Genomic DNA, 57,671 nt, shown 5'->3' with positions numbered 1-57,671 from the left:
GTCCGTCCGGTCCCGCGCGCACCGTCTGGCCCGAGGCGCGGGAGCTGAGCTGGAGGAGGATCCCGATGTCCCAGCAGGCGACCGGCAGCGACGCGCAGCGCGAGCGCGCCTCCCGCGCGCAGAGCGAGGCCGGCCCGCACCGGCGGCAGGACGTGCTGGCGGTGGCCGCGCTCACGCTCGGCATCGCGGCGCTGATCCTCGGCTGGATCCCCGCGACCCACTTCGCCGGGGCGCTCCTCGGCGTGATCGGCCTGCCGGTCGCCCTGTACTCCCAGATGATCTCCGCGACGACGAACGAGCGGTGGCTGAACGTGATCGGCATGGTCGCCGCGTTCGTCGGCGCCGGCTTCGCGCTCAGCCACGGGGGCTTCTCGCTCTGAGCGCCGGCCCGGGATCCGCCCGCCCTGTCCGAGGGCGCGGCTAGTCTCGTGAGCATGCGCATCGGAGCCCACGTCGACCAGACCAACCCGCTCGACAACGCCCGCGCGGTCGGCGCCGACGTCGTCCAGTTCTTCCTCGGCGACCCGCAGGGGTGGAAGAAGCCGGTCCTGCCCGAGGGCGTGGAGGCGCTGGAGGGCTCCGGCGTGGACGTGTACGTGCACGCCCCGTACACGATCAACGTGGCGACGTCCAACAACCGGATCCGGATCCCGAGCCGCAAGAACCTCACCCAGCAGCTGGAGGCGGCCGCGTCGATCGGCGCCAAGGCGCTGATCGTGCACGGCGGGCACGTGCTGAAGGACGACGACCCGGAGACCGGCTTCGAGAACTGGCGCAAGGTGTTCGAGCGGATCGAGTGTCCGATTCCGGTCTACATCGAGAACACCGCGGGCGGCGGGAACGCGATGGCGCGCAAGTTCGACCGGATCGCGCGGCTGTGGAGGTGCTGTCGGGCGTCCCGGGCCTGGAGTCCAAGCTCGGTTTCTGCCTCGACACCTGCCACGCGCACGCGGCGGGGGAGGAACTCGTCGACGCCGTCGACCGGATCAAGGCCATAACCGGCCGCATCGACCTGGTGCACTGCAACGACAGCCGCGATTCGTTCGGGTCGGGGGCCGACAGGCACGCCAACCTGGGCAGTGGCAGCATCGACCCCGAGCTGATCCTCGGCGTGGTCCGGGCGGCGGGCGCCCCGGTCGTGGTGGAGACGCCCTCCGAGGGCCAGGCCGACGACATTTCCTGGTTGCGTTCCAAGCTCTGACGAAGCAGAGTCGGGATCGTCGCCGGAGTCCGGGAACCGCGGTGGCGGGCGCGGCATCTAAACGCGCGTAGGCCCAGCCTGACGACAAAGTCCGAAGATCACGTCACACTGGCATAATCCGGAACCAGCCCTCAGCGCACGCGTGCTCTCTCCGGCGGCGGGCGCGCGAACCGATCGGGAAGCACATGGCACAGCCCCCTTACGACCCCTACGGCTACGGAGCGCAGGACCCCTACGCCCAGTCCTACTCCCAGCAGCCCGCGGTCCAGCACCACTACTACGGGTCGTCGACCCCGGTCACCGCGCCGACCAACGGGATGGCGACCGCGTCGCTGGTGTGCGGGCTCATCGGCTTCTTCGCCTGCGGGCTGACGTCGATCCTGGCGGTCATCTTCGGGCACGTCTCGCTCAACCAGATCAAGCGGACGCGCGAGGGCGGCCACGGCATGGCCGTCGCCGGTCTCGTCCTCGGCTACATCGTGTCCGCGGGATGGCTGATCTTCTGGATCTTCTACATCGGCCTGTGGGCGATGATCGTGGGCAGCGGCGCCGCGAGCAGCAGCACGTACTGACCGTTCAGACGAGCCGGGGAACGCCCGCCACCTCCACGCCGACGCTCGACATCAGCACCGTCATGGGGGTGGGGGTGTCCCGCCACGTCTTCACCGCCGCGGCGAAGACGTCCAGGACGGCCCGCAGCGACGCCGGGTCCGTCTCGGCCAGTTCGGCCCACGACTCGTACAGCACCATGTAGCCGTGTTTCGCGGGCGCCCAGGACAGGTCCCTGAGGTACCTGCCGAGATCGTCCCAGCCGGCGCCCGCTCCCTCCGGCGGATCGAAGACGCCGGCGCACAGCCGCAGGAACGCCTCCTCCGTCCGTGCGCGCCGCCCATCGAGGTAGAAGCCCCGCCAGCCGGCCTCCTCGGCCCGCTCCATCCAGCTCGTGTCACCGACCGCGCCCGGCACCGGCGGTATCCGCCACTGGTAGACGCCCGGTTCCAGCCGTCCGGCCAGCAGCTCGGTCAGCGCTTGGTCCGCGTTCACGTCATCTCCCGGCAGTTCCGGCGTCCCCGCGGGTCCGCGAGGAGCGGGCGGCCAGCCCCACCCGCCGCCTTCCGTTCCCCGGCATAAGCCGCAAAACCTCCGATATCGGCAGATTTACGGCCATGGGCGCACCTCCTTCAACGGAGGAGTGCGGCGGCGGCGTTCAACGTCCAGGGCGTCCATCGCGCTTCCGTGCATGCCGCCGAGGCCGCGGCCAAGGCGATCCCTACCGCGCCGAGCATCCCTTGACACGCCTCTCGCCGTTCCCTATTCTCTCGAATAGAGAGATGCTCACTAAGCGAGCAGCTCTTAGAGCGAGGTAGTTGCCCGATTCCGAGAGGAACACAGAGATGAACACCGCGCCCACCACCGCCGGCACCGCGACCCGCGTCCAGGCCCACTACGAGACCGTCAAGAAGCTCGGCCACTGGACGACCGGCCGCCGCTTCGAGGTCCGCGCCCGACGCGGCATGGTCGTGCTGGACCTGCGCTCGCCGCGGATCCCGGACGGCGACATCGAGATCGCGGTCGACCTCGACCACTCGATGGTGAAGCTGCTGGTCCCGCAGGACGCCCGGATCGACCACTGGGACCTGCACTACACCGGCCGCGGCCGCGTCAAGGACTGGACGGGCGAGAACGGCGGCGGCCGCGCGATCCGCGTCACCGGGGAGATCCGGCACGGGGAGATCCGCGTCCACCGCGGCGGCGTCGCCACCCTGTCCGCGATGTTCTCCCGCGAGTTCGTCGAGGACGTCCGCCGCGCCCGCCGCGAAGGCACCACCCCCACCGTCGCCGATCCCGCTCACGAGGACTGAGCAACGACCCCAGCAGGCCCCCGAAGGCCCGTCCCGGCGAACCCGCCCGGGACGGGCCTTTCCCTACCCGCGCCCTTGGCGGCGCACGGAATTGTGGGAGCGTGCGAAGTCCGGGGTTGAGTCTCCACCGGCTGGAGGCCTCAGGGTGAGGGGCATGGACGGCGACACCATGTACACGATCGGCGAACTGGCGCGCCGCACCGGGCTCTCGGTGCGGACGATCCGGTTCTACTCCGACGCCGGTGTCGTCCCGCCCACCCGCCGTACCGAGGCCGGATACCGGCTCTACGACGCGGACGCCGCCGCGCGCCTCGACCTGGTGCGCACGCTGCGGGACCTCGGCGTCGACCTCGCCACCGTCCAGCGGCTGCTGGACCGGGAGGTCGGCGTCGGGCAGGTCGCGGCGGCGCACGCGGACGCGCTGGACGTGCAGATCCGCACGCTCAGGCTGCGCCGGGCCGTGCTGCGGGCGGTGGCGAAACGCGGATCGACCCCGGAGGAGATAGAACTCATGCACAGGCTCGCCCGGCTCTCCGACGAGGAGCGGCGCCGGATCATCACCGACTTCATCGACGAGTCCTTCGCGGGGCTCGACGTCCACCCCGGCTTCGCGGAGAAGATGCGCGCCGCGCTGCCGGAGCTGCCCGACGACCCCGAACCCGAGCAGGTCGACGCCTGGGTCGAGCTGGCCGAGCTGGTCGGCGACCCCGGCTTCCGGGCCTCGGTGCGGCGGATGGCCGAGTTCCAGGCGGCCGAGATGGCCAAGAACAGCGGCCTCCCGGACGGCGCCGCCACCCTCGCCGACCTGACCCGCCAGAGGGTCGAGCAGGCCGTCGCGGACGGCGTCGACCCGCGCTCGGACGACGCCCGTCCCGTGGTGGACGAGCTGGTCCGCGCCTTCGCCGAGACGTGGGGCGCCGCCGACGACGCCGCGTTCCGGCGCGACCTGCTGCACCGGCTGGAGATCGGCACCGACCGCCGCGCCGAGCGGTACTGGCAGCTGCTCGCCGTCATCAACGGGTGGCCCGTCCCGCCGACGCTGACGCCGCTGTTCGAATGGTTCATCGACGCGCTGCGGCCCCGGATCGGGGAAGGCGGCTGACCCCGGGAAGGCCGAGGTTCGGAAACACGGATCCTCAGGAGGGCTGGGGGACGCTGACGTGGTGGTCGCCGCGCCGGCGTCCCAGGGCCACCACATCGGGCGCCCCGTCGAGGACACCGCCCGCCGGGTCGTCCTCCCCTTCCGACCGGACGACGTCGGCGGACGGGACCAGGACGTCCCGCACCACCAGCACCGCCAGCGCGAGGACGGTCACGAAGCGGGCGAGCAGCGCCAGCGAGTAGACGTCCTTGCCGATCCCGCCGTCCGGGGCGTCCAGGCTCAGGACCGCCGACAGCGTCCCGGACAGGTCGGCGCCCTGGGTCTGGGCGGACACCGACAGCAGGTACCACCAGATGCCGAAGAAGTAGGCGATCTCGCCGAGCTGCCAGGCGACGAACGCCGGCAGCTTCGGTCGGGCCAGCACCGCGAGCGGCAGCAGCCACAGGACGTACTGCGGCGACCAGACCTTGTTCGGCAGCATGAACGCGACCAGCACGAGGAACATCAGCTGCGGCAGCCGCGGGCGGCGCGGGGCGGCCAGGGCCAGCACGGCGATCCCGGCGGCGAGGACGAGGAACGTTCCCGTGCCGATCAGGTTGAGCAGGTCGGTGTCGGAGGCGGGCTTGTCCAGCCCGTGGTCCTGCAGCACGAAGAAGATCGAGCCCCAGTCGATGCCGCGCTTCTGGCTGAAGGTGTAGAACTCCTTCCACCCGTCCCACGCGAAGAGCATCACGGGCAGGTTCACGGCCAGCCACCCGGCGGCCGTGCCGGCGAGCATCCGGCCCATGGCGCGCCACTGCCCGGCCCGGACGCACAGCAGGACGAGCGGCCCGAGGAACAGCAGCGGATAGAACTTCGCCGCGATCGCCAGGCCGAGGAGCGCCCCCGCCAGGGCCGGACGGCGCGCCGACCAGGCGGCCAGCGCCAGCGCCGACAGGGCCACCGCCAGCAGGTCCCAGTTGATGTAGGCGGTGAGCAGCAGCGCGGGGGACAGCGCCACCATCAGGCCGGTGCGCAGCGAACGGCGTCCGGCCGCGTACGCGGTGGCGAGGACGGCGACGACCGCGAGGACGGCGAGGAGCAGGACGGTGACGTTGTAGAACGCGAGCCCGCGCCCGTCCGCTCCGAACGGCTTGACCAGCCACGCGACGAGCTGCATGAAGCCGCCGCTCAGCACCGGATACTCGACGTGGCGGATGTCGGAGCCAGCGAACGTGTCGAAGTACGGGATCTTCCCGTCGTTGAGCCCGCGCACGTAGTAGAGCGGGTAGACGTCGGTGTAGCAGGCGTTCGCCGTCGTCTTGAGGAAGTCGAACCGCACCGACGCGCACGGCTGCTTCTGCAGCCAGCCGAGAGCGCACACCAGGGCGGTGAACCCCGTCAGCACCGGCGCGAGGCGCCTCAGCCGTCCGGGAGCGACCGTCCCGTCACTGTCGGCGGGCATCCCGAGCCTCTCCGTAGACGACGACATGGACAGCAAGCCTATTCGTGCCCGGAGGCGCGCGCGGCCGGAAACGGAACGGCCCGGAGCCGCCGGGGCTCCGGGCCGTCGCGTCACGGACGTACCGCTAGTTGCCCGCGTTGGGGTCGGTCTGGCGGCAGGCCGGGTCGTTCCTGTGCTGCGGTTTCGCGCACCACCAGGACTTGTCGCCTTCCGGAGGAAGGTTCGGGTTGCAGCCGAGCGGCATGTTGTACTGGTCGCACGGCACGTCGCCCGACCCCGGCGGGGTGATGGTCGGCGTGTCCGTCGGCTTCGGCGACTGCGACTGGCAGCCGGGCTGGGGGTTCTGCTGCCCCGGCTGGCACGTCGGCGTGTTGGTCGGCGTCGGGGTCGCGGACGTGGTGGGCGTCGGCTTCGCCTTGGCCCACGGGGCGACCTGGCCGCCGTTCACCGGCGGCGGGAACGGCGAGATGTCCTTGCCCTCCAAGGCCTTCAGCATGAAGATCTTGAACAGCTCGGCCGGGACCGTACCACCGTAGACCTGGCTGTAGTTGCCGACGCCGATCAGCGACTTGCGGTTGCCGTTCTTGTCCTGCCGCCACATCGCCGCCGACGTCGCGAGCTCCGGCGTGTAGCCGACGAACCAGGCCGACTTGTTCTCGTCGGTGGTACCGGTCTTGCCGGCCACCGGACGGGCGCCGAGGCTGGCGCGGGTACCGGTACCGCTGGTGACGACCGCCCGCATCGCGGCCGTGGCGTCCGCCGCGACGCCCTCGTCGAAGGCCGTCGTGGGCTTCTCCCAGGGCAGCTTCTTCAGCAGCTTGTGCTCGTTGTTCATGATGGGGCGGCCGCGGTTGTCGGTGATCTTGGCGATCACGTGGGCCTGCCGGTGCTTGCCGCCCGCCGCGAACGTCGAGTACACCGACGCCATCGTGACCGGGGTCGCGTCGATGACGCCCAGCGGCAGCGACGTGATGTCGTCCTTGAGGTCCGGGGTCCCTTCCGGGATGCCCATCTTCTTGGCCATCTCCACGACGTTGGCCAGTTGGACCTTCTGCCCCAGGTCGACGTACGCCGTGTTGATCGACATCGCCGTCATCTGCTTGAGGTTGTAGACGCCGTTCTCCGAGCGGCTGTCGTTGGTGAACGACGCGCCGGCGATCGTCCGCTTGTAGCTGCCGTCCATCGTCGTCCGCAGGCTGATGCCCTGGTCGAGCGCCGTGGCGAGCACGATCGGCTTGAACGACGAACCCGGCTGCACCTTGCCCTGGAAGGAGTTGTCGAACTGCTGCTTGGCGTAGCTCGGACCGCCGTAGGCGGCCACCACCCCACCGGTCTTCGGGTCGACCGCCGCGAGCCCGAACTGGATGTCGCTCTTCAGCCCGTTCTGCTTGCGGATCTGCGCGACGGCCTTGTTGGTGTAGTCCTGCAGGTCCTTGCGGAACGTGGTGGTGATCTTCAGACCGCCGGTGTCCAGGTCCTGCTCGGTGATGCCGAGCGTCTTCAGCTCGTTGAGGACGCGGTCCCGGAGGTAGCCGGAGTTCGGGTCGTCCGGGACGTCGCTCCAGTTCTTCTGCGTCTGGGGGAACTTCGCCTGGGCGCGCTTGGCCGAGTCGAGCCAGCCCTTCTCGACCATGCCGTCGAGGACGTAGTTCCAGCGGCTGATCAGCGCCCGCTTGGCCGGGTTGGAGTCCGGCCCGTAGGTGGCGAAGTAGCCCGGCCGCTGGATCAACGCCGCGAGCATCGCCGCCTCCGACTCGTTGATCTCCGTGACGGGCTTGTGGAAGAAGGCGCGGGACGCGGCCTGGACGCCGTAGGCGTGCCGCCCGAACGGGACGGTGTTCAGGTACAGCTCAAGGACCCGCGACTTGGGCATCTCCTTGCCCATGCGGATGGAGATGAGGATCTCCTTGAACTTGCGGCTGGCCGTGCGGTCCGTGCTGAGGTTCGCCCAGTAGTTGCGGGCCAGCTGCTGCGTGATCGTCGAGGCGCCGGCGACGTCGCCGCCCGTCCCGGCCCGGTACATCGCGCCCACGATCCCCATCGGCGAGATCCCCGGCTCGTGCCAGAAGTTGCGGTCCTCCGCGGCGAGGACGGCGTTCTGGACGTGCTTCGGCACCTTGGCCAGCGGGAGGTTCTCGCGGTGGGTGCCGATGCGGGCCAGCGGTGACCCGTCCGCGTAGGTGATCACCGACTCCTGGGCCTTCGCGGCGTCCTGCGCTTCGCTCGGCATCGGGGTGTTGGCGTAGGCGACGACGACGAGGATCGCCAGGCCGAGGATCATCACGCTGACGACCGCGACGACGATCTTCCAGTTGGGGATGTAGCGCTTCCAACCGGTCTTCTGGTTCGCCTCGTCGGTGCGCTTGCGCTCGCGGCGCCCCCCGCCGCGGCCGGCGCCGCCGCCCTCGTCGCCCCAGAAGCCGTCGTCCCCGCCGCCTCCGGAACCACCGCGTCCGCCAGGGCCGCCGGGCCCGCCGGGACCACCCGGGCCACCGGGACCGCCAGGGCCGCCGGGACCACCTGGGCCGCCTGGGCCGCGCCGCATCGGGCGGCCGCCGCCGCCCGACGGCATGGCCGCGGGCGCGCCTCGGCGACGGGTGCCTCCAGGGGCGCCCGAGCGCGGGGGACCGCCCGCCCGTCCGCCCGGCCTGCCTCCGGGGCGCGGTGCCCGGCCCGGCGTCGGCGAGCCGCCCGGCCCGCCGCGCTGCGCGCCCGAGGGCATGCCGGAAGAGCCGGGGCGGGGGGAGCCCCTCCGGCCAGAGCCCTCTCCGAATTCCGGTCCGTATCGGCTTGGGTTACTCACGCGGCCTCATCAACTGGGGGACGGCTGTGCGTCGTCCGAGCGTACTGTGCCCCCGGCGCGGAAGGGGCCGCCAAGGAAAGGCTCACCTTCGTCGGGGCGGATCGACGCACGCGGACAAGGACGCCGGCGTGCGGCAATTCGCAAGGATGCTTCATGTCACACCCCTATCTCCAGTGGACGGTTCGGTTCGGGAGGGCCGGCCGGTTCATTCGGGCGGCCTCGTCAGCAGTTGCAGAGGGTTCAGGGTCTCGGTCTGGGGCTGGGCGCCCCGGCCGCCCCTCTTGTTGCGGCAGGCGGGGTCGCCCTGGTGGATCTGGCACCACCACCGCGGCGGCGGGTTGCTCGGCGGCTTGTTCGGGTCGCAGTTGCCGTTCTGGAACGGGGACTGGCACGGCGGCAGATTGCCCTGGCCCCCGTCGCCGCCGTCCTGGCAGCGCGGGTCGAACTTGCCGACCGGGGTGTTGCACCACGGCGGCTTGCCGTCGTCTTCCTTCTTCTTCTCCGGCGGCTTCGCCCACTTCTGCACGATCCCGCCCCACGCGGGCGGCGGGAACGCCTGCGGGTCCATGCCCTGCACCGCGTTCGACATGTAGGACCGCCAGATGCGGGCGGGGATGGTGCCGCCTTCCACTTCGCCGATCCCCGGCAGGATGACCGACTTCTTCTTGCCGTCCGGTCCGAGCGCGTCGTTGTAGATCGTCACCGCGGTCGACATCTGCGGGACGTACCCGACGAACCACGACGAGACGTTGCGGTCGGTCGTACCGGTCTTGCCCGCCGCCTGCCGCCCGTCCGGCAGGGCCGCCGCCGTCGCGGTCCCGCTCTTGATGACCTGCTGCATCGCGTACGTCGCGTCCGCGGCGACCTTAGGGCTGAAGACCCGCCGCTTCTCGTACGTGGGCCGCAGCCGCACCGTCTTGCCGTCCGACTTCTTGACCACGCGGATCACGTGCGGCTGGTGGTACATCCCGCCGTTGGCGAACACCGCGTACCCCGCCGCCTGCTCGATCGGCCGGATGTTGTTGACGCCGAGCGCCAGGTTCAGGCAGCACTTGTGCGGTTCCAGCAGGTCGGACGCGATGCCGGCGTCGGTCTCGGTCTTGATCGCCTCTTCGATGCCGACCTTGCCCATCAGCTGGATGAACGCGGTGTTGACCGAGTCCTTCGTCGCGGTGATCAGGTTGATCGCCGGGCCGACGTCGTGGCTGTTCCGGATGATCACGGCGCCGTCGGTGTCCTTGGGCACCACGCTGCCGTCCGGGCCGATCGGCGTGTTCGAGCGTCCCTCGACCAGGCTCTTCAGGCTGTAGTTCTGCTTCAGCGCCGTCGCGAGCACGTAGGGCTTCATCGCCGACCCGGCCTGCGCCGAGCCCTGCCACACGTTGTCGAAGGACTGGTCCAGGTAGTCGGGACCGCCGTAGAACGCGACGACCTCGCCGTTCGCGGAGTTCACCGACACCAGGCCCACGCGGATCTTCTTCTTCGCGAGCTTCTTCGGGTTCACCTGCGGGACGGTGTGCTCGGCCGCGCGCTTGGCCATCGCCATCTTCTTGCGGTCGAACGTCGTGTAGACCCGCAGGCCCTGGGTCGTCAGCTCCTTGGTGTCGATCTTCATCCGGCCCAGCTCCAGCTTGGCGCGCATCAGCATGTAGCCGCGCTGGCCGCCGTAGAGCTGGTCGCTGGTGCCCGCCTTCCGCATCTTGGGCACGCCCTGCTTGATGTACTTGTCGGCCTCGGCCCGGCTGAGCTTGCCCATCGAGACCATGCCGTTGAGCGTGTACTGGTACCTGCCGGTCACCCACGCCTGGTTGGCCTTGTCCCCCGGGTCCCGGTTCGGGTTCTGGATGATGCCGCCGAGGAGGGCCGCCTGGTCGGGCGTCAGCTTCCACACGTCCGTCCCGAAGTACTCGCGGGACGCGGCCTGGATGCCGTAGGTGTCGCGGCCGAAGTAGATGGTGTTCAGGTAGAGCTTGAGGATCTCGTCCTTGGAGTGCTCGTCCTCCAGCTTCAGCGAGATGAACAGCTCCTGGAACTTCCGGCTGACCGTCCGGTTGTTCGGGTCGGAGTAGTAGTTCTTCGCGAGCTGCTGGGTGATCGTGGAACCGCCGCCGGACCCGCCGGTCAGGTTGTCCCACACCGCCCGCGTCGTGCCCTTGATCGAGAAGCCCGGGTCGGTGCGGAAGCTGCGGTTCTCCGCCGCCAGCACCGCGTTCTGGACGTTCGGCGGGATCTTGGCCAGCTCGACGCTCTGCCGCTTCTTGCCGATCCGGCCGATCTCCGTGCCGTCGGTGTAGTAGAAGATCGACGCCTGGTCCTCGACGCCCGCGACCGTCGGCTCCTTCGGGGTCGGGGTGTTGGCGTAGGCGACCCAGATCAGCGTGACGAACGCCGCGAGGCCGAGGCCGCAGACCCCGCCCACGACCTTCCAGGACGGGATGAACCGCCGCCAGCCCGTCTCGCGGGAGCGCAGATGGCCGAGGAACCCCTTCTTCCCAGGCGGCCCCTGCCGACCGGGCCCGCCGGGGCCTCCCGGCCCGCCGGGGCCTCCGGGACCCCCAGGCCCGCCCGGGCCGCCGGGTACACCCGTGCGGTTGGGTACGCCGGGTCCGCCCGTGCGGTTGGCGGCGCGCGTGCCGGTACTGCGGAACCTCGCGGTCACCTTCGCGCCGAGTTCCTGCCCGGCCTTGCCGAGCTCGCCGAGCTTCTCGCGCACGCCCGGCTTCGGGGCCGCGCCGGGCATCCCCGGCGTCCCGAATCCGGCGGGCGGCCCCATTCCGCCCGCACCGGGCGCACCCGGAACCCCTCGTCCGGGCATGCCGGACGGGTTCGGGAACCCGGGGCCTCCGGGACCGGCCCCCGGAGCCGCGGGAAGGCCGGGAGGGCCGCCCATCGCATGGCGACCGCCGCCCATGCCCGGCCCGGCCGGCATGCCTTGGCCGACCGGAGGCGAAGCGCCGGGCGCGTTGCCCATACCGGGACCGCCGCCCGACGGCGGGAATCCCCCGAGCCCGCTGCCCCCACCGGCTCCACCGGGTCCGCCAGGGCCACCGGGTCCGCCAGGGCCGCTGGGTCCGCCAGGGCCGCTGGGTCCGCCAGGGCCGGACGTCCCACCGGGGCCACCGTTGCCGCCGGGTCCGCCGAAGCCGCCTTGGCCGGGGCCTCCGTTACCGCCGAAGCCGCCTTGGCCGGGAGTCCCACCGGGACCGCCGTTGCCGCCGGGGCCGCCGAACGTGCCCTGACCGGGCGTCCCGCCCGGGCCGCCCTGACCGCTCGGGGCGGCATGGCGTCCAGCGGACGGCGGGACCGGGTTCGACGGGACCGCGGGCATGGAGGCGGTCGGCGCGGCACCGCCCAGCGGCCCGGGGCTCGCGCCCGGGCCGCCCATGAAACCGGGCCCTTCCGCCGTTCCCGGAGGGGCGGGGTTCGGGGGCGTGCCGGATGCGCCCGCGGGGTTCGTTCCGGCGGGCTCGCGGGGGACGCCCGGGAAGCCGGGGTCGCCGGAGTCACCGGGGCGGGGGTTCTGGTGCCCGCCCGGCCTCTGCGACCCGGGTTCCGGTCGGGGCTGGCTTGGATTACTCACGCGACCTCATCAACAGGGGACAACGGTTGTTGCCGAGGGCCGGGTGGCTCCCGGCCCTTGTTGCGGCTCGTGCGCCGTCCGAAGATTACTGTGCGGGCTGGTGAGCGGGGGAGCGTGTGCTCGGCGAGGGACATCCCGGCCGCTCAGCGCCCCCGAGGGGTCGGCGGATCCTCCTCACTCGGCTGCCGTCCCGGGGCCGTCCCGGGATCGGGGTCGTGCGACACGGCCAGGTGGTTCCAGGACGCAACTTTGACACATTTCCACCACATACACCCTGAAATCTCCGCATTCGCGCTACGGGCCTGCGAGGACGCCCCGCCCGGGGCCCGGCTAGATCGCCACTTGCCAGCGGCCCCCCGGGTACGTATCTTGTCGATGTATCGAGCCGATACATTCGCTCGATACATCGGATCGAGACATCGGCTTCTGCGGAAGAGGGTTCGGGATGGCGGCCAAGAAGGGCGCGGGCGTGCTGGAGCTCGCCGTGCTCGGCCTGCTGCACGAGTCCCCGATGCACGGTTACGAACTGCGCAAGCGGCTCAACACCCTGCTGGGCATGTTCCGCGCGTTCTCGTACGGCTCGCTCTACCCGTGCCTCAAGCAGCTCCTGGCCAACGGGCTGATCATGGAGGACCGGCCGGAGGAGCCGAACACGCCGCTGGCGCTGCAGAGCCGCCGGTCGAAGATCGTTTACAAGCTCACCGCCGACGGCAAGGAGCGCCTTCAGCAGCTCCTCACCGAGGCCGGCCCGGCTTCGTGGGAGGACGAGGGGTTCGGCGTGCACTTCGCCTTCTTCTCGCACACCCGCGCCGACGTCCGGCTGCGGATCCTCGAAGGCCGGCGCAGCCGGCTGGAGGAGCGCCTGGAGAGCGTCCGCGCCGCCCTGGCGCGCACCCGCGAGCGTGTCGACTCCTACACCCTGGAGCTGCAGAACCACGGGCTGGAGTCGGTCGAGCGCGAGGTCCGGTGGCTCAACGAGCTCATCGGGCGCGAGCGGGCCGAGCAGGAACAGCAAGCACAGCAAGCACAGTCAGCTAAGCGAATTGACCAGGACATGCCTCGGGACGAGGGCCGCTGACCAGTGGCCCGGCGCCTTCGGGGGCGGGTGAAACACCACATGTTCCGCAAAAGAGAAGGAGCAACCGGATGGGTTCGGTGCGCGTAGCCATCGTGGGTGTGGGCAACTGCGCCTCTTCGCTCGTCCAGGGCGTCGAGTTCTACAAGGACGCGGCCCCCGACACGCGAGTTCCCGGCCTGATGCACGTCCAGTTCGGCGACTACCACGTGGGCGACGTCGAGTTCGTGGCGGCGTTCGACGTGGACGCCAAGAAGGTCGGGATGGACCTGTCCGAGGCCATCCACGCCAGCGAGAACAACACGATCAAGTTCGCCGACGTGCCTCCGACCGGGGTGACCGTCCAGCGCGGGCACACTTTCGACGGCCTTGGCGAGTACTACCTGGACATGGTCGAGGAGTCGGACGCCGAGCCGGTCGACGTCGTGCAGGCCCTGAAGGACGCCGAGGTCGACGTCCTGGTGTCGTACCTGCCGGTGGGCTCCGAGGAGGCCGACCGCTTCTACGCCCAGTGCGCGATCGACGCCAAGGTCGCGTTCGTGAACGCGCTGCCGGTGTTCATCGCCAGCGACCCCGACTGGGCGCAGAAGTTCACCGACGCGGGCGTCCCGATCGTCGGCGACGACATCAAGTCCCAGGTCGGCGCCACCATCACGCACCGCGTCATGGCCCGCCTGTTCGAGGACCGCGGGGTCGAGCTGCTGCGCACGTACCAGCTCAACTTCGGCGGCAACATGGACTTCATGAACATGCTGGAGCGCAAGCGGCTCCAGTCCAAGAAGATCTCCAAGACGCAGTCGGTCACCTCGCAGATCCCGCACGAGATGGCGAAGGCGGACGTGCACATCGGCCCGTCCGACCACGTGCCGTGGCTGGACGACCGCAAGTGGGCCTACGTCCGGCTCGAGGGCCGCTCGTTCGGCGACACCCCCCTCAACCTGGAGTACAAGCTCGAGGTCTGGGACTCCCCGAACTCCGCCGGCGTCATCATCGACGCCGTCCGCGCCGCGAAGATCGCCAAGGACCGCGGCATCGGCGGCCCGATCCTGTCGGCCAGCTCCTACTTCATGAAGTCGCCCCCGGAGCAGTACAACGACGACCAGGCGCACGACGCGGTGGAGAAGTTCATCCGCGGCGAGGTCGAGCGCTAGAGCACGGGGGGACAACGCGCCGGTCAGCGCCTCCCCATCAGCGGTTCAAGGGCCGGTCTCCCAGGTGGGACGCGGTTTGCGGAACGTTGAGAGCCTGATCACAAAGTCGCCAAAGGACGCCCTGGCAGTGGACACCCCACTGTCAGGGCGTCCTTACTTCTGTAGAGAAACGGTGATGTACCGGCCCTTTGTCACGCTCTGGCCCTACTGTGACACCGCCGGTTACTGCGCGCCAGGTTCCGAGTCAGTGAGGTGACACCGTGACGGCACGCGAGATGATCAAGGTGACGGCGGGGCTGACGGGCCTTGTGATGGGGCTCGCCGGATGCGCCGGAGGGGGTGACGGTGCGACGGCGGAGGGCGCCTCCCGCGAGGGCGGCACGCTGCGGATCGTCGGCTCGTCCGACGTCGAGCACCTCGACCCCGCGTCCGTGGCCAGCGTCGGCGCGTACGGGCTCGCCCGCACGTTCGCCCGCACGCTGTTCGGGAACCGGGCGTCCAACGACTTCCAGGAGACGGTCCCCGTGCGGCCCGACGTCGCCGAGCGGATCCCGACGCGCGAGAACGGCGACATCGGCAAGGACCGCCGCACGTACACGGTCCGGCTGCGCGAGGGCGTCCGGTGGAACACCAAACCGCCCCGCCCGGTGACCGCCCAGGACTTCGTCCGCGGCTTCGAGCGCCTCTGCAACCCCGCGTCACCGTCCTCCGCCAAGGGCTACTTCATCTCCACGCTCAAGGGCATGGACGCGTTCTGCCGCGGCTACGGCTCCGTCGACGCGAAGAACGCCCAGGCGATCGCGGCCTACCAGCGCGAGCACGGGTTCGAGGGCGTCCGCGCCAAGGACGAGCGGACGCTGGTGTTCAAGCTGAAGCGCCCCGCCAGCGACTTCCTCAACCTGCTGTCGCTGCCGGTCGCCGCGGCCGCACCGCAGGAGTACGACCGGTACGTCCCGGACAGCGCCGAGTTCCGGCAGCACACGATCTCCGACGGGCCGTACCAGATCACCGACTACAAGCCGGGCATCTCCTACGTCCTCACCCACAACCCGGCGTGGCAGGCGGGCTCGGACCCGCTGCGCGAGCGGCATGTCGCGAAGATCCAGATCACGCTGGGCCAGGACTCGCCGGAGACCGTCCAGCAGCAGATCGAGCAGGGCACCGCCGACCTCGCGTGGGACCAGCCCGTCCCGACGTCGGCGCTCCCGCGGCTGCGGGACGACCCGCGCTTCGCGATCAGGGAGACCCCGAACAACAGCCCGTACCTGGTGTTCAACACGCGCAGCCCCCGCAACGGCGGCGCGCTCGGCGACCGCGCGGTCCGGCAGGCGCTGGAGTACGCCGTCGACCGCAGCGCCCTCATCAAGATCGTCGGCGGGCCGTCGGTGGCGAAGCCGCTGCACACGGTGATCCCGCCCGGGAACTCCGGATACGCGCCCCTCGACCTCTACCCGACGCCCAACGAGTCCGGCGACCCCGCCAAGTGCCGCGAGCTGCTCGGCAAGGCCGACCGCGTCGGGATCACGCTGAAGTTCCCGTACCGGACGAACAGCGTCCACAAGCTCATCGCCCAGTCCATCGCCGAGAACCTCGACGCCTGCGGGGTCAAGACGGAACTGACCCCCGACTCGGGCGGCTCCTTCTACTCCAGCACCCTCACCACGCCCGCCCGCGCCCGCGAGGGCAAGTGGGACATCGCCGCCCCCGGCTGGGTCCCCGACTGGTACGGCAACAACGGCCGCTCGATCATCCAGCCGCTCTTCGACGGGCGCGCCTACGGCCCCGGCTCCACCAACTACGGCGGCTACGACAACCCGCAGGTCAACGCGCTCATCGACGCCGCCCTCACGGCCCCCGACGCGCAGCGCGCGGCCGGCTACTGGCAGCAGGCCGACCGGAAGATCATGGAAGACGCCGCGATCGTCCCCCTCCTCGACCGCGCCCAGACCACCTTCCGCTCCTCCCGCGTCCACGGCGCCTACTTCCTCCCGACCACCGCGGGCTACGACTTCACGAGGGTCTTCATCGCGTAGCCGGGAGGCAGGACGCCAAGCCGCCCACAAGCGCGCCGACCTCAACCACCGCCGCAACCACGCAACAGCCTCATTGGCCGCGATCGCGTCCGAAGGCAGATTCGAGCGAAGCAAGAACCTGATCGCGAAGCGAGCCGCAAGGCGAGACGGAGCGATGCCAGCGATCGCCCGCGTTTCTCGACGATGGAGGGCCGCCAGGCCCGAAGGAGGAGAGAAATGCATTGAAAACAGCACATACGCTGATCGGATGCGGGCGGGCGAGTTGCGGGGGATCTTGCGGGGGCGGGATTTTCGGCGTCTCTACGGGACCCGGCTCGCCTCGCAGCTGACCGACGGCGTGTTCCAGGTGGCGCTCGCCGGATACGTGTTCTTCTCGCCCGAGCGGCAGGCCACGGCGGCCAAGGCGGCGGCCGCGTTCGCGGTGACGCTGCTGCCCTACTCGGCGCTCGGGCCGTTCGCCGGGGTGTTCATCGACCGGTGGCGGCGGCGGCAGATCCTCGTGTGGACGCCGGTGCTGCGCGCGCTGCTCGTGCTGCTCGTCGCCGGGCTCGTGGCGGGCGGGCAGGACGGGCTCGGCTTCTTCCTCGGCGTGCTCGTCGTGCTGGGCGTGAACCGCTTCTTCCTCGCCGCGCTGTCGGCGGCGCTCCCGCACGTGGTGCGTCGCGACCAGCTGGTCACGGCGAACGCGTTCACGGTCACGTCCGGGACGATCATCGCGTTCGCGGGGGCGGGCGCCGGCTACGGCCTCCGGCGGGTGTTCGGCGCCGGGCACGACGGGACGGCGCTGATCCTCGTGGTCGCGGCGGCGCTGTTCCTGCTGGCGGGGCTGATCGCGACGACGCTGCCGAAGGGCCTCCTCGGCCCGCACCGGACTTCCGAGGACGTCGCACCCCGAGCGACTGCCCCAGCGGCGGCGGAGGCGACCCCGGCGACCGTGCCCGGGGTGGCGATGTCGGACACGTCACCCGCGTCGGAGACGGCCATGCCGGACGCGACGCCCGGCTCCGCGACACCCGTGTCGGATGCCTCGCCCGGGCACGAGACGCCCGTGTCGGCCGCGTCGCCCATCCCAGGCGCCCCCATGTCGAACGCCGCGGCTGGGGCGGGGACGCCCATGGCGGACGGGGCGGAAGTGCCGGGCCAGGCAGACGTGTCCGGTCGGGTGGAAGCGTCGGGCCGGGCGGACGTGTCGGCGGGGTCCGGCGGGGTCGGGGCGGGCGGGTCCGAGGCGCCGCGGGTCGTCGAGGTGCTGGGGGGTGTGCTGGGCGGGCTCGCGGACGGGGCGCGGCACATCGCGCGGCGGCCGCAGGCGGCGCTGGCGCTCGGCGCGATCTCGTTCCACCGGTTCCTGTACGGCGTCGTCCTGATCATGACGCTGCTGCTGTGCCGCAACCACTTCGCCGGCGACCCCGACCGCGGGCTGGAGACGTTCGCGCTGATGCTGGGGGTGTCCGGCGCCGGGTACTTCGCGGCGGCGCTGATCACCCCGCCGGTGGTGCGGCGCATCAGCAAGCAGGCGTGGGTGGCGTGGCAGCTCGGCGGGGCGGCGGTGGGCCTGCTCGCGCTGGGCATGCCGTTCGCGGAGCGCCCCTGGGCGGCCGGCGCCTTCCTCCTCGGCGTCGTGTCGCAGGGCGTCAAGCTGTGCGTCGACACGACGTTGCAGGAGACGATCGAGGACGCCTACCGGGGACGGGTCTTCGCCGTCTACGACATGCTGTTCAACGCGACGTTCGCCGCTGCCGCCGCCGCTGCCGCGACATGGCTGCCCGCTGACGGCCGCGCCGGCGTCACCCTCCTCGGAGTGGTCGCCGCCTACGGGGTGGGCGCGGTCGCCTACTGGACGGCGGCGTCCCGCATGCGCGGCCCCGCACACGCGCTGCGTTAGAGCGACTCCGCGATGGCCTGGAGGGCGGCGGCGATGTGGTGGACCTCGTCCTCGGTGCACACGTACGGCGGCATCGTGTAGACGAGCTTGCCGAAGGGCCGCAGCCACACGCCGTGCGCCATGGCGATCTCCTGCACGGACTGGACGTCCACCGGCTCGCGCGCCTCGACCACGCCGATCGCGCCGAGGACGCGGACGTCCGCCACGCCGGGGAAGTCGGCCGCGCCGTCGAGTTCGCTGGTCAGGACCGCCTCGATGGTGTCGACCTCGTCCCGCCAGTCGCGCGAGAGCAGCAGGTCGATGGACGCGGACGCGACGGCCGCGGCCAGCGGGTTGGCCATGTAGGTGGGGCCGTGCATCAGCACGCCCGCCTCGCCGGAGGTGATGCCGTCGGCGACGCGGTCGGTGCACAGGGTCGCGGCCATCGTCATGTAGCCGCCGGTCAGGGCCTTGCCGAGGCACATGATGTCGGGGACGACCTCGGCGTGGTCGCAGCCCCACAGCTCGCCCGTCCGGCCGAAGCCGGTGGCGATCTCGTCGAGGATCAGCAGCAGGCCGTGCTCGTCGGCGATGTCGCGGAGGGCCTGGAGGTACTCGGGAGCGTAGAAGCGCATGCCGCCGGCGCCCTGGACGATCGGCTCCGCGATGATCGCGGCGAGTTCGCCGGCGTGCTCGGCGGCCAGCTCCGCGAGCCCGTCCAGGTACGCCTCGTCGGGGTCGGCGCTGTAGCCGAGCGGGGGCGGGGGCGCGAAGACGTGCTGGGCGAGGACGTCGGTGAACATGTGGTGCATCCCGTTCACCGGGTCGCAGACGGCCATGTCGCCGAACGTGTCGCCGTGGTAGCCGCCCCGGACGGTGAGGAGCCGGCGCCGCTCCGGCCGCCCCTGCGAGCGCCAGAACTGCAGCGCCATCTTGATCGCGACCTCGACCCCGACGGAACCGGAGTCGGCGAAGAACACCTTGGTCAGCGGCTCGGGGGTGATCTCGACCAGCCGCTCGGCGAGCCGCACGGCGGGCGGGTGCGTGAGCCCGCCGAACATCACGTGCGCCATCTTGCCGAGCTGCCCGGTGACGGCCGCGTTCAGCTTCGGGTGGTTGTAGCCGTGCACGGCCGCCCACCACGACGACATGCCGTCGATCAGCTCGGTGCCGTCCGCGAGGGTGAGCCGCACACCGCTCGCCGACACGACCGGCAGCGCGGGCGCCGCCGCCGGCATCGGCGCGTACGGGTGCCAGATGTGCTCCCGGTCGAACTCCAGCATCCGCTCGGTCTCGCGGGGGCTCATACGGCCCAGCTGAAGCGGGATCACTCGCCGTCCCCCTCGCGGTCGGCGGCCGGGGCGCCGACGCCCTCGGCGGCGGCCCAGCGGCGCAGTTCCTCGGCCGCCGCCTCCTTGCCGATCATGCCGCGGTCCAGGCGGAGTTCGAGGAGGAACTTGTAGGCGCGGCCGACGAGCGGGCCGGGCGCGATGCCGAGGATCTCCTGGATCTCGTTGCCGTCGATCTCCGGGCGGATCGCGGCCAGCTCCTCCTCTTCGGCCAGCCGCTCGATCCGCACCTCCAGGTCGTCGTAGGTGCGGCGCAGCCGGTCGGCCTTGCGCTTGTTGCGGGTCGTGCAGTCGGCGCGCGTCAGCTTGTGGAGGCGGGACAGGAGGGGGCCGGCGTCGCGGACGTACCGGCGGACGGCCGAGTCCGTCCACTCGCCGGTGCCGTAGCCGTGGAACCGCAGGTGCAGCTCCACCAGGCGGGAGACGTCGGAGATGACGTCCTTCGGGTAGCGCAGGGCGGTCAGCCGCTTGCGGGTCATCTTCGCGCCGACGACCTCGTGGTGGTGGAACGAGACGCGCCCGCCCGGCTCGAACCGGCGGGTCTTCGGCTTGCCGATGTCGTGCAGCAGCGCCGCGAGCCGCAGCACGAGGTCGGGGCCCTCCTTCTCCTGCGCGATCGCCTGCTCCAGGACGATCAGCGAGTGCTCGTAGACGTCCTTGTGCCGGTGGTGCTCGTCGATCTCCAGCCGCAGCTTCGGCAGCTCGGGCAGGACGTGCGCGGCGAGGCCGGTGTCGACCAGCAGCGCCAGGCCCTGCCGCGGGTACCGGCCGCAGAGCAGCTTGGACAGCTCGTCGCGGACGCGCTCGGCCGACACGATCTCGATGCGGCCGGCCATGTCCTTCATCGCGCGGACGACGTCGGGCGCGACGGTGAAGCCGAGCTGCGAGGTGAACCGGGCGGCGCGCATCATCCGGAGCGGGTCGTCGCTGAAGGAGTCCTCCGGGCGGCCGGGCGTCCGCAGCACCTTGCGCTGCAGGTCGGTCAGGCCGCCGAACGGGTCGACGAACTCGTGCCCGGGCAGCCGGGCCGCCATCGCGTTGACGGCGAAGTCGCGGCGGCGCAGGTCCTCCACCAGGGAGGTGCCGTAGGAGACCTCCGGCTTGCGGGACTTCGGGTCGTAGGACTCGCTGCGGTAGGTGGTGATCTCCAGCTCGACGCCGTCCTTGCGCAGGCCGACCGTGCCGAACTCGATCCCGATCGTCCAGTGCGCGTCCGCCCAGCCGCGGATGATCTCCAGGGTGCGCTCGGGCGGGGCGTCGGTGGTCAGGTCCACGTCCTTGGTGGGACGGCGCAGCAGCGCGTCCCGGACGGGCCCGCCGACCAGCGCCAGCTCGTGACCGGCCGCCGCGAACCGGGCGCCGAGCTCGTCGGCGACGGGCGCGATCCCGCGCAGCAGCTCGGCGATCGCGGTGCGCCGCGAGGACTCTGGGGTCACGTTCTGGTCAGGCACGGCCATCGAGCGTATTTCCTTGGTTGACGGGCTGACAAAGGACTTTCTGGCGAGCGCCGGGGTCCGCGCGGAAGTCTTTTCGGGGCCGAAGAAGGACAGGGCCCTTCACGTGCCGCGATCCCCGGGTTACGTTTCGGGCACCCCGATGACGCCCTGCGCGACCCGGTGAGCCTCCCGTACGACAACGGTAGCGGGATCCAAAAGGGCCACGGTCCGCCGCACGTGCGGTTGAGGCGCGTCGAGAGGGTCCGCGTGCCGTGCGCCAGGGATGAGACCGGCTGTTCCGGGTATGTGGGGGCTTTCCCCACTAAGTGTGCGAAGCACGAGGCCACAGGGATACCAGATCCGGGGATGAGCGGGGTCGACCCCCGCGGGACGGAGCCGAACATGAAGGACGCTCTCACCATCCACCGCGCGCTGCTCGGGTGGGAGACGGCGCATGAGATCGTGCGGCTGCCCCTCTCGATGACCTGGGCCGACGAACTGCCCAGGGCCCTCGGCCTGCCGCCGGACCGGTGCCTGGTGACGCGCGTCTACTCCTGCGAGGGCGAGGCGCGCGGCCGGTCCTTCCTGACCGGGGCGATCGTCCCGGCGGGGCGGTGGCCGTCCGCCGAGGCGGTGCGGCGCGGCGTCGGTGCCCGCAGCGTCCGGCACGCGCACGCGGACGTGGTCAACGCCGTCACCGAGTACGCCGCGGGCCTGGTCTGCCCGCTGCTCCTGCCCGACTCGATGCCCCTGCTGATCGACCGCGGCCTCGTGGACGGGCCCCACGCGAGCGACATCGTCTACACCGCTACCGGGGAGGCGTCCACGGCGCTCGGCATCAAGGCCGACGTCCTCTACTCCCTCTGCCGCGCGGAACCCGCCGACCTGCTGGCCCCGCGAGGCGCCGCACCCGCGCCGGGCCTGGACCACGCGACGACCTGAGCCGCCCGTCGGGCGCGGCGGCGCCGGACGCCCCCTCCGGGACCGCCGCGGGCGGGCCGCGCCGGGCAACGCCATGAACATCGACGGACTACCATCGGGGCCGTGGTGCGGGAAATCAACGCCCGCCGTCCTCAGCCTGTCCTCGTGTCGCCGGACGGTTCGTGGACGGGCCCGGCGTGAGGGCGGACACGGCGTGAAAGCGGTCGGACGCGCGTTGGCGCTGGCCGCGCTAATGCCCTGTCTCGCGATGGCGGCCTCCCCGGCCATGGCGTCCCCCGCCGCCGTCCGGGCGCGGACCCCCGCCAAGGCCCCGGCCGGCGCCCCCGCGGCGACCCAGGCGCGCGCGCAGGTGGCGCTCGCGCTCACCAAGATCACCCCAAAGACCGTCACCGCGAAATCGAAGATCGAGATTTCCGGGGCGGCGCGGAACCGCACCGAGCACGCGCTGGCCGGCCTCACCATGCGGCTGCGCTACAGCGCCCAGCCCGTGACGAGCCGGAGCCAGCTCGACCAGCTCGCGACCGGGCAGCAGACCGCGCTGCCCAACGTCGCCCCGCAGCAGCAGCCCCTCGCGCAGGCGTCCAGGCCCGGTGTGACCCAGGGCTGGAGCTTCCGGACCACCGCGCGGCAGCTGGGCCTCCGCGAACCCGTCGGCACCCCCGGCGTCTACCCGATGCGCGTCGAGGTGGTGAACTCCGCGCAGCAGGTCGTCGGCGGCCTCACGACCTTCCTCACGCTGATGCCGAAGCAGCGCAGCTTCAAGCCGGTGGCGGTCGGCTGGGTACTGCCGCTGATCGACCGGATGCACCGTGCCAACGACCGCACGTTCATCGACGACGACCTCAGCAAGGAGCTGGCGGCCGGCGGCCGGCTCCGCAGGCTCGTGGACGCGGCCGCCGCCACCAACACGCCCGTCACGTGGGCCATCGACCCGGCGCTTCTGGACGACGTCAGGCAGATGGCGTCCGGCGCCTACTACGTGAAGGCGCCCGGGGCCAGGAAGGCCGTCCGCAAGGAGAAGAGCACTGTCGCGGCGACGTGGCTGACGGCCCTGAAGAGCGCCTCCAAGGGCGATCCCTACTTCGTCCTCCCGTACGGCGACGCCGACATCACGGCGCTCGTCCGGCACAAGATGAACCGCGACGTCCGCATCGCGTTCGACGCGCGGAACACGAGCCTCGTGGCGGAGGTCCTCGGCCGCCGGCCCGACGCGCGCATCGCCTGGCCGGCGTCCGGCCTCGGCGGGCCGGACACGCTCGGGGCGCTCGCCAGGTACCCGCTGAAGGACGGCGGGTCGCTGCTGATGAGCAGCGCGCAGTTCGACAACCCCCCGTCGGGCGCGCAGCCGAACGCGACCACCGCGCTCCAGACGCAGCTCGGGGTCAGGAAGGCGCTCGTCTACGACCAGGTGGTCACCCAGATCCTCGGCGAGGGGTCGCGGTCGGCGTCCCGGGCGCTGCTGAGCGAGCAGCGCTTCCTCGCCGAGACCGCGGTGATCGCCGCGGAGGCGCCGAGCGTCCCGCGGACGCTCGTCGTCGCGCCCGACCGGCACTGGGACCCCGCCGACGGGCTCGCCAAGAACCTGCTCACCTACACCAAGGGCGCGGGCTGGCTGCGCGAGGTCCCGCTGCGCTCGGTCGAGGCCGCCCAGCCGCAGGACCGCCCTCTCCGCGCCTACTCCGACAGCGACGAGAAGTACGAGCTCGGCGACGTCCACCTCCGCCAGACCGGGGCCATCGCGACGCGGGCGGCGACGTTCCAGGCCGTGATGACCGGCCCGGTCAAGATCTCCTACGAGCGCGCCGTGCTGCGGCTGGAGTCGGTCGCCTGGAGGTCCTCGCAGGGGCGCGCCAAACGGGCCCGCAGGGAGCTGGAGGACGAGCTCAGGGCCGACATGCAGCTCGTCCGCGTCGTCCCGCCGAAGAACAGGCGCGTGCTCATGGGGGGCAGCTCGGGCAGGCTCCCCGTCCTGGTCGAGAACCGGCTGACCGGCCAGGCGGTGAAGGTCAGGCTCGTCGTGACCTCGAAGAACACCGCCAAGCTCCAGCTGGGAGGGCTGGAACCCGACGACGCGGTCATCGAGCTCGGGCCCGGGGAGCGGGCCCAGCGGTGGATCCCGGCGCAGGCGGCCGGAAACGGCAACTTCGACGTCCGCCTCGATCTGCAGATTCCCGACGCGGGCGGCCGGACGTACGGTGACGGCGAGACCATCACGGTCACCGTGACCGGGTACGGGCGGCTCGCCCTGCTCATCACCGGCGGCGGACTTGCCGTACTCTTCGTGGGCGTCGGAGTGCGGGGCATCAGAGCGAGGCGCCGCCGGAAAGCGGAGGCAGCCGGTGACGGGTCGACCGGAATGGGATCGACAGGGACAGGGGAACCAGGGGGCGGGCTCCCCGGCCCCGGGTTCTCAGGGTCCGGCATACCCACCGCCGAGTACTCCGGGCCCCCAGGGACAGGGATACCGGGCGCAGGGGTACCCGCCGGGCCGTCCGCCCCATGGTCCGGGCCCTCAGGGGCCGGCGCCGACGGGCGGACCGGGCGCGGGGCAGGGCCCGCAGGCGCCCGTCCCGAGGACCCCGCCGCAGTACCCGGGAACGCCGCCGACGGGCAGGCCGCCGGGCGCGGCGAACATCGCCGCCGAGACGGCGGTTGACATCCCCCTCCCAGGCGGAGGCGTGCCCGGCGCCGACACCACCGTGGTCGACACGCCGCCGGCGCAGGGGGGCAAGGGCTCGTCCGGCATCCTGAAGTCCGGCGCGATCATGGCGGTGGGCACCCTCGCGTCCCGCGTCACGGGGTTCCTGCGCACCGCCGTCATCGTCGCCGCGCTCGGCACCGGGCTGCTCGCCAACGCCTACAACACCGCCAACACCATCCCCAACCAGATCTACGACCTGCTGCTCGGCGGCATCCTCACCAGCGTCATCGTCCCGCTGCTGGTGCGGGCCAAGCAGCGCGACCAGGTCGCGGGGGAGCAGTACGAGCAGCGCGTCTTCACCCTCGCGGTGATCGGCCTCGGCATCCTCACCGTCGTGTCGGTCCTGCTCGCGCCGCTGTTCATCGACGTCCTGGCGGGCAGCTACGACGGCGACCAGCGCGCGGTCGCCATCCTGTTCGCGCGGTTCTTCCTCCCCCAGCTGTTCTTCTACGGCGTCGGGGCGTTCGCCGGGGCCATCCTCAACACGCGCGGCAGCTTCGGCGCGCCCATGTGGGCGCCCGTCCTGAACAACATCGTCGTGATCGCGGTCGGCGGCGCGTTCCTCGCGATCACCACCGGCCGCGTCGACCCGTCCAGCATCACCGACCAGCAGCTCATGCTGCTGTCCATCGGCACGACCGGCGGGATCGTCCTGCAGACGGTCGCGCTGTGGCCGTCGCTGCGCCGCGTCGGGTTCCGGTGGCGGCCCCGGCTGGACTTCCACCGCGGCGAGCTCGGCGAGGTCGGGCGGATGGCCGGCTGGACGCTGCTGTACGTCGTCGCCGCCCAGGGCGCGTTCGCCGTGGTCACCGCGCTGACGAACCGGGCCGGGAAGATGGCGTTCGAGCAGGGCCTCGGCGAGGGGTACGGCTACACCCCGTACTTCAACGCGTACCAGCTCTTCCAGCTCCCCTACGCGATCGTCGGGGTGTCGGTGATCACCGCGCTGCTGCCGCGGATGAGCCGGTTCGCCGCGGAGGGCAAGACCGCCGACGTGCGCGCCGCGTTCTCCAGCGGGCTCCGGCTCTCCTCCGTGATCATCATGCCGGCGGCGGCGCTGATGCTGGTGCTCGGGCCCGAGATCACCACCGTGCTGTTCGCGCACGGCAACGCCAACGCCGACGACGCACTGGTGATCGCGCGGGTCATGCAGATGTTCGCCGTCGCGCTCGTCCCGTTCTCCATCTACCAGCTGATGCTGCGGGTCTTCTACTCCTACGGCGACACCCGGACGCCCGCCCTGATCGGCCTCGTCGTCACCTCCTTCAACATCGCGATGGCGTTCACCGCCTCCAGCGTCCTCGACCTCAAGTGGATCGTGGTCGGCATCGCGGGCGGGTTCGCGCTCAGCAACCTGGTCGGAACGATCACCTGCTGGCTGGTGCTGCGCCGCAAGCTCGGCGGCATGGACGGGCGCCGCATCATCGGCGGCCACCTCAAGCTGCTCGTCGCGATCTGGCCGCTGATCGGGTTCGCCTACGCCGCCCACACGGTCGCGGACGCGCTGGGCGGCACCGACACGATGCTGCCCGCGCTGGTCACGCTGGTCGCCGGATCCGTCGGCGGCGGGCTGCTGTACCTGCTCTTCGCCAGGCTGATGCGGGTGGAGGAGATCCAGACGACCATCGCCACGTTCGCCCGCCGGCTGCCCGGGCGCGCAAAGTAAAAAAGGACGCGCGGCGATAAGGCGGCCACTCGCGTGAGTAACCACTACCATGTGGGGGACTACGGCTTGCGGGGCGACACCCTGGGGAACGCAAAGAGGAGGGTCGGAGGCGTAAGCTGCCACGCCACGAACATGGGATCTGACCACCTGTGCAGGACGTTGCCGTGAGCACGTCAGTCATCGAGCCCGGCACCCGTCTCGCCGGCCGCTACAGGCTCGAGGAGCGCATCAGCGACTCGGGCGGCTCGTCGCTCTGGAAGGCCATCGACGAGATCCTCGCGCGGGCGGTCGCCGTCCGCACCTTCGACCCCGAGTTCCCCCGGATCGCCGAGGCGGTCACGTCCGCGCGCTCGGCCAGCCGGCTGACCGACCCGCGCCTCACCCAGGTGTTCGACGCCGACGACTCGGGCGAGAGCGCCTACATCGTCAGCGAATGGGTCGCCGGCGAGACCCTCGAGGGCATGCTCGGCAAGGCCCCGCTGGAGCCCGGCCGCGCCGCGACCCTGCTGTACGAGGCGTCCGAGGCGCTCGCCGCCGCGCACGCCGCCGGGCTCTCGCACCTGTGCCTCACCCCTCGCGACCTCGTCTGGACGACCGGCGGCACCGTCAAGATCCTCGGCGTCGCCACCGACGCCGTCCTCTGCGACCGCGAGTCCGACGACGCCGCCGCGGAGGACGTCCGCGGCCTCGGCCGGATGCTGTACGCGGCGCTCACCGCCCACTGGCCCGGCGACGAGGACGGCTCCGCGCTGCCGGCCGCGCCGGCGTCCGACGGCGTCCCGCACGCGCCCCGCCAGGTCCAGGCCGGCATCTCGCACGCGATCGACGCGATCGTCTGCCGCTGCCTCGGGATCGGCACGGGCGAGCCGCTCGCGTCCCCCGCCGAGCTGGCCAAGGCGCTGCGCGGCGTCCCGCGCACCCCGCTGCCCCTGTTCGCCGGGCTCGGCCACACCCCGCCGGCGGCCCCGCGCCAGACGGCCCCGCCGAGGCGTCCCGCGGCCCCGCCGCCGGCGGCGACGCAACCGCACCAGCCGCACCGGGCGCCCGCGCCCGAACCGGCCGCGGCCTCGCACGTCCCGCCACCGCGTGCCCAGCGGCACGCCGCGCCCCCGCCCCCGCCGGCGACGTCCACACGGACGACGCCCACGCACGGCCACGGCGGCCCCAAGCGCCAGACCAACCGCGCCCTGATCGGCGTCGCGGCGGCCGCGCTGACCGTCATCGTCGGGCTCGGCGCCTGGGCCCTGTCCAGTCCCGGCGGCGACGACGACAAGGGCGGCGGCCCCACCGACAACTCCCAGACGAGCTCCCCGCCCAAGCCGTCCGTCGTGAAGCTCGTCCCGCAGGGCATCGATCCCGCCGAGCGCCCCGTGGGCGGCCACCTCGACGGCACGATCGGCAAGAACCTCCAGACGGTCATCGACGGCAGGCCCAGCGGCGCCTGGGAGACGCAGAGCTACGCCGACGCCGACTTCGGCCGCTACTCGAAGGGCCTCGGCGTACTGCTCGACATGGGCAAGCCCGTCAAGGTCGCCAGCGTGAAGGTCAGCTCCCCGGTGAGCTCCGGAACACTGCAGGTCCGCGTCGGCGACTCGCGGACCCCGACCGATCTGCAGCGCGTCGGCGAGCAGACGCCCACCGGGGGAGAGGTGACCATCACCGCGAACCCGCAGGCCACGGGCCGCTACGTGGTCGTGTGGTTCACCAAACTGCCGAGCGGCCCGTTCAAGGGGAAGCTCGGTGAGGTCACCGTCTACGGGACGGCCGGCTGATCACGTTCCGGCAAGGGCCCGACATGAGCTGTGACGTGGAGCGGCGCATGTCTGTATCGTGCCTGTGAGCAGATTGTCCCCTCGCCCCCAGGAACCCGTGGTGCCTACCTCAGCAGCCGGTCGCGGACGCCCGGCGCCGGCCGGGCGTCCCGAACGAGAAAGCGGTCGCTCATGACGTCGGTGAGCATGCGTCGCGTAGGCGAAGTTCCCGACAAGGAGCTCCTCGCCCGGCACGCCCAGGGGGACCCGCACGCCTTCGCCGAACTCGTGCACCGCCACCGCGACCGCATGTGGGCGGTCGCGCTGCGCACCCTCGGCGACCCGGAGGAGGCGGCGGACGCGCTGCAGGACGCGTGCCTCTCGGCGTTCCGCGCCGCCGGGCGGTTCCGCGGGGACGCCGCCGTCACCACCTGGCTCCACCGCATCGTGGTGAACGCCTGCCTCGACCGCGTCCGGCGCAAGTCCGTCCGGCCGGCGACGCCGATGGGCGACGACGCGACGTTCGACGCCGTCGCGCCCAAGATGCCCGACCCGACCGACGCGCACGGCGTCTCCCTCGACGTCCGCACCGCCCTGGAGCAGCTCCCGTACGAGCAGCGGGCGGCCCTCGTCCTGGTCGACATGATGGGCTACTCGGTCGACGACGCCGCGCAGGTCATGGAGGTCCCGCCCGGGACGATCAAGAGCCGGTGCGCGCGCGGCCGCGCCCGGCTGGCGCCCCTTCTCGTCCACCACCGGAACCGACGCGAGCCCAGGAACGTCGGAGGTGTGGAAGGAGGTGGCATGCCCAAGTGAACCCCGCACACCTCGACTACGACGTCCTGGCCGACCTGGCCGAAGGACTCCTCGAAGACGACGAAGCCGCCTCCGTCAACGCGCACCTGGAAACCTGCGCCGACTGCCGGGAGCTGTCCGCCGACCTTGCGGACGTCTCCCGGATACTGGCGGAGGCACCGATGCCGCCCATGCCCGCCGAGCTGGCCGAACGCATCGACACCGCCCTCGCGGCGGAGTCGATGCACACCGCCACCGTGGCGAGCCTGGAGCAGCGGCGCGGAAGGCGCCATTGGCGGATACTGTCGGCGGCCGCGGCGGCGGTCGTCGTGCTCGGCGGCGGAGCGACGGTCGGCAAGGTCGCGCTGGACGGCGCGAGCAGCAGTGACAGCACGGCGCACCAGCCGGCCCCGCAGCACAGCCTGACCGATCCGAGTTCCGGCACCGGATCAGGGGTGCCGAAGGTCGCGCCCGGCGAACCGGCGCCCGCGTTCAAGGTCGCCCACAGCGGCACCGACTACCGGTCCGGCACGCTGGGCGAGCAGGTCGGCGGCGTCGTCACCGGCGAGCAGAAGCTGCGCGCCGAGGCCGCCGCGCCCGACCCCCGGCTCCACGGGTGCGTCACGGGCGTCGCCGGCTCGCAGGCGCCCTTGCTCGTCGACCAGGCGAGTTACGAGGGAAAGCCGGCGATCATCATCGCCGCACCCGGCGACCAGCCCGGCAAGCGCGACATCTGGGTCGTCGGACCGGACTGCTCCCCGCAGTCCCATCACCTGCTGAAGCAGCTGAAGAACGCCTGACCCGCCGAGCCCCGACCCGGGCATCCACCTGTTGAGGCCATGGACGGCCGACCCCGTCCATGGCCTTTCACATGACGCAGGGTCCGGCTGAGACGCTCGGTCCTCTGTGTGATGCCGACTCCGCAAGGGAAGTTCGCGGGCCCGCACCAGCAATCGCCAGGTCCCGACCCCGGGCCCACTCGCCGGGGTGCCGCAACGGTGCCCTGGCGATGCGGGGCGGGCGTCAGAGGGAGGCGAGGAAGTCCAGGGCCGTCGCCCAGGCGCGCTCGGCCGCCTCGGCGTCGTAGTCGGGCAGGTCCGGGTCGGTGAACAGGTGGCCCGCGCCGCGGTAGCGGAACACCTCCACGTCCGCGCCCGCCTTGCGCATCCGCAGGTACCACGCGTTCAGCCAGTCGACGGGCTCCCAGGTGTCGGGATCGGCGACGTGCAGCTGCACCGGGATCTCGGTGGTCGCGTCCTCCGCGATGTCGGACGTGCCGTGCATCAGCAGCAGCCCGCCGGCCTTCTCGTCGGCGAACGCGAGGTTCTGGGCGATGGAGCCGCCCAGCGAGAACCCCGCGTAGACGAGCCCGCCCTCCCCCATCAGCGGCGCGGCCGCCACGACGCCCCGGCGCAGCAGCTCGTCCCGCCCGATCTCTTCCTTGATCGCGATCCCGGCCTCGGCGTCGTCGACGACACGCCCGTCGTAGAGGTCGGGGACATGCACCTCGTGCCCGGCCGCACGGAGCCGGTCGGCCGCCTGGTGCACCGCGGGCCGCAGCCCGTACATCGAGTGGAAGAGCAGAATGCGTGCCATGCGCCACAGCCTAGAGCGCCACAGGCCCCCGGCCGGCGGGCGGACGGCCCCGGGCCGGCGGGCGGACGGCCCCGGGCCGGCGGGCGGACGGTCCCCGGCCGGCGGGCGGACGGCCCGGCGCCGCGTGCCGGGGAATCAGCGGGGCCTAGGATCGGTTGACGCGACTGTGAGGCCGGGTCGTGCGGCACCGACGGCCAACGAGGAGAGGCAAGAACTGTGAGCGACGTCCGTAACGTCATCATCATCGGCTCGGGCCCCGCGGGCTACACGGCCGCCGTCTACGCGGCCCGCGGCGACCTGAAGCCGTTGGTGTTCGAGGGTTCGGTGACGGCCGGCGGTGCGCTGATGAACACCACCGACGTGGAGAACTTTCCCGGCTTCCCCGACGGGATCATGGGCCCCGACCTGATGGACAACCTGCGCAAGCAGGCCGAGCGCTTCGGCGCCGAGCTCATCACCGACGACGTCACCGAGGTCGACCTGACCGCCGACCCGAAGGTCGTCAAGGTCGGCGACGAGACCTACCTCGCCAAGACCGTGATCGTCGCGACCGGCTCCGGGTACCGCGAGCTGGGGCTGCCGGACGAGAAGCGGCTGTCCGGCCGCGGCGTCTCCTGGTGCGCCACCTGTGACGGGTTCTTCTTCCGCGAGCAGGACATCGCCGTCGTCGGCGGCGGCGACACCGCCATGGAAGAGGCGATCTTCCTGACCAAGTTCGCCCGCTCGGTGACCGTGGTCCACCGCCGCGACGAGCTGCGCGCGTCCAAGATCATGCAGGACCGGGCGTTCGCCAACGAGAAGATCAAGTTCCTGTGGGACAGCGAGGTCGCCGCGATCCACGGCGACGACCGGGTGACCGGCGTGACCGTCCGCAACACCAGGACCGGCGCGGAGTCCAGCCTGGAGATCACCGGGCTGTTCATCGCGATCGGCCACGACCCGCGCAGCGAGCTGTTCGCGGGCCAGCTGGAGACCGACACCGACGGCTACCTGCTGGTCGACGCCCCCACGACGAAGACGAAGATCCCCGGCGTGTTCGCCTGCGGCGACGTGGTCGACCACATCTACCGGCAGGCCATCACCGCCGCCGGCAGCGGCTGCTCGGCCGCCATCGACGCCGAGCGCTGGCTGCAGGACCGGGACGCCGCCGAGACCGTCCCGCAGGCCTGACCGCCACACGGGCCTCTGGCCGCACCAGCGGCCCGACCGCCCCGCGGCACCGACCTCACCACCGCCCGCCGCCGGCCCGGCGTTTCCGCCGGGCCGGCGGCGCGGTGGGCTGCATCGGGCGGGGGAGCGTCCCCGCCCCACGCGAGAACCGAAGGAGACCGATGAAAGCCGTGACCGACGCCGACTTCGCGTCCGAGGTGCTGGAGAACGACAAGCCCGTTCTCGTCGACTTCTGGGCGGAATGGTGCGGCCCGTGCCGGATGGTGGCGCCGATCCTGGAGGAGATCTCCAAGGAGCACGGCGACAAGCTCCAGATCGTCAAGCTGAACATCGACGAGAACCCGCAGGTCCCGCAGCAGTACGGCGTCATGCAGATCCCGACGATGAACGTCTACAAGGGCGGCGAGGTCGTCAAGCAGATCATGGGCGCCAAGCCGAAGGCCGCCCTGCTGAGGGATCTCGCCGAGTTCATCTGAGCCCTCCCGAGTCGCCTCCCGTCTCCCGCGGCGAGCGCGAGTGTGGCCCGCACTCCACCCGGAGTGCGGGCCACACGCCGTTCAGAAGGCCTCAGACGGGCCGCAGCGCCCCTTCCGGAGTCATGGAGCCCAGGAGCCGTTCGAGCGCCACCTCGACGTCCTCACGCCACGACAGCGCCGACTTCAACTCCAGTCGCAGGCGCGGGTACCGGTGGTGCGGCCGAACGGTCTTGAACCCGACCGACAGCAGGTAGTCGGCGGGCACCATGCACCCGCCCTCCTCGCCCTTCAGGTCGCCGAACGCCTCGATCGCCTTCACGGCGCGGCGCGTCAGGTCCTTCGCGACGCCCTGGACGAGCATCCGCCCGATGCCGCCGCCCGCGAACTCCGGCAGGACGTGCGCGGTCATGAGCAGCACCGCGTCCGCGCTCACCGGGCTCGTCGGGAACGCGACCGAACGCGGCACGTACAGCGGCGGCGCGTACATCACGAACCCCGCCGGGACGTCGTCCACGTAGACGATCTTGCCGCAGCTGCCCCACTCCAGGAGGGTGGAGGAGATCCACGCCTCCTTCTCCAGCCCCGCGTCGCCGCTCTCCTGGGCCCGGTCCCGGCTCACCGGATCCAGCTCCCAGAACACGCAGCCGCGGCAGCGGTGCGGCAGATCATCAAGGTTGTCCAGCGTGATGTTGACGAGACGACGCGACACCGGGTCGGCACCCCCTGCTGCGATCCTCGCCCGCCGGCCTGGACCCGTGGCGGCGGAAGTTCCCGGCAACCATCCGGGACCCGCGGGCATCGTATCGGACAGGAGTTTCCCCAATGCCGCGGCACGCCACACCCGGGCGCCTCGCCGCGTCCGCCATGACGTAGTTTGCATGGAAGCCGTTTCCGCCCCGGAGGTGCCTCGTGGAACAGCACTCGCGCACGGATGCCTATGCCGACCGTTACGCCGCCCGTGCCGCCGGCATGGTGCCGTCGGAGATCCGGGCCCTGTTCGCGATGGTCGCCCGCCCCGAGGTCGTCTCGCTCGCGGGCGGCGCGCCCTACGTCTCCGCGCTCCCCCTCGACGCCGTCGGCCAGATGATCGGCGAGCTCGTCGCCGGCCGGGGCGCCGAGGCCCTCCAGTACGGCTCCGCGCAGGGCGACGAGCAGCTCCGCGAGCACATCTGCGAGGTCATGTCGCTGGAGGGCGTCCAGGCGTCCGCGGACGACGTGGTCGTCACCGTCGGCGCCCAGCAGGCGCTCGACCTCATCACGAAGATCTTCGTCGACCCCGGCGACGTGGTCCTCGCGGAGGCCCCCTCCTACGTCGGCGCGCTCGGCACGTTCGCCGCCTACCAGGCCGACGTGGTCCACGTGCCGCTGGACGAGGGCGGCCTCATCCCGGCCGCGCTGCGCGAGACCCTCGCCCGCCTCCGCGCCCAGGGTCGGCGGGTCAAGTTCCTCTACACCGTCCCGACGTTCCAGAACCCCGCGGGCGTCACCCTCACCACGGCCCGCCGCGCCCAGATCCTGGAGATCTGCGCCGAGTACGACGTGCTGGTCGTCGAGGACAACCCGTACGGGCTCCTCGGCTTCGACGGCGAGCCCATGCGGGCCCTCCGCGCGGACGACGCCGAGCGCGTCATCTACCTCGGCTCGTTCTCCAAGACGATCGCCTCCGGGCTTCGCGTCGGCTGGGTGCTGGCCCCGCACGCGGTCCGGGCGAAGCTCGTGCTGGCCGCCGAGTCCGCGATCCTGTGCCCGTCGAACTTCTCCCAGCTCGCCGTCCGCGAGTACCTCGCGACCCAGCCGTGGCGGGAGCAGATCAAGGACTTCCGGGAGCTGTACCGGGCGCGCCGTGACGCGATGCTGGAGTCCCTTGACCAGCTCATGCCCGACGGTTGCACCTGGACCCGCCCCGCGGGCGGCTTCTTCGTCTGGCTCACCCTTCCCGAGGGCCTCGACGCCAAGGCGATGGCGCCCCGTGCGATCGCCGAGCGCGTCGCCTACGTCCCCGGCACCGGCTTCTACGCGGACGGTACCGGCCACCGGCACATGCGCCTGTCGTACTGCTTCCCCGAGCCGCACCGGATCCGCGAGGGTGTCCGCCGGCTGGCCGGGGTGGTGGAGCAGGAGATCCGCCTCCGGGAGACCTTCGGAGGAACCACCGGCGGCTCGTCCACGGGCGTCCAGACGCCGGGCCCGGACGTCGTCTGACTGTTTCACGTGAAACGAGGGGCATCTTGGAACTCGGGCATGTCGTCGTCCTCGCCGGAGGGCTCTCCTACGAGCGGGAGGTCTCGCTCCGCTCCGGCCGCCGCGTCGCCGACGCGCTGCGCGCACGCGACATCCCGGTCGAACTTCGCGACGCCGACGCGACACTCCTGGACTCCCTGACCGACGACCCGCCGGACGTCGTCTTCCCCGTCCTGCACGGCGCGGCGGGGGAGGACGGCTCGATCCGCGACGTCCTCGGACTCCTGGACGTCCCCTATGTCGGCGCCCGCCCGGACGCATGTCGCGTCGCATGGGACAAGCCGACCGCCAAGTCCGTCGTGCGACGCGCGGGCCTCCGGACGCCCGAGTCCGTCGCGCTGCCGAAGGAGGTCTTCCACGACCTCGGCGCGGCGTCCGTCCTGAACCAGATCGTCCGCAGCCTCGGCCTCCCCCTGTTCGTGAAGCCGACCCGCGGCGGCTCGGCCCTCGGCGCCTCCGTCGTCCACGAGGCGTCCGAACTGTCGGCCGCCATGGTCGGCTGCTTCGCCTACGGCGACGCCGCCCTCGTCGAGCGCTACATCGAGGGCACCGAGGTCGCGGTCAGCGTCATCGAGCGCGACGGCGTCCCGACCGCCCTCCCCGCCGTCGAGATCGTCGCCCCGGGCGGCCGCTACGACTACACGGCCCGCTACGACGCCGGCGACACCGAGTTCGTCACCCCGGCCCGCCTCACGCCGGACGCGACCGCCCGCGCCACCGCCGCCGCCGTGACCGCCCACCGCGCCCTGGGCCTTCGCGACCTCTCCCGAACCGACCTCATCGTCTCCGCCGACGGCGAGGTCCACTTCCTGGAGGTCAACGTCGCCCCCGGCATGACCGAGACCAGCCTCCTCCCCCGAGCCATCAGCGTGGCCGACCTGGACATGGGTGAAGTCTGCGAGTCCCTCCTCCAGGCCAACGTCCGCTAACGACACCCCCGCCGCCTCCAACCGACCCTGGCGCGCCTCCGCCCGTTTCACGTGAAACACCCCCGCCCCGACGCCGGTTCCAGAAGCACGCCCCGCCCAAGCCCCCGCCGACCAGCGTCCGCCGCAACCCCACCCGCGTGCCAGAACGCGGCCTGTACCGCAGCGCGCCATGCCAGAACGCGCCATGCCAGAGCGCACCGTGCCGCAGCGCATGCTCGTGCCGCAGCGCATGCTCGTGCCGCAGCGCATGCTCGTGCCGCAGCGCATGCTCGTGCCGCGGCGCGGCTCGTACCGCGGCGCGGCTCGTACCGCGGCGCGGCTCGTACCGCGGCGCGGCTCGTACCGCGGCGCGGCTCGTACCGCGGCGCGGCTCGTACCGCGGCGCAGCTCGTACCGCGGCGCAGCTCGTACCGCGGCGCAGCTCGTACCGCGGCGCAGCTCGTACCGCGGCGCAGCTCGTACCGCGGCGCGGCTCGTATCAAAGCGCGGGCCGTGCCGGAGCGCGGGCCGTGCCGGCATGCCGAGCCGGGCTGCATGGGGTCCAGCGCCTCGCCGACCGCCGTCCGCTCCCAGTCCATACCGAGACGTATTGCCTACCGGGGCATGCCCTCACCGGCTCTCTGGGCCCCTTGAAGCTGCCTCACTCCGGAGGTTGGGCGGCGAGGCGGGACTCATCCCCCGCAATCTTCTCTCCTCCCACGCTGGGAGACCCGTCTCAAGGCGAGCGCCGAACTTGACGACGGGTTGGCTCCTTGGAGGTGGATCAGAGCGGTTTCCTTGCCGCGGGTGTTATCCGGCCCAGGCGATGGTCGACGGAGGGGGGTGGCCACTTCCCCGCGAACCGCTCTTGTTTCACGTGAAACGAGCACTGCGTCACCCATCCGAACGGTCGCGAGACGACGGGGCTGCGTAGCTCCGTCGAGGGCAGGAGAGGGACGGGAAGGTGGAGCAGGCGGGGACAACCCAGCCGACCGCCACCGCCTGGGAGGCACCGCCGCTTCGGCCCAGCGTGAAAAGGGTCGTGAGGACGCCGAGAGGACCTGCTCGCGCGTCGTGACGTCCTCGGACCGAGCTGCCGCTCGGAATTAGTCGCCGGAGGACGACTGCCGGGGAGCTCGTATGTCACTCCGCGATCGTCGCCAAGGAGCCCCTCTCGGAGGTCGGGGCTTTCGCCTCTACGTCCGCGTCTCTTCGCCGAACGACCATGGGGCAAGGCTCGCCGACCCGGACGGGCGAGGTGGCAGGAGGGGGATTCCATGTTCGTCCGAAACCATGTGGTCAATCCCGTCATGGGATGGCTGCTGCGTTCGCCGCTGCACCGCGTGGTGAGCGGCCGCGTCGCCCTGATCACCGTCACCGGTCGCAGGACAGGCCGCGTGTACAGGTTCCCGGTCATGTACGCGCGAGCGGGGGACGGGATCTACGTGCTCGTCGGGCAGCACACCCGCAAGACCTGGTGGCGCAACGTACGCCGCCCGGCTCCTGTTCGCGTGCTCGTCGCCGGTCGCCGGCTGGACGGGACGGCCGAAGTGCTGGGTGGAGCGGAAGCGGAGGCCGCCAAGGAGGCGTATCTCGCCCGGTTTCCCAAAGCCGCAAGGGCGGTCGATCGGGACACTCCGGTAGTCCGGATCACGCCGCGTCCGGAGCCCTCGGCGGACGCACCTCCTCAGCATCGCGTCCTGGTGTCCCGGTATGGCGGGCCGGAAGTCCTGCGGCTCGTCGAGGAGCCCATTCCGGAGCCGGGCCCGGGTGAGGCGCGCGTGAAGATCTCCGCGGCGGGCGTGAGCTTCACCGATGTCCTCATCCGAGAGGGCGTCTACCCCGGCGGCCCCCGGCCTCCCTTCACCCCGGGATACGACGTCGTCGGGGTCGTGGACTCGGTCGGTCCCGGGACCACAGGGGCGGCACCGGGCGACCGGGTCAGCGCGCTCGTGGAGTACGGCGGATACGCCCAATACCTGTGCGTTCCGGTCACCCGCCTCCTGCCAGTGCCGGAGGGCGTGGACGCCGCCGAGGCCGTGTGCCTTCCGCTGACCTACGTCACCGCCTACCAACTGCTCCATCGGGCGGCCCACGTGCAGCAGGGGGAGCGGGTACTCGTGCATGGGGCAGCCGGAGCGGTGGGAAGCGCCGTGCTCCAACTGGGCCGGTTGGCCGGGCTGGAGATGTACGGAACGGCCACCGCCGAGCAGGCCGATCTCGTCACGAAGCTGGGTGCGACGCCGATCGACCATGTCTCCGAAGATGTCGTGGCGCGCGTTCGCAGGGAGACCGGCGACGGCGTGGACGTGGTCCTGGACGGAATCGGTGGTGCGGTCGCCCTGCGCTCGTACCGGGCGCTCCGTCCGGACGGGCGCCTGATCATGTTCGGGCACTACGCCACCCTGCGGGCGGGGCGCCGGAACCTGCCCCGGACCCTCGGCTTCTATACGGCAGGGACCGCGGTGCTGCTCGGTTCGGCGCTTCCCCGTGGCCGGCGGGTCGGCTTCTACAGGATCGCCGAACTCCGGGACCTCCACCCCGACTGGTATCGCGACGACCTGGCCCGGCTCTTCGATCTGCTGACCGAAGGCCGGATCGCGCCGACCGTGGCCGATCGGCTCCCGTTGAAGGACGCACGGAGTGCGCACGAGCGCATCGGTCGCGGCGAGGTAACAGGACGGCTGGTCCTCCTACCGTGAACCTCCGCCCCGTCCCCGTGGTCGTGCTGCGCAGTTTCGTGTCGGGTTCCCGACGTTCCCCAGAGGGTGAGGGGCGCCAGTGTACGACGCCGCGAACCCGCTCCACGAGGGCAGGGATGTTTCACGGGAAACATCGGGGGAGCGGGCGGGAAAGCGAAGCGCCCCGGAGCCGTGGGGTCCGGGGCGCGCAGCGGTGTGGGACGGGGTTCAGGAGTCGCCGACTCCTCCGTCCTCGGGAGCCATGGACTTGATGATGCGGTCGAGGTCCTCCAGCGTGGCGAACTCGACGACGATCTTGCCCTTGTTGCGGCCCATGTCGACGCGGACCTTCGTCTCGTACCGGTCGGAGAGACGGTCGGCAAGCTCCTTGAGGCCGGGCGCCACCGGCTTCTTGCGGCGGCCCGGTCGCGGCGCCTTCGGCTCGTCCTCCACCTCGCGGAGCGCGATCATCTCTTCCAGCGCGCGGACCGAGAGGCCCTCCTGGACGATCCGCTGCGCCAGGTGCTCCTGGGCCTCAACGCTGTCGAGGGAGAGCAGCGCGCGGGCGTGCCCGGCGGACAGCACTCCGGCGGCCACCCGGCGCTGGACGGCCGGCGGCAGGTTCAGCAGGCGGAGAGTGTTGGTGATGTGCGGACGCGACCGGCCGATCCGGGTGGCGAGTTGCTCGTGGGTGGCGCCGAAGTCCTGGAGCAGCTGCTGGTACGCGGCCGCCTCCTCCAGCGGGTTGAGCTGCTGCCGGTGAAGGTTCTCCATGAGCGCGTCACGGAGCAGGTCGTTGTCGCCGGTGTCGCGGACGATCGCCGGGATGACGTCCAGCCCGGCCATCTGGGACGCGCGCCAGCGGCGCTCGCCCATGATGAGCTCGTAGTCGTGCTCCTCCGAGGGGGACCTGCGCACGACGATCGGCTGGAGCAGCCCGACGATGCCGATCGACTCCGCGAGCTCCTCCAGGGCCTGCTCGTCGAAATGCTCGCGCGGCTGGCGCGGGTTGACCGTGATGGAGCGCACGGGCAGTTCCGCGAAATGGGCACCGGCCACCGGTTCGAGCGCCGCTGTGGGAGCGGCCGTTCCGTCCGAGACGGAGCCGCCGGGATATCCCGGCTCGCTCGCGCCGTTCGGCTCGCCCGACGTCGGCATGGGCGGGGCGGTGGGAATGAGGGCACCGAGGCCCCGGCCCAGACCGCGTCGCTGCTGGCTCACTGGACGGCTCCTCCGTGGGCCATTTCCGAGGCGGCCTCGCTGTAGGCGAGCGCGCCGCTCGATCCGGGGTCGTAGGTCATGACGGACTGCCCGTAGCTGGGCGCCTCGGACACCCGGACGCTGCGGGGGATCACCGTGTTGAGGACGACGTCGCCGAAGTGGCTCCGGACGTCCTCGGCGACCTGCGCGGCGAGGCGGGTCCGGGCGTCGTACATCGTCAGCAGGATGGTGGACACCCGCAGCTTCGGGTTGAGGTGCGCCTTCACGAGGTCGACGGTCCGGATGAGCTGGCCGAGGCCCTCCAGCGCGTAGTACTCGCACTGGATCGGGATGAGCAGCTCGTCCCCGCCGACGAGGGCGTTCACCGTGAGCAGGCCGAGCGACGGCGGGCAGTCGATCAGCACGTAGTCGAACTTCTCGATGTCGTAGGAGTCCAGCGCGCGCCGCAGTCGCGACTCGCGGGCCACCTTGGAGACCAGCTCGATCTCCGCGCCCGCGAGGTTGAGGGTCGCGGGCGCGCAGTAGAGGTTGGGGATCTCCGGTGCCGGGACGATGATGTCGGCCAGCGCCATGTCCTCGATCAGCACGTCGTAGATCGACGGGACCTCGGCGTGGTGCTCGACGCCGAGGGCGGTGGACGCGTTGCCCTGCGGGTCGAGGTCGACCACCAGCACCTGGGCGCCGTGCATCGCGAGGGAGGCGGCGATGTTCACCGAGCTGGTGGTCTTGCCGACGCCTCCCTTCTGGTTGGCGATGGTGATGACCCGGCACTTGTCCGGCCGCGGCCACTCCCGCTCTCTGCGGCTCGCCATCGTCTTGAGCGCGGTGCCGGTTGTTTCACGTGAAACCTTGGCGTCCCGCAGCGCCTCTCGCACGAGTTCTGACTCCCCCTGAGTTGGTCCGCCGCGCGGGCTCGGCGCCTGTGCGCCGGCGTTCGTCGGCACGTAGCCGACGTTCTCCGCGGTCCCGGACGTCGTGTTACCCCACATCGCGTGCCCTGAGGGCGCGGTTCCCGGCGACGATCCCGGGTCCTGCCGCGTCCCACCGGCGGCGGGCGCCTGGGCGCCCTCGTCCGCGCCGGGCGCGCCCGGGCCGGACGGCTGTTCGTCGGGGGATTCGTCGGCGCGGTCAGGCCTGCCCAGTCCTGGTCCCGTGCTCATGAAGACCTCTTCCTCGACCCTTTGGCGCGCCGGGGGGCGCGCTGCCGTCGCCCGACAACCTCTTCTCGGCCGGCGACCACACGGACGAGTGTTGTCGGCGGATCGACCATACCGCGCCCGACTTGCAGCAGTTCCGTCGAGCGCACCCCGAACCGCTTCAGCACCGGCTCCGCCTCCTCCAACTCGGCCGCGGCCCGCTCGCCCTTGAGCGCGAGGAGCTCGCCGCCCGGGCGCAGCAGCGGAAGCGCCCACCGGGCCAGGCGTTCGAGGGGCGCCACGGCGCGTGCCGTGGCGACGTCCACCGCGAACTCGTCGGTCACGTCCTCGGCCCGGGCCCGCCGGACCTCGACGTTCCGCAGGTCGAGCAGCTCGACGCACTCGTTCAGGAACGTCGTGCGCCGCAGCAGCGGTTCCAGCAGCGTGATCCGCAGATCGGGCCGGACGATGGCCAGCACGATGCCCGGCAGCCCCGCGCCCGAACCGATGTCGACGACCTCGGCGTTCTCCGGTATCGCCGCCGAGACCACCGCGCAGTTGATCAGATGCCGTTCCCAGAGCCGGTCGGCCTCGCGCGGACCGATGAGCCCGCGTTCGACCCCGGCCTTCGCGAGGAACGCCGCGTAGCGCTCCGCGACCGGCAGCGCGTCACCGAATACCTCACGTGCAATCCCCACCAGACGAATCGTTCCACAAAACCCGGTGCCGCCGTACACGCGAAACGTTCCCGTGGTGAACAGGGCGCTGTAGTGGGAGGACCCTTGCGTTATGGCAAGAACCACATGACCCGCCCGCATATTCGCCGAGCGTGGGGTAGAGCCTGCGGTGTCGCCCGTCCGTCCCCCGGAAGGAGCTCCGACACATGGGAATCGGAGTCAGTCTCGCATTCATCGCCCTTGGGGCGATTCTGGCGTTCGCCATCCGCGTTGACCTCAGCGGCCTCGACATCCACATGGTCGGATGGATCCTGATCCTGGTCGGACTGATCAGCATGGGATTCACGCTCAAGTACACCCGGCCGCGCCGCGCGGCCGGACGTGTGGCCGGGGCAGATCCCGCGTACGGGGACGAGCCCGGCACGGTGGTCCGCGAGGAGCACATCATCGAGGACCCGCCGCCGCCCGGCGGCCGCCCGGCCGAGCAGATCGACCGCGTTGTCGAGCACCCCGCCGACACGGGGGTCGCGCACGGTCATCCGCAGGACCCGGCGTACGCGCAGGATCCCGCGAACGCGCAGGACCCGGCGGTGCAGAACACCACGTCCGTCGGTGCCGGTGAGGTCCCGCGCCGCCGTTGGCGCCGGAGCGTCCGGCGGTAGTACCGAGAGCCTGCTCGGTGTGCCAGGGCGGCGGTGCACACCGAGCTCCCCAGGGCCCCGCGTCGGCCAGGGCGCGGGGCCCTCTCATGCCCTGAACCGCCGACCATCCCGCGCCCACCCTGCCGAGGGGTGACGCGGAGCGCCTGGAACGCCCCGGATCGCGGGCATCGCCCTCTTTCAGATCGGGCTTCCGCTCCGAACGTCCTCTCCGCTCAGCACCGGCTCCCGGTCGGGCGCCGGTTTCTCAGGCGGGGGCGTCCGGAAAGGCGACGGCCCCGACCGGAGATCCGGTCGGGGCCGTGTGATGCCCGGGTGGTCAGGCGGGGAAGACGACCACGTAGCGGTCGGGCTCCTCGCCCTCGGACTCGCTGCGCAGGCCCGCCGCGGCGACCGCGTCGTGGACGATCTTGCGCTCGAACGGGGTCATCGGGGCGAGCGGCTTCGGCTCGCCGGACTGCTTGACCTCGTCCGCGACGTCCGTTCCGAGCTTGGTGAGCTCGGCGCGGCGCCGCTCGCGGTACCCGCCGATGTCCAGCATGAGGCGGGTGCGGTTGCCGGTCTGGCGGTGGACGGCGAGCCGGGTGAGCTCCTGGAGCGCCTCCAGCACCTCGCCGCGCTTGCCGACCAGCTCGTCCAGGGAACCGCCGACGACGGCGACGATGGCGCGCTCGCCCTCGACGTCCATGTCGATGTCGCCGTCGTAGTCACCGATGTCCAGCAGGCCCTCGATGTAGTCGGCGGCGATCTCGCCTTCCTGTTCGAGCGCCTGGACGTCGACCTCGGTGGTGTCGGTCTGGCTCAACGGGGTCTCCTTCTCCGGCACGTGCTCGGGGTCCAAACTAGCGCTTCTGGGTGCCGCTGCGCTTGCTGCGCGACTTGCGGGTCGGCTGGTTGCGCACGACCTTCGGCTTGTCCTCGGGCTCGGGGGCCGGCTCCGGCTCCTTCTTCAGCTTCGCCTTGATGCCGGACGCCGCGGCCTGGCCGTTCTTGGACGCACCCGCCTTGGAGCCGGAGGGCTTCGAACCGGCGGCCTTGGGGCCGGTCTTCGTCCCCGCCGTGGCCGCCGCGGCCGCGGCGTCCGTCCCGGGCGGTGGGTACCGCTTGTAGATGTAGTGCTGCTGGGCCAGGGTCCAGCTGTTGGACGTCACCCAGTACATGAGGACGCCCAGCGGGAAGCCGAGGCCGAAGAGGCCGAACAGCGGCGCCAGGAAGACCATCATCTTCTGCGCCTGCATCATCGGGTTGGCCTCGTCCGCCACCGGCTGCCGCTTCATGCTGGCCCGGACGGTGAAGAAGGTCGTGACGGAGCTGATCACCACGGCGATGCCGGTGACGACGATCGCCGTCCAGCTCTTGGGGTCGGTGCCCCAGGCGTTCAGGAACGTGTCCGGGATGTGGGCGCCGAAGATGTTCGCGTTCTGCGCGCTCGCCACCAGGTCGGACGAGACGGCGAAGACGCTCTGCCCCGGCTTGGCGTCCGAGATCCGCTTCAGCGTCTGGAACAGCCCGATGAAGATGGGCATCTGCACCAGGAGCGGCAGGCAGCCCGAAAGCGGGTTGGCGCCGTTCTCCTGGTAGAGCTTCATGACCTCCTGGTTCAGGCGCTGCTTGTCGTTCTTGTACTTCTTGCGCAGCGCCTGAACCTTCGGGTTCAGCTCTTGCATCTTGCGCGAAGCGTGGATCTGCTTCACGAAGAGGGGGACGAGGAGCAGCCGCAGGAGGACGGTGAGGAGGATGATCGAACCGCCCCACGCCCATCCGCTGTCCTTGGGGACGACCGTACTGAGCCCCGTGTGGATCCACACGATGAGCTGAGAGACGATCTCGTACAACCAATCAAGCACCGGGCAGCTCCTTGTGCTCTGCTAGGGCGGGGCCGCTCTCCTCGCGGCCGGAGTTCGAGGAAGCCGCCGCGCGCTCTCCGGGCGTCTTCTTCGGCGGTACCGGGTCGTAACCGCCTGGGTGGAACGGATGGCACCGCGCGATCCGGCGGGCCGTCAGCCACGTGCCGCGCAACGCCCCGTGCACCTGGAGGGCCTCCAGGCCGTACGCGCTGCAGCTGGGGTGGAAGCGGCACTGCTGCCCGAGCAGGGGACTCAAGAAGCGGCGGTAGGCGCGGACGAGAAGGATCAGCACGGCCGCGACGGGACCCGGGTGGCCCGTCGGATGCTGCGCGGGGACTGCAGTCCCCTGCGGACTTCTCATCTTCGCCCCTTGGACGCGGGCCGCAGCAGCCGGTCGAGCGCCGACTCCAGATCCGCGGCCAGTTCGTCTGGTCGCGCCGCTCCCGCGCGGGGGTTGGCGCGCACTACGAGCAGGCTACCCGCTGGGAGGCGGTCGAGGTGCGGGCGCATCAGGTGGCGGAGCCGGCGCCGCGTCGCGTTGCGGACGACGGCGTTGCCGACGGTGCGGGCCACGATGAACCCGACCAGCGGCTGCGCCGCCGCGTGCGGGGCCTCGTCCGGGCGTAGCAGGTGAACCACGACAGTTGGCCGTCCGGCGCGGCGACCGCGCCGGACGGCCAACGAGAAGTCGTCCCGCCGCCGCATCCGGTTTCCGGACGGCAGCACTGTGAGGGGTGGCTCAGACCGCGATGCGGGCGCGGCCCTTGCCACGCCGGCTCGACAGGATCGCGCGGCCGGCGCGCGTGCGCATGCGCAGCCGGAAGCCGTGCTTCTTGTGGCGGCGACGGTTGTTCGGCTGGAAGGTACGCTTGCTCACTTTGAGGCTCCAGTGCTGCGGTCGGTTCGTCTTGAGGACTTGAAGCTTCGAAGGCTCGCATCGAGGGCCGCGTACGGTCCCCCGCAGCGGGGGCCCACCCGAGCGTTCCTGAGGGGCTGCCGGCGGGCACGCGGCATCTCCGTCGATGCGACTCGACCTCAGAACGTTACGGGGTATCCGGGGGGCCGGTCAAACGGAGGCCGCCGCCGGTGGACGCCGCGGAGCCGGCGCCGCAGGACGGGCGGGATCGGTGGTGACCGTGTTGCGACCGTGCCCGGCAGGGGTTAAGGTCGTCCCGGCGAGCCGACACTTCTTCGACGAATCCGATGTCGGCGATCAGCCCTCAAGCCCCCGTTCGAGCACCACCCCTTACCGGCCCTCACCAAGGCCGGTCCCTTGTCGACCGCGTACCCCTGAACCCGCCTCACGGGTTTTACACAGGGTCCTCCATGCCTATGCACAGCATGTGGACAACTCTGTGGACAACTCGTGAGAGAGTAAGTCTCCCGCGTCGCGGCAGTGCCCTGCGAGGCGTGCGGCATCCCGCGGGACGGCCGAGCAGTCAGGTACTCCGTTCGGCGGAGTTGTGGGGAGGGGACCTTGCGCATGGACGGTCAGGATCTCGGATCGGTCTGGGCCCGCACCCTCACCGCGCTCTCCGAGAGCGATCTGTCGCCGAGCTACCGCGCATGGCTGCCCATGGTCCGCCCGCTTGCGCTCGTGGAGGGGACGGCGTTGCTCGCCGCGCCCAACGAGTTCGCCAAGGACGCCCTGGAGACGCGCCTCCGCAACCTCATCACGCAGGCCCTTTCCCATGAGCTGGGCAGGGAGATCCGCGTCGCGGTGACCGTCCAACCGGAGCCGCCGGGCGGTACCCGTCCCGGTGCGGGCGAGCCCCTTTCCGCGCCGCTTCCGGGGCCGGGCGCCGGGCTCGGCATTCACGACTCCACACCTTCTTATGGGGAGCCCTACGGGGAGCGGGGGCACGACGAGCGCGACCGGGACCGGGACCGTCCTTATACCGATCAGCCCTACGGCGAGCAGCCGTACGGAGACCAGTCGTACGGGGACCAGTCGTACGGGGACCAGTCGTACGGGGACCAGTCGTACGGGGACCAGTCGTCCTACCCGGAACGGCCCGACCGCCCTTATCCGGAGCAGCCGTACGGAGATCAGGGATACCGGCCGCAGTCGGGAGTTGCCCACAACCCCGGTTCGCCCGGAGGTTATCCACAGGCTCAGGACGACGACCGTGGAACGTATCCCCCGGCGCCCCGCCCGCCCGCTTACGGGGCGGGCCCCGGCGGCCGCGGCCCGGCGCCGTACGAAGGGCGCGGCTACCCGAGCTACGGGGGGCAGGAAGGCTTCGGCGGCGAGCCTCCAGGGCGGCCGCCGCACTCCCACCTGAACGACCGCACGCTCGGCCCCCTGCGTCCCGGAGGTCGCCCAGAGCAGCAGGGCCGCGAACCCCAGCGCCCTGGGAAAGAGGCTCCGCTCGGGCACTCGGACGACACCTTCCAGAGCGGCGAGCAGCCCTATCCCGGGAGCGAGCAGTCCTACACGAGCGGTGGCGGCGAGCAGCCCTACCGGAATGAAGGCGTCTTCAGGGACGAGGAGGGCTCCGACTCCAGGGTCCCTGGCTCGGATCCCCGCGGTCCTACGTCCGACCCACGCGCGCCCGCACCGGCACAGCAGTCCGGTGCGTCCGAGCATGCGCGGCTGAACCCGAAGTACACGTTCGAGACGTTCGTCATCGGCTCGTCGAACAGGTTCGCGCACGCCGCCGCGGTCGCTGTCGCGGAGCAGCCGGCCAAGGCGTACAACCCGCTGTTCGTCTACGGCGACTCGGGCTTGGGCAAGACGCACCTGCTGCACGCCATCGGCCACTACGCGCAGAGCCTCTTCAACGGGGCCCGCGTCCGCTACGTGAGCTCCGAGGAGTTCACGAACGACTTCATCAACTCGATCCGCGACGGCAAGGCCGACGGGTTCCGCCGCCGCTACCGGGATGTGGACATCCTCCTCGTCGACGACATCCAGTTCCTTGAAGGCAAGGAGCAGACGCAGGAGGAGTTCTTCCACACGTTCAACACGCTGCACAACGCCAGCAAGCAGATCGTGATCTCCAGCGACCGGCCGCCCAAGGAGCTCGTCACGCTGGAGGACCGGCTCCGCAACCGGTTCGAGTGGGGCCTGACGACCGACGTCCAGCCGCCCGAGCTGGAGACCCGGATCGCGATCCTGCAGAAGAAGGCGCGCCAGGAGGGCCTCGCCGCGCCGCCCGACGTGCTGGAGTTCATCGCCTCGCAGATCGCGACGAACATCCGCGAGCTGGAGGGCGCGCTGATCCGCGTCACGGCGTTCGCGAGCCTGAACCGGCAGTCGGTCGACATGAAGCTCGCCGAGATCGTGCTGAAGGACCTCATCCCGAACGACTCCGGCCCCGAGATCACCGCCGCGATGATCATGGCGCAGACGGTCGAGTACTTCGGGACGACGATCGAGGACCTGTGCGGCCCCTCCCGCTCGCGGATGCTCGTCACCGCCCGGCAGATCGCGATGTACCTGTGCCGGGAGCTGACGGACCTGTCCCTTCCCAAGATCGGCCAGCAGTTCGGGGGGCGCGACCACACCACGGTCATGCACGCCGAACGCAAGATCCGCTCGCTGATGGCCGAGCGCCGGGCGATCTACAACCAGGTCACCGAGCTGACGGGCCGCATCAAGCACCAGGCCCGCAAGCGCTGAGCCCCCTCCTTCGTACACACTGTGGACAGACCGGCGCGAGGCCTGTGGACGGGTCCCCGCCGCGCCGTCCACACCCTGTTCAAGGCAAAGAACCGACAAAAGGCGCGCGTCCTCCGAGAATCGGCCGCGCTCCTCACAACTTGTGGAAAACTCTGGGGATTTTCGCGGATAACCCTGTGAGCAACCGTTGGAGAAGCTGAGGATGAACAGTGGACGGGTGTGGACCGGCTGTGCACCGCCGCCCGGCCTTCTGGGGAAAACCGGTGGACGGGCTGGGGACGGCTTGGGGACCGACCCGGCGGCCGGTCGTCCCGTCGTCCCCAGTTCAGGCGAACGGGCGGCGAACCCGCGGATGACCCGTGGAGAACTCGTGGATAACCGGGGGATGACATGAGGACGACGTGTGGGGACGAAATCGCCGTCCCCAGGCGCCGTCGCGCCGTCCACGCCCCGTGCACAGCGCCGGTGGACAGAGAAACGCACTCTCACCTGCGAGGACGGCTGTTGTCCACACTATCCACGGCCCCTATTACTGGTACTGCTCTACTTCTCTATCCAAGAAAAGATCCATCTCAAGTCAGGGCCTGGGGACAACGCGCTGCGAGCGCCCCGGCCCGGACGAGATCAGCTCACCCTTGTCCGACACCTGCAGGAGGCGGGTCCCTTTGAAGTTCCGCATCGACAGAGACGCCCTGGCCGACGCCGTCGCCTGGACCGCGCGCACGCTCCCCGTCCGTCCCCCGGTGCCGGTCCTCGCGGGCATGCACATCGTGGCCGGGGGTGAGGACAACGGCGACCGCCTGAAGCTGTCCGCGTTCGACTACGAGGTCTCGGCGCAGGTGTCCACGGACATCGACGTCGAGGAGGCCGGGACGGCGCTGGTGTCCGGGCGGCTCCTCGCCGAGATCTCGCGCAGCCTTCCTCCCCACCCTGTGGAGGTGACGACGGACGGCGCGAAGGTGATGCTCCGCTGCGGCAGCGCGAAGTTCACACTCCTCACCATGCCTGTGGAGGACTACCCGACGCTGCCGGAGATGCCGCCCGCCGCGGGATCGGTGGGCAGCGACGAGTTCGCCGCCGCCGTCTCCCAGGTCGCGATCGCCGCGGGCAAGGACGACACGATCCCCATGCTGACCGGCGTCCGGGTGGAGATCGAGGGTGAGACCGTCACGCTGGCGTCCACGGACCGCTACCGCCTCGCTGTCCGCGAGCTGCACTGGAAGCCCGAGCGCCCCGACTTCTCCGCCGTCGCGCTCGTCCCGGCCCGCACGCTGGCCGACACCGCCAAGTCGCTGACGGCGGGCGCGGAGGTGTCGATCGCGCTCGGCGGGACCGGCGGCACCGGCGAAGGCATGATCGGTTTCGAGGGCGGCGGCCGCCGCACCACGTCCCGGCTGCTGGACGGCGACTTCGTCAAGTACCGCTCGCTGCTGCCGAGCGAGTACGCGGGCCTCGCCGAGGTCCAGACCGCCGCGTTCATCGAGGCCGTCAAGCGCGTCTCCCTGGTGGCTGAGCGCAACACCCCCGTCCGGCTCTCGTTCAGCCAGGGCGAGGTCGTCCTGGAGGCCGGGACCGGGGACGAGGCTCAGGCCGTGGAGGCCCTGGAGGCGTCCCTGGAGGGCGAGGACATCGACATCGCCTTCAACCCCGCGTTCCTCCTCGACGGGCTCTCCGCGATCGGCTCGGACGTGGCCAGGCTGTCCTTCACCACCCCGACCAAGCCGGCCGTCCTCACCGGGAAGCCGCCGCAGGACGGGGAGAACCCGAACTACCGTTACCTGATCATGCCGGTCCGTTTGTCTGGATAAGACCTCCGCTCCGGGGCATGGCATCCGGGATGTCCCGCGGGGGAGCCGCGCCCCCGCGGGAAGGCAGAGCAGGCACGCACAGGGGAGAGTGAGCGTTTCATGGAGCTTGGGATCATCGGCCTGGGCAAGATGGGCGGCAACATGGCCGAGCGGCTGCGCCGCGGCGGCCACACCGTCGTCGGCTACGACCGCGACCCGGAGGTCAGCGACGTCGGCTCGGTCGAGGAACTGGTCGAGCGCCTGTCCCCGCCGCGCGCCGTGTGGGTGATGGTGCCCGCGGGCAAGCCGACGGCGGAGACCGTCCACAAGCTGGGGGAGGTCCTGGAGCAGGGCGACCTCGTCGTGGACGGCGGGAATTCACACTATGTGGACGACCGGAAGCACGGCGAGGAGCTGGCCGCCAAGGGCATCGGGTTCGTCGACTGCGGTGTGAGCGGCGGCGTGTGGGGCCTGGAGAACGGCTACGCGCTCATGGTCGGCGGCGACGAGGAGCACGTGAAGCGGCTGATGCCGATCTTCGAGACGCTCAAGCCGGAGGGCGAGTTCGGCTTCGTCCACTCCGGCAAGATCGGCGCCGGCCACTTCGTGAAGATGGTCCACAACGGCATCGAGTACGCGATGATGCAGGCCTTCGGCGAGGGCTACGAGCTGATCGAGGCCAGCGACATCGTCACCAACGTCCCGGAGACGTTCCTGAGCTGGCAGGAGGGCACGGTCATCCGCTCCTGGCTGCTCGACCTGCTGAACCGCGCGCTCGCCGACGACCCCGAGCTGGACGACCTGCGCGGCTACGCCAACGACTCCGGCGAGGGCCGCTGGACCGTCCAGGCCGCCGTCGACCACGCCGTCCCGCTGCCCGCGATCACGGCGTCCCTGTTCGCCCGCTTCGCCTCCCGCCAGGACGACTCCCCCGCGATGCGCGTCGTCGCAGCCCTCCGCAACCAGTTCGGCGGCCACGCCGTCGAAACGGCCAAGGGCGCCGACTCCCCCGGCGCCGACGTCAACCCCCCCTCGGTCTGACCCCCAGTTATCCACAGTTGTGGGTTCCGGCCCCGGCTCTCGGCGGTGTGCTCCAGGCTGGGAGTGGGGTCGGCCCCCCTGGGCGGGCGGGGTGTGCACAGGCTGGGGGCGTGTGCACGAACTGGAGGCGGGGAGGCGCGCCGGGGGTGTGGGGGAGGCTCTACGCTCGTGTGTTGTGCACGTCGCCCACCTTTCGTTGCAGGACTTCCGCTCGTACCCGGCCGCCGAGGTCGCGTTGGAGCCGGGAGTCACCGCGTTCGTGGGGCCTAACGGGCAGGGCAAGACGAACCTGGTCGAGGCCATCGGGTACGTCGCCTCGCACGGCAGCCACAGGGCCGCGACGGACGCGCCGCTCGTCCGGCACGGGGCGCCGCGGGCGATCCTCCGGGCCGGGGTGGTGAAGGACGACCGCAAGGCGCTGATCGAGCTGGAGATCAACCCGGGGAAGGCGAACCGGGCGCGGCTCAACCGGGCCCCCGTCCCCAGGCCGCGCGAGATCCTGGGGATGCTGCGGACGGTGCTGTTCGCCCCGGAGGACCTCTCGCTCGTGAAGGGCGACCCGGGGGAGCGGCGCCGGTTCATGGACGAGTTGCTGACCGCGCGGGCCCCGCGGTTCGCGGGCGTGCGGTCCGACTACGACCGCGTCCTCAAGCAGCGCAACGCCCTGTTGAAATCGGCGGCCGCGCATAGGCGCTCCCCCGGTCCGGAGGTGCTCGCCACCCTGGACGTGTGGGATTCGCACCTGGCGCGCACGGGGGCGGAGCTCCTGGCGGGGAGGCTTGACCTCGTCGAAGCGCTGCGGCCGCTCGCGGCACGGGCCTATGCGGCGCTCGCTCCGCACAGCGGTGCGGCCGATCTGATCTACAAGAGCTCCCTGGGAGACGCGGAGTTGTCCACAGACCGTGGACAACTGGCCGAGCAGATCCTCAAGGCGGTGGCCGAGTCGCGCAAACTGGAGCTGGAGCGCGGCGTGAGCCTCGTCGGCCCGCACCGCGACGAGCTGGTCCTGCGCCTTGGGGAGCTCCCGGCGCGCGGCTACGCCAGCCACGGCGAGTCGTGGTCGTTCGCGCTCGGGCTGCGGCTGGCCGCGTTCGACCTGCTCCGCGCGGACGGCGACGACCCCGTCCTCATCCTGGACGACGTGTTCGCCGAGCTGGACACGGGGCGGCGCAGCCGGCTGGCCGAGATGGTCGCGCCGGCCGAGCAGGTCCTGATCACGGCGGCGGTCTCCGCCGACGTTCCCGCCGAACTGACGGGCGGCTCGTATACCGTCTCCGACGGCGAGGTCGTGCGTGACTCCAAGGGGGCGAGCGCGTGAGTGATCCACAGGATGTGCACAAGTCCGACGAAGCCGGGGCGCCTCCCGCCAAGTCGGGGATCGAGCTGGCCCGCGAGGCGCTGGCCCAGGCGAAGGCGGACGCCCTCAAGCGCGGCACCCTTCCCGGGCAGGGGGGCAAGCGCAAGGGCACCGGCCGGGTCGGGCGCGTGCGGGAGCCCGGGCGGGGCGGCGACCCCAAGCTGTTCGGGGCGGCGATCCGGGAGCTGCTGGCGACCCGCGGCTGGGAGCAGCGCGCGGCGGTCGGCGGCGTGTTCGGCAACTGGGCCGGGATCGTCGGCGCCGAACTGGCCGAGCACACCCGGCCGGACCACTTCGAGGACGGCGAGCTCACCGTCGCCGCCGACTCGACGACCTGGGCCACGCAGCTCCGCCTGCTGTCGTCCACGCTGGTGCGGCGGCTGAACGAGGAACTCGGGCACGGGACCGTCCGCCGGGTCAAGGTGGTGGGGCCCTCGTCCGGGCCGCGCCGGACGGGCGCGTGGCGGGCGCGCTGAGCCCGTGACCCGGGACCTCACCGAGTGTCAGTGGCGAGTGGGAACATCTGTTCGGTGAGAGGACGTTCAGTTCAGCGGCGAGCGCCACGTAGGCCAGATAACCCCCCTGACCCAATGGGGGGATGTGTCTCCGGGGCCGCTCGGCCGCCACACGCGCACACAGCGCTCGCGAGTGCCACTTTTCACCGCGTCACCCGGTAGAATGAATGCGGGTTCAGGATGCTGCGCCGCCATGGGGTGCCCGGGGCTCTGACCAACGCGAACAGAGCACGACCGGGTGCCCTCGTGTGTGTTACGGGGCACACCGCGCCTCCCTCGGGCGCGGAGCGGCAGACATCCCCGGCAGGAGGATCTCCTTTGGCGTACGACGCTAGTTCGATCACTGTCCTTGAAGGGCTTGAGGCGGTTCGCAAGCGCCCGGGCATGTACATCGGCTCGACCGGTGAGCGCGGCCTGCACCACCTCGTCTACGAGATCGTGGACAACGCCGTCGACGAGGCCTTGGCCGGCTATGCCGACGACATCGTGGTCACGCTCATGGCCGACGGCGGCGTCAGCGTCCTCGACAACGGCCGCGGCATCCCGGTCGGCATGCACCCTGTGGAGAAGCGCCCCGCCATCGAGCTGGTGCTGACCACGCTGCACGCGGGCGGCAAGTTCGACGGCAAGTCCTACGCCGTCTCGGGCGGCCTGCACGGTGTCGGCTCGGCCGTGGTGAACGCGCTGTCCACCCGGATGGAGGCGGAGGTCCGCACCGACGGCCACGTGTGGCGCCAGTCCTACACGTGGCAGGGGCCCGAGATCGAGCTCCAGAAGGGCGAGGAGACCGACGAGACCGGGACCCTCATCACGTTCTGGCCCGACCCGGAGATCTTCGAGACCACCGAGTGGAACTTCGAGACCCTCTCCCGCCGCATGCAGGAGATGGCGTTCCTCAACCGCGGCCTGTCCATCACGCTGCGGGACGAGCGCCCCGACCACGTCAACGGTGAGCCGCACGTCGTCCGGTACCACTACGAGGGCGGCATCGAGGACTTCGTCCGCTACATCAACGCGCGCAAGGACGCCGCGCACGAGTCGGTCGTCTACTTCAGCGATGACACCACCGGCATGTCGGTCGAGATCGCCATGCAGTGGAACTCGTCCTACTCCGAGTCGGTGCACACCTTCGCCAACACGATCAACACGGCGGAGGGCGGCACCCACGAGGAGGGCTTCCGCGCGGCGCTCACCACGATCGTCAACCGGTACGCCCGCGACAAGGGCCTGCTCCGCGACAAGGACGACAACCTGACCGGCGAGGACGTCCGCGAGGGCCTCACCGCGATCATCTCGATCAAGCTGGCCGACCCCCAGTTCGAGGGGCAGACCAAGACCAAGCTCGGCAACACCGAGGCCAAGTCGTTCGTGCAGCGGGCCTGCAACGTCTACCTGCGCGACTGGTTCGAGGAGAACCCGGGCGAGGCCAAGGAGATCATCAACAAGGCCTCGCAGGCGGCGCGCGCGCGGGTCGCGGCGCGGCAGGCGCGCGACCTGACCCGGCGCAAGAGCCTGCTGGAGTCGACGTCCCTGCCCGGCAAGCTGTCGGACTGCCAGTCCACCGACCCGGCCAAGTCCGAGCTCTACATCGTCGAGGGCGACTCGGCGGGCGGCTCGGCCAAGGGCGGCCGCAACCCGCACTTCCAGGCCATCCTCCCGATCCGCGGCAAGATCCTCAACGTGGAGAAGGCCAGGATCGACAAGATCCTGAAGAACAACGAGGTGCAGGCGATCATCACCGCCCTCGGCACCGGGGTGCACGACGAGTTCGACATCACCAAGCTGCGCTACCACAAGGTCATCCTGATGTCGGACGCCGACGTGGACGGCCACCACATCAACACGCTGCTGATGACGCTGCTGTTCCGGTTCATGAAGCCGCTGATCGAGGCCGGCCACGTGTACCTGTCGCAGCCGCCGCTCTACAAGATCAAGTGGGACGCGCGGGGCAACGAGGCCGACTACGCCTTCTCCGACTCCGAGCGCGACGCGATCATCGAGGCCGGGATCGCCGCGGGCAAGCGCGACCCCCGCCCGCGCGACCAGGTGCAGCGGTTCAAGGGCCTCGGCGAGATGAACGCCAACGAGCTGTGGGACACCACCATGGACCCCGACAACCGGGTCCTCCTGCAGGTGCAGCTGGACGACGCCGCCCAGGCCGACGAGCTGTTCAGCGTGCTCATGGGCGAGGAGGTCGAGCCCCGCCGGGAGTTCATCCAGCGCAACGCCAAGGACGTGCGCTTCCTCGACATCTGAGGTACGCGCCAAGGCCGGCGGCCCGGCCTGACTCCCAGAGGCGGACGTACTTCCTTCCCACCGAGCAGAAGAGGTCTTGAGAGTGACGGACGTGACCACAGAGGGCGGACACCCGGGCGAGCGGATCGAACCGGTCGACATCCAGGTCGAGATGCAGAAGAGCTATCTCGACTACGCGATGTCGGTCATCGTCGCGCGCGCGCTGCCCGAGGTGCGCGACGGCCTCAAACCCGTCCACCGCCGCGTCCTGTACGCGATGTACGACGGCGGCTACCGGCCCGACCGCGGCTACTTCAAGTGCGCCCGCGTCGTCGGCGACGTCATGGGGAACTACCACCCGCACGGCGACTCGGCCATCTACGACGCGCTCGTCCGGCTCGCCCAGCCGTGGTCGATGCGGTACCCGCTGGTCGACGGCAACGGCAACTTCGGCTCGCGCGGCAACGACCCCGCCGCGGCCATGCGGTACACCGAGTGCCGCATGGCGCCCCTGGCGATGGAGCTCCTGCGCGACATCGACAAGGAGACCGTCGACTTCTCCCCGAACTACGACGGCCGCTCGCAGGAGCCCGACGTCCTGCCGTCGCGGTACCCGAACCTGCTGGTCAACGGGTCCGCCGGCATCGCGGTCGGGATGGCGACGAACATCCCGCCGCACAACCTGCGCGAGGTCGCCGACGGCGTCCGCTGGTACCTGGACAACTACGGCGCGTCCGACGAGGAACTGCTCGAGGCGCTGATCGAGCGGGTCAAGGGCCCCGACTTCCCGACCGCCGGGCTCATCGTCGGCCGCAAGGGCATCGAGGACGCCTACCGCACCGGCCGCGGCTCCATCACCATGCGGGCCGTCGTCGAGGTCGAGGAGATCCAGGGCCGCACCTGCCTCGTCGTCACCGAGCTCCCCTACCAGGTCAACCCGGACAACCTCGCCCTCAAGATCGCCGACGGGGTGAAGGACGGCAAGCTCGACGGCATCGCCGACGTCCGCGACGAGACCTCCGGCCGGACCGGGCAGCGCCTGGTGATCGTCCTCAAGCGGGACGCCGTGGCCAAGGTCGTCCTGAACAACCTGTACAAGCACACGCAGCTGCAGGAGACGTTCGGCGCGAACATGCTCGCGCTGGTGGACGGCGTGCCGCGCACCCTGCGCATCGACCAGTTCGTCCGGCACTGGGTCGCGCACCAGATCGACGTCATCGTCCGCCGCACCCGGTTCCTGCTCCGCAAGGCCGAGGAGCGCGCCCACATCCTGCGCGCCCTGCTCAAGGCCCTCGACCGCATCGACGAGGTCATCGCCCTGATCCGGCGCTCGCCGTCCGCCTCGGAGGCGCAGCAGGGCCTGATGAACCTGCTGGAGATCGACGAGATCCAGGCGCAGGCCATCCTGGACATGCAGCTGCGCAAGCTCGCCGCCCTGGAGCGCCAGCAGATCACCGACGAGTACGACAAGCTCATGGCGGAGATCGCCGACTACAACGAGATCCTCGCCTCCCCCGAGCGGCAGCGCCAGATCGTCGCCGACGAGCTCGCCCCGATCGTCGAGAAGTTCGGCGACGAGCGGCGCACCCAGATCATCCCGTTCGACGGGGACGTGTCGTACGAGGACCTCATCGCCGAAGAGGACGTCGTCGTCACCATCACCCGCGGCGGCTACGCCAAGCGCACCCGCACCGACCTCTACCGCGCGCAGCGGCGCGGCGGCAAGGGCGTCCGCGGCGCGCAACTGAAGCAGGACGACATCGTCGACCAGTTCTTCGTCACCACGACGCACCACTGGATCCTGTTCTTCACCAACAAGGGCCGCGTCTACCGGGCCAAGGCCTACGAGCTGCCCGACTCCGGCCGCGACTCGCGCGGCCAGCACGTCGCGAACCTGCTCGCCTTCCAGCCCGACGAGCACATCGCCCAGGTGATGGACCTGCGCGACTACGACGTCGCCCCCTACCTCGTGCTCGGCACGAAGAAGGGCCGCGTCAAGAAGACCGCGCTGCGCGACTTCGACTCGCCCCGCACCGGCGGCATCATCGCCATCAACCTCGTCGACGACGACGAGGTGATCGCGGCGCGGCTCGTGTCGTCCGACGACAACCTGCTGATGGTCTCCACCGGCGCCCAGGCGATCCGGTTCCGCGCCGACGACGAGTCGCTGCGGCCCATGGGGCGCGCCACCTCCGGCGTCATCGGCATGCGTTTCGAGGAGGACCAGGAGGTCCTCAACATGCTCGTCGTGCAGGACACCTCGCAGGACGTCCTGGTGGCCACCCGTGGCGGCTACGCCAAGCGCACTCCGGTGGACCAATACCCGCTCCAGGGACGTGGGGGTAAGGGCGTTCTCACCGCTAAGATCGTGGAATCTCGCGGAATGTTGGTAGGGGCCCTGATGGTCGGCCCGGACGACGAGGTGTTCGCGATGACGTCGAACGGCGGCGTCATCCGTACCACCGCCGCCGAGATCAAGCAGTCCGGCAGGCAGACCATGGGCGTCCGCCTGATGAACCTCGCCGACGGGGACAGCGTGGTGGCCATCGCGAGGAACGTAGAGTCCATGGAGGACTCTGACGAAGCCGAAGGGGGCGACGGTGAGTGACGTATCCTGCATCGTCACCGAGCCGCTAGGCCAGGAGGACACGTGAGCACCGAGCCCGGCCAGGACAACGACGGGTCCGGCACCGCCGGCGCCGGCGAGGGCGACGACCGGAAACCCGGCGCCAAGTCCGGCCCCGCCAAGCCCACCGGCAAGTCCGGTGCGAAGCCGGGCAAGACGGTGTCGGCCGCGGCCGCCAAGTCCGGGCGCGACGAGACCACCGTCGACATCGACACCGGCGCGACGGACCCCACCGGCAAGGGCGCGGACGAGACGCGGTCCGACCTCGCCCAGATCGACGACGCACCCGCCAAGGCGGCCGGCGCGCCCGAGATCGCCCCGGTGAAGGACACCGCCGAGCCGCCCAAGCCCCCCAGGCCCGCACCGCCGGCCGCCGGGGAGAGCACTCCGGCCGGTTCCGCGGGAGGCGCCGGCCCGGCGGGCTGGGCCAAACCCGCCGAGCCGTCCGGTTCGGTCTCGACAGGACGTACGGACAAGCCCGGCACGGCGTTCAATTCGTCGGGCGGACCGTCCGGCAACTCCACGTCGGGGTCGTCCGGCTCGGGCGGCCGCGGCTTCGCCGGCACCGTCCTCAAGGACCGGCCGTCCGCCTCCACCTCGGTGGCCCCCGCCGGCGCCTCCAACAAGCCCGTGCCGGGCAAGCCCGCCCGCAAGGCCCAGCTCCAGCTCGCCAGGCTCGAACCCTGGTCGGTGATGAAGTTCAGCTTCGTCATGTCGCTGGTCTGCTTCGTCGTCCTGCTCGTCGCCGTCATCGTCCTGTACGTGATCCTGTCCGGGCTCGGCGTCTTCGACGCGATCAGCGACACCGTCAACAGCCTCACCAAGGAGCAGGGCGAGACCACCGGAGGCGTCGACGCCGGAAGCTGGTTCTCCTTCGTCCGCGTCTTCGGCTACACCGTCCTCGTCGGCGCCCTGAACGTCCTCCTCATCACCGCCCTCTCCACGGTCGGCTCCGTCATCTACAACCTCGCCGCCGACCTCGTGGGCGGCGTCGAGGTCACCCTCAAGGAGGCCGAGTAGCCCCACCCGCCGCCGCCCGGCAATCGATTTCCGGTTGCCAGCCCAGATGGGGTAACCTCTCGTTGCGCCGCCAGGGCGGCGGCACATTCCGGGCCTAT

The 57,671-nt window shown here is 71.2% G+C and carries 44 protein-coding genes, 1 tRNA gene and 2 pseudogenes (1 of these 47 running past the window's edge); 31 read left to right on the top strand and 16 right to left on the bottom strand.

Annotated elements, in window-relative coordinates:
• Positions 1-65: 65 nt before the first annotated feature.
• The 4 genes from AB0C21_RS09775 to AB0C21_RS09760 all read left to right on the top strand — a co-directional run bounded on the left by AB0C21_RS09775 (position 66) and on the right by AB0C21_RS09760 (position 1,773).
• A complete protein-coding gene (locus AB0C21_RS09775) occupies positions 66-380 on the top strand; it encodes a hypothetical protein (RefSeq protein ID WP_500203613.1) in 315 nt (104 codons plus the stop codon).
• 54 nt (positions 381-434) lie between these two features.
• On the top strand, positions 435-998 hold the full coding sequence (locus tag AB0C21_RS09770; protein WP_500203612.1) for a TIM barrel protein: 564 nt from the start codon (positions 435-437) through the stop codon (positions 996-998).
• A complete protein-coding gene (locus tag AB0C21_RS09765) occupies positions 884-1,201 on the top strand; it encodes a TIM barrel protein (protein ID WP_500203746.1) in 318 nt (105 codons plus the stop codon). The genes AB0C21_RS09770 and AB0C21_RS09765 overlap by 115 nt, the downstream gene beginning before the upstream one ends.
• Positions 1,202-1,386: 185 nt before the next feature.
• Positions 1,387-1,773 (top strand): DUF4190 domain-containing protein, encoded by a 387-nt coding sequence (locus tag AB0C21_RS09760; protein WP_500203611.1) that lies wholly within the window; start codon positions 1,387-1,389, stop codon positions 1,771-1,773.
• Positions 1,774-1,777: 4 nt separating this feature from the next.
• Here the strand turns inward: AB0C21_RS09760 and AB0C21_RS09755 are convergent, their stop codons facing one another.
• Positions 1,778-2,245 (bottom strand): barstar family protein, encoded by a 468-nt coding sequence (locus tag AB0C21_RS09755; protein ID WP_500203610.1) that lies wholly within the window; start codon positions 2,243-2,245, stop codon positions 1,778-1,780.
• A gap of 350 nt (positions 2,246-2,595) precedes the next feature.
• On the opposite strand from AB0C21_RS09755, the gene AB0C21_RS09750 reads away from it, so the two are divergent.
• Together AB0C21_RS09750 and AB0C21_RS09745 are read left to right on the top strand one after the other, a co-directional pair.
• A complete protein-coding gene (locus AB0C21_RS09750; protein WP_500203609.1) occupies positions 2,596-3,063 on the top strand; it encodes a hypothetical protein in 468 nt (155 codons plus the stop codon).
• Positions 3,064-3,217: 154 nt separating this feature from the next.
• Entirely contained in the window at positions 3,218-4,165 is a 948-nt protein-coding gene (locus AB0C21_RS09745) for a MerR family transcriptional regulator (RefSeq protein ID WP_500203608.1), read from the top strand.
• Between the two features lie 34 nt (positions 4,166-4,199).
• On the opposite strand, the gene AB0C21_RS09740 is transcribed toward AB0C21_RS09745, so the two are convergent.
• The 3 genes from AB0C21_RS09740 to AB0C21_RS09730 all read right to left on the bottom strand — a co-directional run bounded on the left by AB0C21_RS09740 (position 4,200) and on the right by AB0C21_RS09730 (position 11,152).
• Complete coding sequence (locus AB0C21_RS09740) at positions 4,200-5,609, bottom strand: glycosyltransferase family 87 protein (protein WP_500203607.1); 1,410 nt, start codon at positions 5,607-5,609, stop codon at positions 4,200-4,202.
• 124 nt (positions 5,610-5,733) lie between these two features.
• Positions 5,734-8,181, bottom strand: coding sequence for a transglycosylase domain-containing protein (locus AB0C21_RS09735; protein ID WP_500203606.1), 2,448 nt, complete (start codon positions 8,179-8,181; stop codon positions 5,734-5,736).
• 436 nt (positions 8,182-8,617) lie between these two features.
• On the bottom strand, positions 8,618-11,152 hold the full coding sequence (locus tag AB0C21_RS09730) for a transglycosylase domain-containing protein (protein WP_500203605.1): 2,535 nt from the start codon (positions 11,150-11,152) through the stop codon (positions 8,618-8,620).
• A gap of 1,285 nt (positions 11,153-12,437) precedes the next feature.
• Between AB0C21_RS09730 and AB0C21_RS09725 the strand changes: the two genes are divergently transcribed.
• The 4 genes from AB0C21_RS09725 (at position 12,438) to AB0C21_RS09710 (ending at position 18,136) form a co-directional block, all read left to right on the top strand.
• Entirely contained in the window at positions 12,438-13,070 is a 633-nt protein-coding gene (locus AB0C21_RS09725) for a PadR family transcriptional regulator (RefSeq protein ID WP_149262795.1), read from the top strand.
• Positions 13,071-13,138: 68 nt separating this feature from the next.
• Complete coding sequence (locus AB0C21_RS09720) at positions 13,139-14,218, top strand: inositol-3-phosphate synthase (protein ID WP_500203604.1); 1,080 nt, start codon at positions 13,139-13,141, stop codon at positions 14,216-14,218.
• A 260-nt stretch (positions 14,219-14,478) separates the two neighbouring features.
• A complete protein-coding gene (locus tag AB0C21_RS09715; RefSeq protein ID WP_500203603.1) occupies positions 14,479-16,251 on the top strand; it encodes an ABC transporter substrate-binding protein in 1,773 nt (590 codons plus the stop codon).
• A gap of 247 nt (positions 16,252-16,498) precedes the next feature.
• The gene (locus tag AB0C21_RS09710; protein ID WP_500203602.1) at positions 16,499-18,136 is read left to right on the top strand and encodes an MFS transporter; all 1,638 of its coding nucleotides are present in this window, start codon (positions 16,499-16,501) and stop codon (positions 18,134-18,136) included.
• On the opposite strand, the gene AB0C21_RS09705 is transcribed toward AB0C21_RS09710, so the two are convergent.
• Both AB0C21_RS09705 and AB0C21_RS09700 read right to left on the bottom strand, forming a co-directional pair.
• On the bottom strand, positions 18,133-19,422 hold the full coding sequence (locus tag AB0C21_RS09705; RefSeq protein ID WP_500203601.1) for an adenosylmethionine--8-amino-7-oxononanoate transaminase: 1,290 nt from the start codon (positions 19,420-19,422) through the stop codon (positions 18,133-18,135). The two genes, AB0C21_RS09710 and AB0C21_RS09705, sit on opposite strands and share 4 nt — an antisense overlap.
• 20 nt (positions 19,423-19,442) lie before the next feature.
• Positions 19,443-20,921 carry a CCA tRNA nucleotidyltransferase gene (locus tag AB0C21_RS09700; RefSeq protein ID WP_500203600.1) on the bottom strand — a complete coding sequence of 493 codons (1,479 nt, stop codon included), beginning with the start codon at positions 20,919-20,921 and terminating at the stop codon, positions 19,443-19,445.
• 381 nt (positions 20,922-21,302) lie between these two features.
• Here AB0C21_RS09700 and AB0C21_RS09695 point away from each other — a divergent pair, with 381 nt between their 5' ends.
• The 6 genes from AB0C21_RS09695 to AB0C21_RS09670 all read left to right on the top strand — a co-directional run bounded on the left by AB0C21_RS09695 (position 21,303) and on the right by AB0C21_RS09670 (position 29,555).
• Positions 21,303-21,842: an aminoacyl-tRNA deacylase gene (locus AB0C21_RS09695; protein ID WP_500203599.1), complete on the top strand. Its 540-nt coding sequence runs from the start codon at positions 21,303-21,305 to the stop codon at positions 21,840-21,842.
• A gap of 247 nt (positions 21,843-22,089) precedes the next feature.
• Positions 22,090-24,498: a DUF6049 family protein gene (locus AB0C21_RS09690; protein WP_500203598.1), complete on the top strand. Its 2,409-nt coding sequence runs from the start codon at positions 22,090-22,092 to the stop codon at positions 24,496-24,498.
• A 22-nt stretch (positions 24,499-24,520) separates the two neighbouring features.
• Entirely contained in the window at positions 24,521-26,209 is a 1,689-nt protein-coding gene (gene murJ / locus AB0C21_RS09685; RefSeq protein WP_500203597.1) for a murein biosynthesis integral membrane protein MurJ, read from the top strand.
• A 164-nt stretch (positions 26,210-26,373) separates the two neighbouring features.
• On the top strand, positions 26,374-27,981 hold the full coding sequence (locus AB0C21_RS09680; protein ID WP_500203596.1) for a protein kinase family protein: 1,608 nt from the start codon (positions 26,374-26,376) through the stop codon (positions 27,979-27,981).
• A gap of 186 nt (positions 27,982-28,167) precedes the next feature.
• A complete protein-coding gene (sigM, locus tag AB0C21_RS09675) occupies positions 28,168-28,776 on the top strand; it encodes an RNA polymerase sigma factor SigM (RefSeq protein ID WP_149262788.1) in 609 nt (202 codons plus the stop codon).
• The gene (locus AB0C21_RS09670) at positions 28,773-29,555 is read left to right on the top strand and encodes an anti-sigma factor family protein (RefSeq protein ID WP_149262787.1); all 783 of its coding nucleotides are present in this window, start codon (positions 28,773-28,775) and stop codon (positions 29,553-29,555) included. Before sigM ends, AB0C21_RS09670 begins: the two co-directional genes overlap by 4 nt.
• Positions 29,556-29,778: 223 nt before the next feature.
• Here AB0C21_RS09670 and AB0C21_RS09665 read toward each other — a convergent pair whose 3' ends face one another.
• Positions 29,779-30,351, bottom strand: a complete 573-nt coding sequence (locus AB0C21_RS09665; RefSeq protein WP_500203595.1) for a dienelactone hydrolase family protein — start codon at positions 30,349-30,351, stop codon at positions 29,779-29,781.
• Between the two features lie 216 nt (positions 30,352-30,567).
• Between AB0C21_RS09665 and trxB the strand changes: the two genes are divergently transcribed.
• Positions 30,568-31,521, top strand: coding sequence for a thioredoxin-disulfide reductase (gene trxB / locus AB0C21_RS09660; RefSeq protein ID WP_500203594.1), 954 nt, complete (start codon positions 30,568-30,570; stop codon positions 31,519-31,521).
• 161 nt (positions 31,522-31,682) lie between these two features.
• Positions 31,683-31,997 (top strand): thioredoxin, encoded by a 315-nt coding sequence (gene trxA, locus AB0C21_RS09655; RefSeq protein ID WP_500203593.1) that lies wholly within the window; start codon positions 31,683-31,685, stop codon positions 31,995-31,997.
• 91 nt (positions 31,998-32,088) lie between these two features.
• On the opposite strand, the gene AB0C21_RS09650 is transcribed toward trxA, so the two are convergent.
• Positions 32,089-32,706 (bottom strand): GNAT family N-acetyltransferase, encoded by a 618-nt coding sequence (locus tag AB0C21_RS09650; RefSeq protein WP_149262783.1) that lies wholly within the window; start codon positions 32,704-32,706, stop codon positions 32,089-32,091.
• A gap of 260 nt (positions 32,707-32,966) precedes the next feature.
• Here AB0C21_RS09650 and AB0C21_RS09645 point away from each other — a divergent pair, with 260 nt between their 5' ends.
• The 3 genes from AB0C21_RS09645 (at position 32,967) to AB0C21_RS09635 (ending at position 37,848) form a co-directional block, all read left to right on the top strand.
• The gene (locus AB0C21_RS09645; RefSeq protein WP_500203592.1) at positions 32,967-34,199 is read left to right on the top strand and encodes an aminotransferase-like domain-containing protein; all 1,233 of its coding nucleotides are present in this window, start codon (positions 32,967-32,969) and stop codon (positions 34,197-34,199) included.
• A gap of 23 nt (positions 34,200-34,222) precedes the next feature.
• Positions 34,223-35,167: a D-alanine--D-alanine ligase family protein gene (locus tag AB0C21_RS09640; protein WP_500203745.1), complete on the top strand. Its 945-nt coding sequence runs from the start codon at positions 34,223-34,225 to the stop codon at positions 35,165-35,167.
• A 1,256-nt stretch (positions 35,168-36,423) separates the two neighbouring features.
• Positions 36,424-37,848, top strand: coding sequence for a nitroreductase family deazaflavin-dependent oxidoreductase (locus tag AB0C21_RS09635; protein WP_500203591.1), 1,425 nt, complete (start codon positions 36,424-36,426; stop codon positions 37,846-37,848).
• Between the two features lie 207 nt (positions 37,849-38,055).
• Here the strand turns inward: AB0C21_RS09635 and AB0C21_RS09630 are convergent, their stop codons facing one another.
• From AB0C21_RS09630 to rsmG, 3 genes are all read right to left on the bottom strand, one after another.
• Positions 38,056-39,048: a ParB/RepB/Spo0J family partition protein gene (locus AB0C21_RS09630; protein WP_500203590.1), complete on the bottom strand. Its 993-nt coding sequence runs from the start codon at positions 39,046-39,048 to the stop codon at positions 38,056-38,058.
• On the bottom strand, positions 39,045-39,860 hold the full coding sequence (locus AB0C21_RS09625; RefSeq protein WP_149262917.1) for a ParA family protein: 816 nt from the start codon (positions 39,858-39,860) through the stop codon (positions 39,045-39,047). The genes AB0C21_RS09630 and AB0C21_RS09625 overlap by 4 nt, the downstream gene beginning before the upstream one ends.
• 344 nt (positions 39,861-40,204) lie before the next feature.
• Positions 40,205-40,882, bottom strand: a complete 678-nt coding sequence (gene rsmG, locus AB0C21_RS09620; RefSeq protein WP_149262780.1) for a 16S rRNA (guanine(527)-N(7))-methyltransferase RsmG — start codon at positions 40,880-40,882, stop codon at positions 40,205-40,207.
• A gap of 185 nt (positions 40,883-41,067) precedes the next feature.
• On the opposite strand from rsmG, the gene AB0C21_RS09615 reads away from it, so the two are divergent.
• Positions 41,068-41,523, top strand: coding sequence for a DUF6458 family protein (locus AB0C21_RS09615; RefSeq protein ID WP_500203589.1), 456 nt, complete (start codon positions 41,068-41,070; stop codon positions 41,521-41,523).
• A 316-nt stretch (positions 41,524-41,839) separates the two neighbouring features.
• Here AB0C21_RS09615 and AB0C21_RS09610 read toward each other — a convergent pair whose 3' ends face one another.
• From AB0C21_RS09610 to rpmH, 5 genes are read right to left on the bottom strand one after another with little or no spacing between them, the layout of a single operon-like run.
• Positions 41,840-42,325: a Jag family protein gene (locus tag AB0C21_RS09610; RefSeq protein ID WP_149262778.1), complete on the bottom strand. Its 486-nt coding sequence runs from the start codon at positions 42,323-42,325 to the stop codon at positions 41,840-41,842.
• Between the two features lie 37 nt (positions 42,326-42,362).
• Entirely contained in the window at positions 42,363-43,367 is a 1,005-nt protein-coding gene (yidC, locus tag AB0C21_RS09605) for a membrane protein insertase YidC (protein ID WP_500203588.1), read from the bottom strand.
• The gene (yidD, locus tag AB0C21_RS09600) at positions 43,360-43,728 is read right to left on the bottom strand and encodes a membrane protein insertion efficiency factor YidD (RefSeq protein ID WP_149262776.1); all 369 of its coding nucleotides are present in this window, start codon (positions 43,726-43,728) and stop codon (positions 43,360-43,362) included. Before yidD ends, yidC begins: the two co-directional genes overlap by 8 nt.
• Positions 43,725-44,072 carry a ribonuclease P protein component gene (gene rnpA, locus AB0C21_RS09595; protein WP_500203587.1) on the bottom strand — a complete coding sequence of 116 codons (348 nt, stop codon included), beginning with the start codon at positions 44,070-44,072 and terminating at the stop codon, positions 43,725-43,727. Before rnpA ends, yidD begins: the two co-directional genes overlap by 4 nt.
• Before the next feature lie 34 nt (positions 44,073-44,106).
• Positions 44,107-44,244 carry a 50S ribosomal protein L34 gene (gene rpmH / locus AB0C21_RS09590; protein WP_021592695.1) on the bottom strand — a complete coding sequence of 46 codons (138 nt, stop codon included), beginning with the start codon at positions 44,242-44,244 and terminating at the stop codon, positions 44,107-44,109.
• Between the two features lie 606 nt (positions 44,245-44,850).
• On the opposite strand from rpmH, the gene dnaA reads away from it, so the two are divergent.
• From dnaA to AB0C21_RS09545, 9 genes and pseudogenes are all read left to right on the top strand, one after another.
• Positions 44,851-46,992 (top strand): chromosomal replication initiator protein DnaA, encoded by a 2,142-nt coding sequence (gene dnaA, locus AB0C21_RS09585; RefSeq protein WP_500203586.1) that lies wholly within the window; start codon positions 44,851-44,853, stop codon positions 46,990-46,992.
• Positions 46,993-47,657: 665 nt separating this feature from the next.
• The gene (gene dnaN, locus AB0C21_RS09580; protein ID WP_500203585.1) at positions 47,658-48,800 is read left to right on the top strand and encodes a DNA polymerase III subunit beta; all 1,143 of its coding nucleotides are present in this window, start codon (positions 47,658-47,660) and stop codon (positions 48,798-48,800) included.
• A gap of 75 nt (positions 48,801-48,875) precedes the next feature.
• Positions 48,876-49,820: pseudogene (gnd, locus tag AB0C21_RS09575) on the top strand (phosphogluconate dehydrogenase (NAD(+)-dependent, decarboxylating)); the annotation flags it as partial.
• A 175-nt stretch (positions 49,821-49,995) separates the two neighbouring features.
• On the top strand, positions 49,996-51,138 hold the full coding sequence (gene recF / locus AB0C21_RS09570; RefSeq protein ID WP_500203584.1) for a DNA replication/repair protein RecF: 1,143 nt from the start codon (positions 49,996-49,998) through the stop codon (positions 51,136-51,138).
• On the top strand, positions 51,135-51,653 hold the full coding sequence (locus AB0C21_RS09565; protein ID WP_500203583.1) for a DciA family protein: 519 nt from the start codon (positions 51,135-51,137) through the stop codon (positions 51,651-51,653). The genes recF and AB0C21_RS09565 overlap by 4 nt, the downstream gene beginning before the upstream one ends.
• Before the next feature lie 357 nt (positions 51,654-52,010).
• Entirely contained in the window at positions 52,011-53,948 is a 1,938-nt protein-coding gene (gene gyrB / locus AB0C21_RS09560) for a DNA topoisomerase (ATP-hydrolyzing) subunit B (RefSeq protein WP_149262769.1), read from the top strand.
• Positions 53,949-54,030: 82 nt separating this feature from the next.
• Entirely contained in the window at positions 54,031-56,535 is a 2,505-nt protein-coding gene (gene gyrA / locus AB0C21_RS09555) for a DNA gyrase subunit A (RefSeq protein WP_149262768.1), read from the top strand.
• A gap of 663 nt (positions 56,536-57,198) precedes the next feature.
• Positions 57,199-57,573: pseudogene (locus tag AB0C21_RS09550) on the top strand (DUF3566 domain-containing protein); the annotation flags it as partial.
• Positions 57,574-57,663: 90 nt separating this feature from the next.
• Positions 57,664-57,671, top strand: a tRNA-Ile gene (locus AB0C21_RS09545); it runs 66 nt beyond the window's last position.

The organism is Spirillospora sp. NPDC049024, assembly GCF_040649235.1.
Classification (GTDB): Bacteria; Actinomycetota; Actinomycetes; order Streptosporangiales; family Streptosporangiaceae; genus Spirillospora.
The sequence above is the reverse complement of the archived record's forward strand: the minus strand, read 5'-3'. Positions and strand labels throughout refer to the sequence as shown.

Excerpts from the sequence above, each read along its gene's own strand:
- AB0C21_RS09775 (WP_500203613.1), top strand. The coding sequence starts at position 66 with ATGTCCCAGCAGGCGACCGGCAGCGACGCGCAGCGCGAGCGCGCCTCC.
- AB0C21_RS09770 (WP_500203612.1), top strand. The coding sequence starts at position 435 with ATGCGCATCGGAGCCCACGTCGACCAGACCAACCCGCTCGACAACGCC.
- AB0C21_RS09760 (WP_500203611.1), top strand. The coding sequence starts at position 1,387 with ATGGCACAGCCCCCTTACGACCCCTACGGCTACGGAGCGCAGGACCCC.
- AB0C21_RS09750 (WP_500203609.1), top strand. The coding sequence starts at position 2,596 with ATGAACACCGCGCCCACCACCGCCGGCACCGCGACCCGCGTCCAGGCC.
- AB0C21_RS09745 (WP_500203608.1), top strand. The coding sequence starts at position 3,218 with ATGGACGGCGACACCATGTACACGATCGGCGAACTGGCGCGCCGCACC.
- AB0C21_RS09740 (WP_500203607.1), bottom strand. The coding sequence starts at position 5,609 with ATGCCCGCCGACAGTGACGGGACGGTCGCTCCCGGACGGCTGAGGCGC.
- AB0C21_RS09735 (WP_500203606.1), bottom strand. The coding sequence starts at position 8,181 with ATGCCGTCGGGCGGCGGCGGCCGCCCGATGCGGCGCGGCCCAGGCGGC.
- AB0C21_RS09730 (WP_500203605.1), bottom strand. The coding sequence starts at position 11,152 with ATGCCCGGCGCGGCCCCGAAGCCGGGCGTGCGCGAGAAGCTCGGCGAG.
- AB0C21_RS09725 (WP_149262795.1), top strand. The coding sequence starts at position 12,438 with ATGGCGGCCAAGAAGGGCGCGGGCGTGCTGGAGCTCGCCGTGCTCGGC.
- AB0C21_RS09720 (WP_500203604.1), top strand. The coding sequence starts at position 13,139 with ATGGGTTCGGTGCGCGTAGCCATCGTGGGTGTGGGCAACTGCGCCTCT.
- AB0C21_RS09710 (WP_500203602.1), top strand. The coding sequence starts at position 16,499 with ATGCGGGCGGGCGAGTTGCGGGGGATCTTGCGGGGGCGGGATTTTCGG.
- AB0C21_RS09705 (WP_500203601.1), bottom strand. The coding sequence starts at position 19,422 with ATGAGCCCCCGCGAGACCGAGCGGATGCTGGAGTTCGACCGGGAGCAC.
- AB0C21_RS09700 (WP_500203600.1), bottom strand. The coding sequence starts at position 20,921 with ATGGCCGTGCCTGACCAGAACGTGACCCCAGAGTCCTCGCGGCGCACC.
- AB0C21_RS09695 (WP_500203599.1), top strand. The coding sequence starts at position 21,303 with ATGAAGGACGCTCTCACCATCCACCGCGCGCTGCTCGGGTGGGAGACG.
- AB0C21_RS09690 (WP_500203598.1), top strand. The coding sequence starts at position 22,090 with ATGGCGGCCTCCCCGGCCATGGCGTCCCCCGCCGCCGTCCGGGCGCGG.
- sigM (WP_149262788.1), top strand. The coding sequence starts at position 28,168 with ATGCGTCGCGTAGGCGAAGTTCCCGACAAGGAGCTCCTCGCCCGGCAC.
- AB0C21_RS09665 (WP_500203595.1), bottom strand. The coding sequence starts at position 30,351 with ATGGCACGCATTCTGCTCTTCCACTCGATGTACGGGCTGCGGCCCGCG.
- trxA (WP_500203593.1), top strand. The coding sequence starts at position 31,683 with ATGAAAGCCGTGACCGACGCCGACTTCGCGTCCGAGGTGCTGGAGAAC.
- AB0C21_RS09645 (WP_500203592.1), top strand. The coding sequence starts at position 32,967 with ATGGTGCCGTCGGAGATCCGGGCCCTGTTCGCGATGGTCGCCCGCCCC.
- AB0C21_RS09635 (WP_500203591.1), top strand. The coding sequence starts at position 36,424 with ATGTTCGTCCGAAACCATGTGGTCAATCCCGTCATGGGATGGCTGCTG.
- AB0C21_RS09625 (WP_149262917.1), bottom strand. The coding sequence starts at position 39,860 with ATGGCGAGCCGCAGAGAGCGGGAGTGGCCGCGGCCGGACAAGTGCCGG.
- AB0C21_RS09615 (WP_500203589.1), top strand. The coding sequence starts at position 41,068 with ATGGGAATCGGAGTCAGTCTCGCATTCATCGCCCTTGGGGCGATTCTG.
- yidD (WP_149262776.1), bottom strand. The coding sequence starts at position 43,728 with ATGAGAAGTCCGCAGGGGACTGCAGTCCCCGCGCAGCATCCGACGGGC.
- rnpA (WP_500203587.1), bottom strand. The coding sequence starts at position 44,072 with ATGCGGCGGCGGGACGACTTCTCGTTGGCCGTCCGGCGCGGTCGCCGC.
- dnaA (WP_500203586.1), top strand. The coding sequence starts at position 44,851 with ATGGACGGTCAGGATCTCGGATCGGTCTGGGCCCGCACCCTCACCGCG.